Raw genomic sequence first — 57,671 nt, forward strand, 5'->3', positions numbered from 1 at the left:
CTGCACAGTTATTTTTATATTTAAGAAGTTTTGCATATTGTTTCACCAGGGATTGTGGAAGAGTCTGTGCCAGTTTATTTCTTTCGGCTCTAAAATTATCAATTTCGCCGTCCAGAGATTCTATTTTTTTTCTTAGTTCGTCTTCTCTTTCTCTTTGTATTTTTTTTGCTTTTTCCAATTCAGCTTTAGCTATTTCCATTTTCTTTTTAAATTCAGATTCTTCGTCCATAAGTTCAAGTTCCTGGCTTTCCAATTCAGATATCTTTTCTTTTAAATAGGCAATTTCACTATTTAAAGCTTTATATTCTTTATTTGTTTTTATTTCAGCCAGTTGTTGAGAGTATTTTTTTATATTTTCTTGATGCTGTTTAATGTCCAGTTCCAGATTTCTAAGTTTTTTATTGATTTCTTCTAATTCACTTTTGGTTTTATTCAAATTTGTTTCTGCTTGCGCTACATTATCCAGGATATCATTTAGTTCTTTAGGTAATTCATTTTGTAGCTGTCGTAAGGCACCTATTTTATCATCTAATTTCTGCATTTGTGCCAAAGTGCGTAATTGTTCTTCCATCTATTTACTCCTTAAATTGAAGACTTATATCCAGAGACTGATAGGAATGAGTGAGAGCACCGCTTGAGATATAGGGTACGCCAGTTTGAGCTATTTCTTTAATATTATCCAGTGTAACTCCTCCCGATACTTCAAGTTCTATCTTAGAACCGAAGCGTTTGACGCAATTTTTAATTTTAGGTATGGACATATTATCCAGAAGAATGCGATCGACACCAGCTCTAACTGCTTCTTCTAATTCCTTAATATTAGAGACTTCTACTTCAATTTTATAAGCAATATTTCTTTCTTTCACTCTATTAACCGCTTCAGTAATACTTCCGCAGGCTTTAATATGATTATCTTTAATTAAAATCATATCATAAAGACCAAACCGATGATTATATCCTCCGCCAATACGCACAGCATATTTTTCCATAGAACGTAATAATGGAGTGGTTTTGCGGGTATCTAAAACTTTAGCTGAAGTTCCTTCCAGTTTATTTACCATAGCTCTAGTCGTTGTGGCTATCCCACTTAAACGTTGAAGAAAATTAAGAGCAGTTCTTTCACCTTTTAAAATACTGGCAGGATTTCCCTCTAAACGGAGTATTTCATCTCCTCTTTTAACGGTATCCCCATCTCTTTTATACATTGTTATTTTTAAATTTTTATCCACAGTTAAAAATACTTCCTTAACTATTTCTAAACCTGCAATCACGCCAGGAGCTTTGCTAACTATAAAAGCTTTTTCAGGGATGGGTTCTAAATCTAGATAATCGGTTGTAATATCACCAGTACCTAAATCTTCTTGTAAAGCAAGACGGATAATTTCACTCCAATTCATTTACCCTCCATAAATAAAAAAAAGCATTTGCTATCTGGCAAATGCTTTAATTTTCGTTGTTTATACCTATTTATAGTTATTAACTGCTCTTTTCGTATACTCATTTCTCTCACTCTTTCTTTCATAAATATAACTTTAATTTTTAACTTAGCCATTTTGTCAAGCAGAACTTAACTTTTAAAAATTCTAACTTAGCCGATAATTACGAAAAATCTGTGAGTATATTTAATGGTAATAATATGTAAAAAATAAATCTTGACTTAATTTGTTAAATATTATACAAGAAAGATAGGTGACAAATTCATTATATTCCTTTAAAAAGGAGGTAATAATGAAGAGAATGCTATTCATCTCGCTTATGATGATGTTGGCAATAACTTTTCTTTTAGGGATACCGGTAAATTCTGATACTGCGACCCGTGTGGCAAAAAACTTTGTTCTGGAACGGATGGGATCTGAGTATGCAGTAACTACGGCAAAACTTTTAGATTCAGTGAAAGGTGAATCTTATATTTATATCGTTAACCTAACTCCGCAAGGATTTATCCTTGTTGCGGCTGATGATGCAGCAATTCCAGTATTAGGTTACAGTGCTATGAATAACTGGGGTGAAGTGGAAATTCCTGTCCAGCTACAAGATTTACTGGAGAACTGGAATGCTCAATTACAAGATATTAGAGAGCATAATTTAACTGCTCCCAAAGAAACTCAGGCTCTCTGGTCTAAATATAACTGTAATTCAGTGTTATTTGTGCCAGACAGAAGCTTTAGGACGGTAGGACCTTTGCTCACAACCGTATGGGGTCAAGGAACTTATTACAATGCTATGTGTCCCCCGGATGCAGCTGGTCCTGATGGTCATGTTTTAACAGGTTGTGTAGCCACAGCAATGGCTCAGATTATGCGTTATTGGTCTTTTCCTCCAGTAGGGAATGGTTCTCATAGTTATAATTGTCCTCCGTATGGAACTCTTTCCGCTGATTTTGGTTCTACTGCCTATAATTGGGCAGCAATGCCAGATAGAGTGACCAGCACTAATACAGATGTAGCAACTATCTGTTATCATGCTGGGGTTGCTGTCAATATGCAGTATGGTCCAAATGGCTCTGGGGCATATAGTACTGATGTTCCTAATGCTCTAATTACTTATTTCAAATATGCAAACACAACTCAATATAGGTCAAAATCTTCATATTCTTCTTCCACCTGGGAAAATATGATGAAGGAAGAACTAGACAATTCTCGTCCTATTTATTACAGTGGTTCAAGCTCCCAATCTGGAGGACATGCCTTTGTAATGGATGGATATCAGAACTCCAATTTCCATATCAATTGGGGATGGAATGGTAGCTATAATGGTTATTATGCCCTTACTGCGCTGAATCCAGGAAGTGAAAACTTTACCAGTGATCAAGCTGCTGTTATAGGTATCATTCCCACATTGCCTTTACCTACATTAAATGAAGGATTTGAAAGCACAACTTTTCCTCCCGCTGGTTGGTCAATAAATCCCACCACTGGTGGTTTTAGCTGTACCACTTCAAGCTCTTATATAATTTCTGGAACTGCTTCTGCTTTTTATCGTGCAACAGGAAATGTTAGTGGTAAGCAATTAATAACTCCCGCCTTAACTATTGATTCTACCTGTCCCAATCTCACCTTTAAAGCTAAGAGAAGTACTACGGACTATGGAGAAAAAATAAAGATTGGGTATTCTACTACTATAGGAAATTGGACTTATTTTCCTACTGTTGCTACCTTAACTTCATCTGCTCAGACCTTTAGCTATGTGGTGAATACTCTTCCTGCTGATACATATTATTTTGTATTTGAAACTTACGCTACAAATACAAGTGTTTCAAACTATAAAACTTTCGTTATTGATGATGTAGCAGGTCCTTATAATCTCATACCTACTCAAGCATCAGTTAATCTAACTTCCTGGAATGCAGGAATTCTTTCACCTGGTGATGAGGCAAGATCAGGTAATATTTTTACAATTTCCAATGTTGGTTCAGGAACCTTAATGGTAACCTCAGTGACAGATCTATCAGGAACTGATTTTTCTACCAATTTTAACTCCAATATAAGTCTGGTCTATGGTCAAACTTATGATTTTGGCTTTACTTATGCTCCTTTAGATTATGGTAGCGATAATGTAAACTTCCAAATTGTTACTAATGGTGGAACTATAAATATTGCTTTAAGTGGAAGTGCTCAATATGCGGTTCTATCAGATGGATTTGAGAATTATCCTGATTTTGCCCTTAATTTCCCTCCCTGGACGCAATATGATGGAGATGGAAGTTCAACATATGCTATCCAAAATTATACATTTCCTAATCAATATTATACCGGTTCCTTTATAATTTTTAACCCTTCCCTGTGTTCTCCTTCCATGGCAGGAACAGCCATTGATCCACATACTGGAGAAAAGGGTGCTTATTGCCTTGCTGCAATAAACTATCCTAATAATGATTGGTTAATCTCACCTCAATTAAACCTGAGTTCTGATGCAACGCTTAGTTTCTGGGCTCGTTCCTATACTGCTCAATATGGATTGGAGAGATTCAAGGTAGGAGCCTCTACTACGGGAACCGATCCTTCTAACTTCACTATCATCAGTGGAGCTAACGATATACAAACTCCTGCGAGTTGGACTCAGTATACCTACACTTTGCCACAAAATACAAAATATTTTGCAGTACAGTGCGTGTCTAATGATGCCTTTATCTTTATGGTGGATGATTTTTTAGTTACAGACCAATCCCTTCCACCAGTTCTTACTGCACCGGAAAATGTTGCCATAGAAGCCTTCCCTGGTGGGATATCTTTAGGTTGGGATCTTGTTAGCGGTGCTAATAGTTATAAGGTCAATGGTAGTAATGATCCCTATGGCAATTATATCCTTATTCAGACTGTGGATGATAACTACTTTGAAATCACTGACGAAGCACTTAATGCACTCGGTTTAAGCAACCGAGCTTTCTTCAAAATTACGGCAGATACTGCTATTCTTGCAGCAAAATCAATATCGCAAGAAAGTAAATATTCATCGCCATTACTTCAAAACTATTTACTTAATCAAAACAAAACACTAAATGTTATGAATAGCAAAATGAAGCCGTAATAGAGTCTCCCTCTATTTTCCGGAGTGCTTAACCGGGAAAGAAAGGGAATAAAAATATCCCAATTAGTTAAAAGCCTATCCTGATTCTATCGGGATAGGCTTTTTTAATGGTTAAATTATTTTCTTTAGAAGGGATTTTTTCTATTTTCTAATAAATTTAACTTAAAATTGATTTCTTCTTCTTGACAGAGTCTACCTTACTGGAATTTAATATAAAAAAACAAGTTGAGGTAGAAAAATTGAATAAAACTATCTTTAGATTATGCATTACTCTGCTCTTATTTATATTTTTATTCTCCTGTAGTGCCAATAAGGACAAAGAACAAGTACAGTATGGATATCTGCGTCTGGAAGGAAGTATGGCCAATAGAGAGGCTTATGTTGATGGACAGAGTGTGGGAATAGACCCAGAATATGATGCCAATACAATTCCTTTAAGAGTGGGAACTCATTATTTGGAAATCAGGTCTAAAAATAGGATATTACTGGCAGATGATATTGTTATTGAGCCCAATAAAGTTACGCAAGTGACCGTTCCATAAGCCAATAACTTTTCAAATTCCCTGCAAATTATAGCAGGGTTGAAGAAACTCTTGAAAATAAAACGAAAAACCGCTATCGGGAAAGACAGCGGTTTTTTAATAACCAGATTTAATTCTAACGAGCGTTGTGTTGATAACGGTTACGGTTATATCTGGCTTTTTTTGCTTTACGGCATTCGGGACAACGCTGAGGTTCATTAACTAAACCTTTTTCTTTATAGAATTCTTGCTCACCTTCTGTAAACACAAATTCTTTCTGGCAGTCCTTGCAGATTAAAGTCTTGTCAGGCATTTTTGTACTCCTTTGCATTCGGGACATCTTACATTCAGATTGAGGCTTTCCCGAACAAAGGAACAGGCTCAAGGAATGTTAAATCCCTATTTATTTTCTCATTCATATAAACAACTAATCTGTCAATAAAATTTTTTCTATCTCTTAAACCTGTATCAGTTTGCAAATTTTTTCTTATCCCCAATAAACCATTATAAAATCCTTTGACTCTTTTTGTAGAACAGATTATATTGATATTTAGATTTTTGTTAATTTATGAGTTTACATAAAGGGGGTAAAGAATAAATGAACTGTATTTTTTGTCTTATCAGTCCAGACAAATATTTAGCGGAAAACGAATATTTCTTTGCAATCCGGGACATACATCCAATAACAAAGGGTCATTCTCTCATCATTTCAAAAAGGCACACTCCTGATTTTTTTACACTTCAACCTGAAGAAATGACAGCTTTATTGGAAATTAGCCGGACTATGCGAAATCTTTTAGATGAAGAATTACATCCAGAAGCTTATAATTTACTGATGAATTGCGGTTCTGCTGCTCATCAAAGCATTTTTCATTTCCATCTACATTTTATTCCTCGTTATCATAAAGATGGTTTATCTTTACGAGCTATAAACGAAAAATTAAGGTCTATTACTTTTTAATTCAAAACAATATAGGTCGCACTTTTCTATCGTTAAAGAAGATAGGACCAAATATAAATTTATCTATCCTTTTCCTTTAGTTAAATTATATTTTATGTTAGGGCAATAAGTTAAAAGTTATAAGGAAGGCGGATTATTAGCTATCCGCAAGAGTCAAGTGTTAATCACTTCTATATCAAGCGTTAATTATTTAAGACTTGATTAACGCTTGATAAACACTTGATAGCAGGGGAAAGCTAAGAGCAACCTTATAAAAAGCTGATGGTTTTAATTGTTTTTGAAAGACGAGAGCATAAGGGGTAAGTTTCAGAAAAAAGTGAAGAAATAAAGATGTAATTAATCAAGATATATATAGATACAATAGGTATTGGATAGCAAATTAAGGGGTAAATAATATAAAAGAGAGGATGCTAAAAATAGATTAAATGACTCTATCCAGCACTGGTAGCATCTCTGCTAAGAATTCCTCATAACGGTCTTCCATTATTGCCTGGCGAGCCATTTCCATTAATTCATTGTAGAAATAGAGACTGTGGATGGTGGTTAAACGCATTCCCAGGATTTCATTCATTGTGATTAAATGGCGAATATAGGCACGACTGAAATGTTTACAAGTGTAACATCCGCATTGCTTATCAATAGGTTGAAAATCATCTTTATAGCGAGCAGCTTTGATAATCATTTTTCCCTGGCGAGTGAAAATACTTCCTTTCCTGGCATTTCGGGTAGGCATCACGCAGTCAAACATATCTACTCCGTTAGCAATATTTAATAATAAATCGGAAGGAGTGCCTACACCCATCAGATAACGAGGTTTATCTGCGGGAAGTATATCATTCAAGAAATTGGTTATACGGAACATATCAGCTTTATCTTCACCGACAGCTAAACCTCCGATAGCATAGCCAGGAAAATCCATCTCCATCAAAGTCTTAGCTGCTTTTTCTCGTAAATCCTCATAGATTCCTCCTTGTACGATACCAAAGAGAGCCTGATTTTTATAATTATGAAAAGCTGCCTTTCCTCGTTCAGCCCATTTTAAAGTGCGTTGCAAGGACTTTTCAACATATTCACGAGTTGAAGGAAATGGAGGACATTCATCAAAACTCATAATTATATCTGCACCAAGTGCCTCTTGAATAGCGATAACGCTTTCAGGGGTAAAAAAATGCGTGCTACCATCTAAGTGCGATTGAAATTTCACTCCTTCATTAGTGATTTTTCTAAGTCCTGCCAGACTCATCACTTGAAAGCCACCACTATCGGTCAGAATAGGATGTTTCCAGGCAATAAATTTATGTAGACCACCTGCTTGCTGGATAAGTTCATAACCTGGTCTCATATAAAGATGGTAAGTGTTTCCAAGGATAATTTGAGTGTGGCACTTTTCCAGTTCCTCTGGACTCATTGCTTTCACGGTTCCAACTGTCCCAACAGGCATAAAAACTGGGGTTTTAATCTTACCGTGACTGGTGGTAATTGTGGCTGCTCTGGCTTTGTTAGAAACTTTTTCTAATTGAAATTTGAACAACTTGCCCTACCTATTAATAAATCGTAAAACTTCACTCGCAATATCCGAATAGAAGGCTAAAACCATCAGAAAGATGAGAATAAAGAATCCTATAGTTTGGAGTATAGATTGAACTTGTTGAGGAACAGGTTTTCGGATGATACCTTCAATGATAGCAAAAAGAATCAGTCCACCATCCAGAACGGGAATAGGAAGCAGATTCATAATAGCAAGCATAAGACTGATACTGCCAAAGAAAAAGAGAAGACTGCCAAATCCTTTTTTCCCAAAAGATTGGCTCATACTGGCAATCATAACCGGTCCACCCACTGATTTGGTTAAATCTTGAGGTTTCTGAACCAATTTTCCCAGTGCCTGATAATTCAGAACGATGAAATTAACTGTATTGACTGTCCCTAATTGAATTGCTTCCAGAGGCTTATAACGACGCTCATACTTTACAGGTTGGTATTGTATAATGCCAATAGCTTTGTTTCCACCAGTATTAATACTGCTTTCCAAAGGTAGCACTTTGTTGAACCTCTGTCCATTGCGTTCAATAGTCAAAAGCACCTCGTCTTTTTCAGAATTGACGATAATTTCACGCATTTCGTACCAATTTGAAACAGGCAGAGAATCAATTGCTACAATACGGTCTCCAGATTCCAATTTAGAATGATAAGCAGGAGTTTTGGGCACTACTTCTCCAATGCGAGTATCAGCATAAGGATAGAGACTTTTAGCCAGAGAATCCACTTCAGAAGAGGAGATTAGCACAGTTTGTTTGTTGCCATTACGGCTAAGTAAGACGGTGTTTTCAGGATTTGAAAGTAATTCTTGAAGAAATTCACTATAGCCTCGGATATTTTTTCCATTTACGCTTATAATGCTATCTCCAGGAGCAAAAACTTGAGCCCATTTACCTTCTGCTTTATATACTACTGGCAGCTGGTCTTCAATATAGACAGGCATCATAAAAGACCAGATAAAAAGTATAAGGGTTAAAACGATATTGGCAAAAGGTCCACTAAATCCAATGATAGCTTTTTGCCACCAGGGTTTGCGAGATAAAGCATTTTCATCGTCTATATTCTGCTCATCTGGATTCTCTCCCTTCATTTTAACATAGCCACCCAGAGGAATCCACCCTATACGCCATTGCACATTATGACTGGTAAATTGAGCAATAGGTTTGCCAAAACCAATAGAGAACTGCTCAATGCCTACTCCCCATGCTTTAGCCATAAGAAAATGACCTAGTTCATGTACAAAAATCATTAAGCCAAAAGCCAGGATAGTTAAAAGTAAGGTCATAGGGTTATCCTAAAATCTGAGGCTGTAGCAGATAAAACATACTGAAAGATTGATAGTTATAAGAATCAGCAGAGGATATACCTAAGATTTCTGAGCTAATTTTTTAGCTAAGGTAACAGCAATGTAGCTGGCAACTTCATTAGCATAAGTCCCAGGCCCAAAACCTGCATCATAACCGAGTTCTATTGCCAGTTCATGAGAGATTTTTGGTCCACCACAAATAAAGAGCATCTTATCCCGTAATTTCTCTGTTTCTGCTAATTCAATAAGACGGGTGAGATTATGAATATGGATATTATTTTGTGTTACGACCTGAGAAACCAGCACTGCATCAGCATTTTCTTCTCGCGCACGACGCAATAATTCTTCACATGGCACTTGAGCACCAAGATTAATAGCATTAAACCATTGATAGCGTTCCAGACCATAACGATGATTATAGCCCTTCATATTCATAATGGCATCAATGCCAACGGTGTGAGCATCACTTTCTATGCAAGCACCCACGACAGTTATTTTGCGTCTAATATTCTCTTTAATAAATTCATCCACTTCTTCCATTTCCATCACTGGGGTATCCACTTTTTTAACTTTAATTTTAGAACTATCAACGGAACAAGGAGTTACAGCATAGGCAATAAAATGGGTGAAACCTTCATGAAGGTCTCGTATGCCACAGATTATGATATCTTCAAAGCCCATCTGCTTTAATAATTGTTTGGCTGCTTCTTTTCCCCAATCATCTGGTGGAACTGGTAGAGTGAAGGAAAGCTGAACCTTTCCATCGCCTGATTTATCACCATAAGGACGGATGATGTTGTGTTTCATAATCCCAGCTCCTTTTTCATCTTTTCCAGAAAAGGATTAAAATATTCCACATCTTTACGGAAAACGCCATTTAAGCCTTTCCCACCATTTTCAGTACGTTTTATATCGGCAAATTCACCTCTTTCCATAGCTTTGAAAAGACCTTCTTTTTCCACTCTTTCCAGGAATTCAGTGGCTTCTTTCAATACTTGATTGGCTCTTCTATTGATGAAACTATCGGGGACCAGAGTAATGTTCTCATCCAGACTTTTTATGGCATTAAAAATATAAAGTGCATTTTCAATAGCTAAAGAACGGTCTGCTAAATGAGGAGTATGAATTGCTTCGGTCATCATTCCCAGTAATTGAACCCCTTGATGGGTTAATTTTCCGGCAAAATTAAACATAGCATCCATAAGATAGGTTTTAAAAATATTGCCAGTAGCAAACTTCGTTGGAGGCATATATTTCACGGGATAACCGGGAAAGAGTTCACGTGTTAACAGAGCATGTGCCAGTTCATAAGTGAAGCTATCTTCCAAATCAGGATCAATCTCAAAAGCATGTCCTAATCCCATTTTCTCAGGTTTCACACCACTCAAGAGGGCAAACTGTTCATTTAGCAATTGAGAAGCGGTAACAGTATAAGCTTTTTCAATGGCATCGGAAGTGGTTAAATAATTATCCTCTCCGGTTTGAATTTCTATTCCTGCGTAAGCATTAATCATTCTGCTGAAATATTGGTCTAATAAAGTTCTTTTGGGATTGATGTCTCGGAACAGAATTCCATACATCGCATCGTTTAACATATGGTCCAGACGTTCCATTGCCCCCATAGCGGCAATTTCTGGCATACAAAGTCCTGATGCATAGTTAGTTAAACCGATATATCTTTTTTCTGAGGCGGAAACTTCATCCAGTGCAGCTCGCATAATCCGGAAATTTTCCTGAGTGGCATAAGTGCCTCCGAAACCTTCCGTAGTTGCACCATAAGGTACATAATCCAGAAGCGATTGAGCAGTAGAACGAATGACCGCAATGATATCTGCACCTTCATAAGCAGCAGCTTTAGCTTGAATCACATCTTCATAAATATTTCCTGTGGCAACAATAACATAGATAGCTGGAATTCTTCTGGGTCCGTAGGTCTGAAGAAGTTGTTCTCTGGTCTCTCGCTGTTTAGCTATATGTTTCAGCATTTTATCTGAAAGTTCATCCAGCACCTGAAAGATTTTATCAGGAGAAGCAACTGGTGTCTTCGTTAAATCAAGATTGCCTTGAGCTATCTCTTCTGCAATTTGTTGAGCTGACATTCCAGTGTAAATGATAGCATTAGCCAGAGGAATAGCAGCACCTCTAAGCAAAGCATTCCTCTGCTGTAAGTGATCAACTACTACATTAGGATAGGGAGTTCCATCTTCAGTAGCACCATCAATACCGAGCAATCTAAGAACAGTTCGTTCAATAGTGACTGAAGAGTAGTCATCAAAGAGCCATTGAAAAGAGCCAGCAATAGAGGCAGCTGCTTTTCTGGCACGTTTTTGCATATCAGGGTCAAGTTCCAGTTTGAGCATTAAAAAATCTCCAATTGTCTAATTACATATTAGTTGCACCATTTTTTGATCATTTATTTCCGTCAAGGGAAATGGGAAAGGATAAGGAATTCATTTTGCTTTTACTTGACGAAAAACTTAGCTATTTTAAAATGTAAAATAAGCATATATATAAATGAAGAATTCGGTATATGCCTTGAATTACGAACCTAATAAAAGGGGACAATAAGATGCCTTCAACTAAAGACGCCATCCAGAAATTACTGGAAAAAGAGCAAAAGGTGCTTCAATTAGGAGGACCTCAAGCTGTAGAAAAGCAAAAACAAAAAGGGAAACTGACTGCTCGCGAAAGAATAGACCTTCTATTTGATCCGGGCACTTTTCGGGAACTGGATATGTTTGTGCAACATCGCTGTGATAATTTTGGGATGGATAAAGTGGAAATTGCTTCGGATGGTGTAATTACAGGACACGGTTTGGTTAATGGAAGACCAGTATTTGCTTTTTCACAAGATTTCACTTCTCGTGGTGGTTCTCTGGGAGAAATGCATGCTGCTAAAATCTGTAAGATAATGGATATGGCTTTAAAAAATGGATTACCGCTCATTGGATTTCAAGATAGTGGTGGAGCACGAATTCAGGAAGGAGTAGATGCTCTTAAAGGTTATGGTGATATCTTCTTCCGTAATTCACGTGCCAGTGGTGTTATTCCTCAAATCACTGCTATTATGGGTCCCTGTGCAGGTGGAGCAGTCTATTCTCCTGCAATGACGGATTATGTATTTATGGTTAAAAACACCAGTTATATGTTTATCACCGGACCTGAAGTAATAAGAGCAGTTACGGGAGAAGAAACAACTCAGGAAGAACTTGGTGGTGCGATGGCTCATAATACTAAGAGTGGGAATGCTCATTTTGCCTGTGAAAATGATGCTGATGCCATAGAACAAATTAAGGTTCTGTTAAGCTATCTGCCTTCCAATAATATGGAAGAACCTCCCAGGATTGAGTGTAATGATGATCCCTGGCGTCTTTGTCCCAATCTGGATACTATCATCCCAGATAATCCTAAAGAAAGCTATGATATGCATGATGTGATTAAAACAATTGTGGATGACGGTATTTTCTTTGAACCACATAAATACTATGCTCAGAATATAATAGTAGGCTTTGGTAGATTAAATGGAAGAGTTATAGGAGTGGTAGCAAGTCAACCTACTGTCTTGGCAGGTTGTCTGGATATCGATGCTTCGGATAAAGCCACTCGTTTTATCCGTTTCTGCGATGCTTTCAATATTCCTCTGGTGACCTTTGTGGATGTGCCAGGTTATCTTCCTGGAACTTATCAGGAACATAATGGAATAATAAGGCATGGAGCAAAGCTGCTCTGGTGTTATTCAGAAGCCACTGTTCCTAAACTGACCGTAATCACACGCAAAGACTATGGCGGCAGCTATATTGCAATGAGTAGTAGACATTTAGGAGCAGATATGGTTTTTGCCTGGCCTACAGCAGAAATTGCGGTTATGGGTGCTGAAGGTGCTGCCAATATTATCTTTAGAAAAGAGATTGATGCAGCAGAAGATAAGGCAGCTAAAAGAGCGGAAATGATTAAAATCTATGAAGAACAATTCAATAATCCTTATGTGGCAGCTTCTCGTGGCTATATAGATGCAATTATCCTTCCTTCCGAAACCAGAAAGAGATTAATTGATGCGCTGGAGATTTGCTCTACTAAAAGTGAGAGCTTGCCTCCTAAAAAGCACGGAAATATACCAGTTTAATACATTTCAGGATATGATAAATGACAGATAAGAAAAAAGAAATTGCTGCCATAGCAGGAGTTCTGGCATTAATTACAGCAGAAGAAGCAGAAGCACCAAAGCTTCCTCAAGCAAGAGCTTCCTTGCTCTGGCAAGCTTATGGTCGTCAACAGACAATGCTTTATCGTGATTTAACCCAAAGAAGATTAATAAAAAGACATAAATAAGGAGAATAAATGCAGAAACATGGCATCTTGGAATATAGCGAGATGCGCTATGAACCGGACCGCCCTAAAGCGGCAAATCCCATCAAGATTCAGGATCTGACCTTCCGTGATGGACATCAATCTCTCTTTGCTACACGCGTTAGGACAGAAGATTTATTACATGTAGCAGAACTAATGGACCAAGTAGGCTTCTATTCTATGGAAGTCTGGGGTGGAGCAACCTTTGATGTTATGCATCGTTATTTAGGAGAAGACCCCTGGGAACGCATCCGGGTCCTGAAAAAACATATCACTAAAACACCATTTTCTATGCTCTTAAGAGGTCAAAATCTGGTGGGATATCGTAATTATCCAGATGATATTGTAGAAACCTTTGTGCAAAGATGTTGTGATAACGGAATTGATATCTTTCGGGTGTTTGATGCACTTAATGATTTCCGTAATTTTCAGACTGCCGTCAAGATTATAAAAAAGAATAATAAACACTTTCAGGGGGCTATCTGTTTCAGCCTGACTGAACAGAGAATGGGTGGAGAAATATATAATATAGAATATTATGTTTCCAAAGCTAAACAATTGGAAGATATGGGAGCTGATACTATCTGTATCAAGGATATGGCAGGATTAATTGCTCCTTATGATGCTTATGACTTGATTAGAGCTTTGAAAGAAAATGTTAAAGTCCCAGTACATCTACACACTCATTTCACCAGCGGAATGGGAGATTTATCCTTGTTTAAAGCTATTGAAGCAGGAGTGGATATCATTGATACCTGTGTGGGACCCTATGCCTATAGAACTTCCCATCCAGCGATTGAACCTCTGGTAATTTCTCTTTTAGGGACAAATCGTGACACTGGTTTTGATATTAAACTGCTTAATAAAATAGGAAAGGAAATGGAGAAAGACATTCCAAAATATATGCAATTTGCAGATACAACCAAATTTAGCATTATTGATACTGATGTCATTATCCATCAAACTCCAGGTGGAATGATTTCCAACCTTATCAATCAGCTTCGTCAGATGGATGCTTTAGACCGTTTGGATGATGTTTTCAAAGAGATTCCAAGAGTAAGAAAAGATCTGGGACAGATTCCTTTAGTTACTCCTACCAGTCAAATTGTAGGTATTCAGGCAGTTAATAACACTCTCTTTGATAGCTATGAAGGAGAATATTCCCATATCACAGAAGAAGTGAAAGACCTCTGCTATGGACTTTATGGCAAGACTCCAATGCCCATCAATCCAGAGGTGCAGAAAAAAGCATTAAAGGGTTATCCCCGAGGAGAAAAACCCATCACAGTTCGTCCTGGGGACATTCTTGAACCTGGACTGGAAAAAGCAAAACAGGAAGCAGAAGGTTTAGCTAAGGATATTGATGATGTCCTAATTGTAGCTCTATATAATGTCACAGGGAAGAAATTCCTGAGGATAAAATATGGTTTAGAACCCATGCCAGATGAGATGAAACCTATTACTCTGGAAGAGGTTAAAAGACAGCAGGAGCTATGTGAAAAGGCTAAAGCAGGTCTTCTGGTAGAGCCACCAGTTAAAAAGCAAGTTCCCAAGCCAGAAGGTTTGAGACAGTTTGATGTATTTGTGGATGATGAATACTTTTTAGTAGAAGTGTCAGAAAAGGGTGTCCCCCATATTGTTCATAGTGCTAAAGTAGCTTCCAATCCTCAGGTGCAACCCAGTCAAACCTCAAATCCACAGTCATCTCCTCAACCCGTAAAAAACAATCCTCAACCTGTTCCTAATCAGTCTTCAGTTCAAACTGCGTCAACTGCGGTGGAAGGAACTCCAGTCACTGCTCCAATGCCTGGGATGTTAGTGCGTTATGAGAAAAAAGTGGGAGACAAAGTGAAAGTAGGGGAAACTTTACTGGTGTTGGAAGCGATGAAAATGTATAATAATATACCCAGTCCCGTAGAAGGAACAGTTGTTTCCACTCCGTTAAATGCTGGAGATAGTGTTGGGAAGGGTGATGTTATGATAGTAGTTAAGCCAGATTAATAAGTTGCCAAAAAGGCTTCATTTTAGAGAACCATTCTCAGGAGCGAGAGATGCAAGTTAAAAGTATCATAATGGACAAGGACCAGATGGAACGCACCATTCATAGAATGGCGCATGAGATAATTGAACAGAATAGAGGTATTGAAAATATATGTTTTGTAGGTATCCGAACCAGAGGAGTGCCCTTAGCCCGAAGATTGGCAGATTATCTTCGCCTAATTGAAGGAAAGGATATTCCTGTCGGAGTTCTGGATATAACTCTGTATCGTGATGACCTCTCTATGATATCTCATCAACCTGTGATTAAAGGTTCTGAACTTGGTTTTGAGATTGAGGGTGCTTCCATTATTCTGGTGGATGATGTGCTTTATACAGGTAGGACTGTTCGTGCTGCTATTGATGCCTTGTTGGATTTTGGCAGACCTCAACAGATTCAATTGGCAGTCCTGATAGACCGTGGTCATCGTGAACTTCCTATCAAAGCTGATTATGTGGGGAAAAATGTTCCCACTTCTAAGGAAGAGATAATCAAAGTTTCTTTTGCAGAGATTGATGGAGAGGACTCTGTCAAAATCGTTGTGGCATAAATATAGAGCTCGCTGGCAAAGCTCTCATTCCTTACTTTGTATTGGATTAGATTCGGATATAACTCAACTGCCAGAATGTGTTCTAAATGAAAGGAACCCTATCTGGGAATTCAACCGAAGGATAATTGATTCTACAGCTCAATATGCTTGTGCCTATAAACCTAATCTGGCTTTCTATTTAAGAGACGGTATCCGTGGATTAGAAGCTTTACAACTGACTATCAATTATATTCCTGAAGATATTCCTGTTATTCTGGATTGCAAAGTGGGGGATATTGGTTCTACTATGGAACAATATGTTTCCACTTTTCTGGAAGTGATGGGTTTTGATGCCATAACAATTAATCCACTTTTAGGTGCTGATGTGCTTAAGCCTATCTTGGAAAGAGAGAATGCTTTTGCTTTTGTGCTCACTCTCACTTCCAATCCTTCAGCTAAGGATTTCTTTATTCAAGAAGATATGGCTATAAAGATAGCCAGATGGCTAACCATTTTTCCGCCAGATAAAATTGGAGCAGTAGTTGGTGCAACTCAGGTGAATCAATTACAAGAAATGCGAGAGCTTATGCCTGGACATATCTTTTTGATTCCTGGAATCGGTGCTCAAGGAGGAGACCTGGATGCAGTTATGCATTATACCAAAGATTCAGATGATTATCCCAATATCTTGATCAATTCTTCCAGAGGCATCATCTTTCAGGATAGGTCTCCTAAATTTGCTCAAGCTGCCGCTTTAGCTGCTGAGGATTTAAATAGTAAGATTGGAGTATACACCTAATCAGTTCAGAGCTACCTAACTAAACTACTTTTAAGGTCAGAGATAAATTCCTCAATATGTTTTTCTGTGGTATTAAAGCTGCACATCAAGCGCACCACATTTTTTGCTTCATCCCAGATATAGAAATGATATTTCTCCCTCAGTTCTTCAATAGATTTTTTCGGGATTTTAACAAATAATGAATTTACCTGCACAGGTTGTACTATTTCAACTTCGGGAATGTTCCTTAAACTTTCACTAAAAAGAGTTGCCATAGCATTGGCTTGGCTGGCATTCTTTTTCCATAATGCATCTTTCAGATAAGCATCAAATTGCGCAGAGATATATCGCATCTTACTGAATAGTTGTGTACATTGTTTACGATAAAACCTGATATCGGAGGTAAGTTCTGGTCTAAAACTAATTAATGCTTCTCCAAAAAGGAGTCCATTTTTTGTTCCTCCAAAGCTAACAATGTCTGCACCGACTTCTTTAGTAATATCTTTTAATGAACAGTCCAAAGCTGCAGCTGCATTGGCAAGTCTTGCACCATCTATCTGTAAGAGCATATCTTGCTGATGAGTGTAATCTGCGAGGACTTTAAGCTCTTCAATGGTATATAAAGTCCCATATTCTGTACTTTGAGCAATGGAAACAACCTTCCCTTGAGAATGATGCTGGTCTCTATTATTTAGAAGGTAGGGACCGATTAATTCTGGAGTCAATTTACCATCAGTGGTCGGAATAACCTGCAATCTTGCTTGTGTAAATTTTTGTACTGCACCACATTCATCCACATTGATATGCGCAGTTTGAGCACAAAAGATAGCATTAAAAGATTTAACCAGGTTCTGTATAGCTACCACATTAGCACCAGTTCCAGTCATAACAAAGCAGGCTTGGCAGTCTCCTCCAAAGAGTGATTCAATCTTATTTAAAACTTCAAGGGTTAAAGGGTCTTCTCCATAAGCTGGAGCAAAACCTTCATCTGCTTTGAGAAGAGCTTTCCAGACCTCAGGATGCACTCCTGAATGATTATCACTTCCAAAACTTACAGGAAACATAGTATCTCCTTAAAACTTAATAATAATTCTCATCCTCATCTTCTGTGGTTTCCTCAGGAAAATCTATATCGGGTAGCGATTTCATCTTTTTTCTTTGCTTAATATGAGCATAGATGAGGATAAAGGGCATTAAAATCAAAATAAAAGTCCCCAAACCAGTAAAAATATAAACATAAGCCTGCCTTTTACTAAAAGCAGCAAAATCCTGATTGAATTGCCAGAGGTCTATATGATAGGCATTATGAAATGCCTCCGAGAAAATTGTTTTCTTCCCCATCCGATAATTTTTAGACACGATTTCCCAGAAATCTTTCCAGGCTTGAGGGTCTTTATCTTTCATATATTGCACTGCATAATATGAAGTTATATAATATAAATCCCAATCTGCAGGGTGTTGAGGATAGTTTTCTGCTAACTTTATCAGGTCCATTTTATTGCCCCAGAACCGCTCTCTTATATAATAATAGTATCTATCCAGTCCAAGTTGATTACCCTGTTGAGTAGCCATTCCTTCATGAAACCAAAGTGGAGCTTTTCTTAAAATCTCATCTAATAACCAGTGCGTATATTCATGCATTATTATTCCACTATAGTTAGATAATATCTGATCTGCACTACGGATATAGATACGATGATTCAAAGAAGAGTAAAAAGCACTGGAAAATTCTACAATTCTTCCCTTACCCTGAGTTAATAGTTCATAAGACTGTTCATCAGGCACCACATAGATATCAGCGCGAGAATCCAGATAAACTCCCGTGCCCATCTGTAACTGATCTATTCTCTGATTTAATTCATTTATAAAGCTTTGCGTTACAGGAAATTTACCGTCTATGGTATGAATGACAAAGTTATCGGTTACAACAGCTATCTGATAGTTTGCATTAAGAAAGCTAAATATAAATAGAAATAGAACTAAGCATTTCCAGATTGCCGATTTCAGTTTGAAATCTCCTTGCGACTCAAAAGAGTATAATAATTCGTGGCATCTTTTTTAGCCACATTCCCCTGAGGAATCTTATCAATCCGGATTTGGTGTTCATATCCATAGAGATGAAATTGAATTATATCTCCTTCTTTAACCTCAGCTGAGGCTTTAGCGGTTTTGCCATTGAGACTAACTAAACCTTTATCACAGGCTATTTTAGCGATGCTACGACTTTTAGTAAGGCAAAGCTTATTCAGTAGCATATCTATGCGCATAAATCCCCCAGATTTGATGAGTTATTGAGTTAGTAGTCTTTGTGTCTCCAGAGCTATCATCAATTCTTCATTGGTGGGAACTTTTAATACAGTTACCGGGGAATCGGGAACACTTATCACTTCTATTTCACTGCTAAATTTTGCATTAGCCGTTAAATCAAGTTTTATGCCTAAAGCTTCCATATCTTTACAGACCATTTCTCTGGCTAAAGGCATATTTTCTCCTACTCCACCTGTAAATACTAAAACATCCAGACCATTCATAACCGCATAATAAGAGCCGATATATTTCTTAATCCGATAGCAATAAACTTCCAGAGCTTGCATAGCCTTAGGATTATTTTTTTGAAGGACTTCATCTTCTATAAATCGCATATCATTAGAAATCTGAGAGAGTCCCAGCATTCCACTGTTTTTGTTTAAAATGCTATTCACTTCATCTACATTTAAGCCCAGATGTTGTTGCATATATATGGGAATAGAAGGATCAATATCTCCACAACGAGTTCCCATCATTAACCCTTCCAGAGGAGTAAAACCCATTGAAGTATCAATAGATTTTCCCCTTTCTATAGCTGTCATTGAAGCACCATTTCCCAGATGACAGGTGATAATCTTTAATTGAGAAATGTCCTTTTGCAAAAATCTGGCAGCTTTTAAACTTACATATTTATGCGAAGTTCCATGAAAACCATATCTTCTAATCTTATATTTTTCATAGTATTCCAAAGGAAGGGGATATAGATAAGCTCTTGGAGGCATAGTCTGATGATATGCCGTATCAAAAAGTCCACATTGAGGAACCTCAGGCACATTCTTTTTAACTGCCTCTATTCCTTTTATATTGGCGGGATTATGTAAGGGTGCCAGGGGAATACATTCTTTCATCACTCTCACTACATCATCGGTAATAACTACAGCATCAGAATAATATTCACCAGCGTGCACTAATCTATGACCTACAGCATCAATCTCACTTTTATCCTTAATCACTCCATTAACTGGGTCTAATAAATAATCTATTATCAGTTGTAAACCCTGTTCATGATTTTCAATTACCATCTCTTTCTTTTTTAAGGTATACTTCTCGCTTTTATAAGTGAAAAGTGATAGGTCTTCACCAATTCGTTCAGCAATTCCTTCTGCCAGAACTAATAGATTGTTCATATCAATAAATTGATATTTTATGGAGGAACTGCCACAATTGAGAACTAATATTCTCATATTGTCCTTCTTTATAATATTTTTTTATTTCAAAAAAAGATAATATTGCCTTATTGTCAACTGATTTACTTTGAAAATAGGGAAATAGTCTTTCTTCATGGGGGAAATTATCTCTCTCGTCAGGAAAGAATAATCTTTTTTAATTTCTATTCCCATCTTCATTTGCAAGAATGTAACATTCCTATTTGCAACCAACTATATCATTTTAAGGGTACTTTTGATCCAGCTTAAGATTAGGAATAGATTCCTTAAAAATTCAACATTCTATTTTCTCTGATACTTTTTTAATTATACAATATCAAAGATAATGGGCTCTTCTGTTATGGGTTCTGAACTTAAAGTATAAGCTTTCTGGATAAGTTTTACTACTTCCTCACCTTTAATTTGGTCATTACAATGCACTTCACCGATAGGTTCATCTTTTTCCAGGAAATCTCCAATCTTTGGGATTAAGAGAGCACCTGAGCTATGGTCTATGGAATCGGTCACTTTCATTCTTCCTGCATTGATATGAATCAGTGCATAACCTATTGCGCGACAATCTATATGGGAAACATAACCGGAAGCAGGAGATAGGATGGGAAGTTTATATTTAGTCGTGCTCAAAAGACCGTAGTCATCAATTACTTTAGGATTTCCACCCTGAGCAACAATGATTTCTTCCAGTTTTTTTAATGCCTTCCCATTTTTAACAGCTTCTTCAATCATAGCTATAGCTTGTTCTGCAGTTTCAGCAAGATTGGTGCTTACAAGCAGTTGAGCGGTGAGTTCGGAAGTTAATATCTTTGTATCTTTTAAAGGATTTCCTTTTAAATATTCTATCGCTTCAATCATTTCCAGACCATTTCCTACAGCTAAACCGAGAGGAGAGTTCATATTGGTGAAAGCAACTTTCACTTTTAAACCAAATCGTTCTCCAGTAGAGATGAGCAATTCAGCTAATTCTTTTGCTTTTTCTCTATCTGGCATAAAAGCACCGCTTCCTATCTTGAGGTCAATAATCAGATGTTTTGTTCCTTCTGCTATTTTTTTACTCAATATACTGGCAGTTATCAAACCTGGACTTTCAACCGTAGCAGTTACATCTCGCAAGGCATAAATCTTCTGGTCAGCAGGGACCAGGTCTTTAGATTGACCGGCAAGTGCACAGTTATGCTCTAAAACCAGCTTGCGAAATTCTTCTATGGAAAATTGAGTGCGAAAACCAGGGATAGATTCAAGTTTATCTAAAGTGCCACCAGTGTGACCTAATCCTCTTCCTGAGATCATAGGTATGGTTAATCCGAGGGAAGCTGCAATGGGGGCAAGCATTAGACTGATTTTATCTCCTACCCCACCAGTAGAATGTTTATCGGCTACTTTGAGTTCTGCTGGAAAAGTTATAGTTTTTCCACTTTCAATATATGTTTTAGTTAGAGCAAAAATCTCTTCTTTATTTAAACCTTGAAAATAGATAGCCATAAGAAGTGCACTCATCTGATAATCAGGAACTTCTCCACTTAAAAAACCCTCTACCAGATTTCTTATCTGGTCTTCATTTAATGCAGTTCCATTTCTTTTAGCCAGAATAAGTTCTACTGGATTATAATTTATCATCTTTTTCTCCTTAAGTCATTACCAATTTTTCTCTTAGATAGCCACTAAATATATCCATAACCCAAACTACCAGAGCAATTAACCAGATGATGAGTCCTACATTTCTCCAGGCAAGCATTTGCTGTTGTTGATTTAATGCCAATCCAATTCCTCCACCACCTACAAATCCTACGACCGTTGCCATTCGCACATTCATATCCCATCTATAGATAGTAAAAGCCAGATAGGGTGATAGGATTTGAGGGGTCACAGCATAACGCCAAACCTGAAGAGTGGATGCTCCAGTGGCAACAATAGCTTCCACTGGTCCTGGATCTATGCTTTCTATCTGTTCTGAATAAAGTTTCACTAAAGCAGCTATGGAATGTATCCACAAAGCAAGCATTCCAGCAAAAGGACCTATACCTACCCAAACACAGAAAATAATCGCCCAGACCAAGGCTTCTATGGAACGAACAATCGTAGTGATAGTGCGTATAAAATAGTAAACGATTCTTCCTAAAATAGTGGAATACATTAGATTTTTTGCGGCAAAAAAACTGAGAATAAAAGCAAAAGGTACCGCAAAAATAGTGGCTAAAAGAGCAAGATATACCGTTTCCATCAAAGCTGCCAGCATTGGAACTAACTGTTTAAAATTGGGATTGAATAGACCCTGCACTATATTTTTCGCATTTCCTGCCTGAGTGAAAAAAGCAATCGGCTTTACTTCCACAATAATCCAGCCTACTATAAGACTGATAATTACAATTGCCCAGATTTCTGCTTTCCAGAACCAGCCCTTAATTTCTTTATCAGGATTGGCAACTTTAGCGCCTAAACTATTTTGCTGAAATCCAAATATGAAGCCAAGAACAAGAGGTATCCCGAAGATTGAAAGTTCAGGAAAAGAGAAAGAATAAAGACGATAAGCCATCCAGGCAACACAACCCCACAAATATTGCCAGAGCAAATATTCAACTAAAAAGGATTTCAATTTATTCATATAATTTATCATATTTGAAATGCTTAGTTCGTCAAGACTTTTTTATCAGACTTAATCTTGAAGGTTCTTGCAAGAAATGTTATGGGAATTATTTTTTCTATTTTAATTGTAAATCCGGTCTAAATTATGGGTTCTACCTGACTCTTCTCTGCTATCAAGTGTTAATCACTCGTTAATCAAGCGTTAATAAATTAAGACTTGATTAACGCTTGATTAAGATGTGATATAAATACTTTCGTAAAGGGCGTATTGTAAATGTGCGGTAATTTTTTGAGTTATAGATGCGTGATAAATAAGCAGACATCTCGCACCCTATAGCGGGGTCATAAACGTTCTCTTACACGGGGTCATAAACGTCCCCGTTTATGAAGTTCCGAAGGAGCTTGTTGTTAATAATGTATTAAAAGCTAAGATTTATATTCTTTGTTTATATAACCACTAAAGAAGAAAAGCCTTACGGCTTTGCGAGATGAGGACATCTCGCACCCCAAAAGGGAACAGCTTACACCTAATAAGGGGATATTTTGCACCCAATAAGTGGACATCTCGCACCCCAAAAGGTGATATCTTACCCTTTTGAATGAATTATATTATTCTGGTAAACGCTCCCACATCCCCTCAAAATATTGCCATATACCATCTTGTTTAAATAGGGTAATAGTTCTGAAGCGATTTTGTGCTTCCAGATTAACCAGCATTTGCCATTTTCTACTAAATGTATAATTTTCAATAGATTGAGGAGATGGTTCATAACCCAGCCAGAGGAAATTTTTACCTGAAGAACGAATTTTTTCTGCCAGACGAATACTATTCTCCTGGTCATAATTTCCTATAAGAATAACCTGATATCTTGAGCTATCTATTTCTTCTAAAATAGATAGGAGTTCAGGAGGTAGATTTTCACTCCACTGGCGAGGATAATCGCGACAAATAATATTTATGAAAAGACTATCGGTCTCAGACAAGTCCAGATATTTCATTTGAAAAGCAGTCTGACTATCGGAAACCCTGTATCCTGCTTGTAGATAATACCTATCTTTGGGAACGCTTATAGATATTAAACCAGGCTCATCTTCCGAAAAAACTTGATCCAGCCAGTAAAAAACCCCATCCTGATAACGGGTTAGATTAACTGCATCAGAGAGTCCAGTCACAGGGACTCCATTTTCATCTGCAAGAGAGACAATCAATTTTGTATAGGCTGAGGAATCTCTACTATCTACTTGAGGAGCATTTTTTTTCAAATCATAATAACCCCAGTCCCCATTGTCAAACTGGATAAATATGAGATCGGGTTGACGAGAAAAATAAGCAGGAACTTTGTTAGCTCTTGCAATGTTTACAGCCATCATTCTGTATTGCAGAGGAGTCAGGTATTTTTGTTTGATAGCAATATCCAGTGGAAGCAATCCACTTAAAGCTTTAGAAGAGTTAATGTTATAATGTTTAGCCAGCCACCCAGAAGCAGAATTCATTCTTTCCAGAGTTGTATTCCCTTTCTGGTAGAAAGAATCAGGATAGAGTTGAGGGATTCCTTTTTTATAAGTAACAGGTTGCGGGAGCTCTTCATAAAATACTGTTGGTGCAAGAATAGGAGCTAATTCTGAAGAGGTCATATTTTGACCATCAATCTTTAAGAAAAAGTTGTAGAGAGCAATAATTTGCTCGGAACTGGCTTGCCAGAGGAATTTAGGATCAAAGTCTTCAGAAATAAGGAAATTAAGGAATTCCTTTTGAGGTTCAGGATAGCGATACCCGAACCCTTTGAAGGAATTATAATTACCTCTTGAAGAGGATGCGACTATTCCTAAAAGTGTATCACTATAGGTGAAAATCCGATCTTGAAAACGCTGTTCACGACGATTCCATTTTGCTTTGGCTTGTTCCACCCCATTATTCCACTCATCAGAAGGATTTTTCCAGGTAAAATCAGATGCAGGATAGAAGAGCATTTCATCTTGATCTGGTAGGGGTCCTTCTTGCAAAGTAAGTTCATAATAAAGTTCTTTATCCTCACTTGAAGGAACTGACTCCATAGCACGCTTATTTTCATTGTCTGCCACCAGATAAAAAGCACCCCTGCCTACACTTAGCTCAAATTCCCCTTCATCATCCGTCTGAATATAAATCAAAGACCTTAAAGTTCCAGAATTAAAAACCAGCAGACCGACAGTTGTTTCAGGAAGAGGATTATCCTGTTCATCCAAGGTCTTGATTTTGAGAATACGAGTGTGTTCTTTAGCATAAATTGAAGTGGAATTTATCACACATTCGTAGCGTCCTTGAATTAAAACTTCGTCAGTTGCATCAGGAAGAGTTCCCTTAGATAGGATAATTACAGTTTTATCAATCAATCCACTGAACCAGGTTTGATCGGGATAATAAGCAGCATCCATATCTCCAGTATAATGCCAGGCTCCATCAATCCAGACTTCTGCCCAAGCATGATTATTATCTGTATGAGACCACCAGGGCACATAAGAAGGACGAGCTGGCAATCCTACAGTTCTTGCTGCAGAGATAAACAAGATTTGCATCTCTTCGCATCTTCCCAGATAGCTCTTTTGAGTTATATCCAAAGGTGCCTGGTCTCTTCCTGAAGTGGGCTGGAATTTTAAACGTGAGACGCACCATAATGAAACGGCACGATAAAGTTCCAGGTCATTTTTAGAGTTCTGTAGCACCTCTCGTAAGCCATCCCTAAGAAATTCTGCTCTATAAGGTGTGATTCTCTCGTCTGCAACAGTTTGATGAGCAACATAGGAAAGGAAAAATTCAGGAGAAAGGTCAGTCCCATAATTATTGAGATAGGATTGGATTTGTAAATAATTACTAAGAACATCTTCTGGATTTGCTATTTGTAAGTTAGCATCGCTCTCGTAGGCAATAAGATAGGACATCAATATATCATCCTGTTCTTTCAATAATTTCTTATAGGCTTGCTGATGATAATGGTCTAATTTCTTGAGATTGGAATAAGCAAGTTTATTCATTTTTTTATAAAGGACAGGATTTCCTTGATTGGTGAAATTAGCAGGTAAATATGAGGCAAGAAGGTTTGAAAAACCCCACAACATACTGCAAATAATTATTAGTATCTTAATTTTTTTCATATGTGACCTATCAATTTATGCTCTTTAAAGCAGATTTCATCAGTGAAGCTTGAGTAATTTTCCCTGTTGAATGCTTTGAGAATTATCCATCTTCCAGAGATAAATACCTGCAGGAACAGGTTTTCCCCCGGCATCACAGCCATCCCAGATAATATTTTGTTTTCCTGCCCCCAAAGCTTCAGACTGTATGGTTTTAATCTTTTGACCGCGCAGATTAAATATCTGTATTTGAGTTTTAGAGGGTTCTTTCGTTTCAAAACAAAAGCTCATTTGCGAAGAAAAAGGATTGGGCATCGTAATCACCTTAGAAATGGAAGGAGTAAGAACAGAATCAGAAATGGGAGTAGGTGGTAAATTCAGAACATTTAGAGTATCCAGAATAATTGCTATCATATCATTAATGCCGTATTCTCCTTCTTCAATAGCGGAAAGTGCAAAAGAAGAAGCAATGGTGCGAAAATATCCATTGCTATTATAGATTCCGATAGGGAAATTGGGATGAGAGCTATTAGAAGTATAAAATAGTTCAGAGGCAGTTTCAGGATAAGGAAATAAAGGAGTAGTCAAGGGGTCATTTTGATTGTATTGCCAGGTCATAGAAAGGTCGTCTTTATCATATCTGATGGCTTCAATATAGGCAAGAGTATTAAGCGGACAAATAGTTCCAAACTTTGACCAGAAGATAGAATCATAATCCCAAGGCACATCTCCTTCCAGATAGATTCTTCCTCCATTTTCCAGATAATCATTGAGCAGGTCATATTCCAGGCTTCCTTGCTCAGGCATAAAATTGTTAGGTTCCCAGCCAAAAAGGCAAAAGATAGCTTCAAAATTGTTTATATAGTTATAATCTGGGATGAGTTTATCGGAATAGATTACATTGAAGTTTCCCAGATTATTCAAAGCATTAACTACTGGTAAACCTTCTTGAGAAAGCGGTTCATAAACCAGTATCTCTCCTAATGGAGGATTTTGATTATTTTGATGGTAAACCGCAGGGTCTCCAAAAAGCATATAGGTATAAACATTTTGTAGTTCTGGATAGATTATGCCATCACTATCCACCGGGTCACCAAAGAGATAATATTGCGTATGTAATAGATTGGCAAAGGCAAGAGCAGCACCAACGGACATATTGTTTTTGGTTAGATTTTCCAGAAAATGATAATTATAGGAGCTCAAACCTCCCCAACCAGGATTTTTCCAGCCTATCTTATACCAACCAGTACGCGTGGCAGCACAGACATTAACGGCTTTTTGCTGTAAAGCATATTCTGCTAAACAAGAGAAATTATTATCCAGCATACCATTATTGCAGGAAGCGGCAAAAAGAATTAATCCATCCTGATTGACCAAATTATCAAAAGTTTCACGATCAACCAGACTATACCAGTTCATTTCCCAACTATCTGGGATATTATTACCATTATCATCATTCATCCAAACCTTTCGGGCAGAACTGACAGAAGAACCATGCGCACTCCAATTCAAGATGCCATAACTATTGCTATTCAATTGATTTTTCAGGAGGTCATAATCCAAATCAAGGTCAGATGGAAGAGAAGGTAAATATCCCATATGTTCGTACATTGTAGTACATTGATAATCATTTAAAGCAGTGTTTCTGGCATATTCCATAAAAACTGCACCATCTGTTTCCAGAAAAATTGTTTCAGGTTCCCCGGCATAATTAAGATAAGCAGCAGGCAATAAAGCTTTTTTCTTCCAGACTGCATCACTACTGTCAAAGCTAATAGTGCGATTTACAATCTGTGAAATATAGTTAACATTATTGTTTGAAATGCGTCCCACAAAGAGCTCAGGAGTGAAATCACAGAGATAATCCTGGTCTCCTTCTCCAGCAGAATATTCTCCCAGACGGCCATCACTATCCACATCTATGATACTGCTTAAATCGCTGTAAAAGAAATCAGAGGGGACGGTTTCATTACCATCTGGTTCTGGAGTGAGATACATCACGGGAACTTTATCATAATCTCCAACTAATAAAAGATAGGTGAAAGGATGAGCATTGTATTGGGAGATTAGATAATTTCGGAGTTTTTCACCATCTGTAAGTCCTGGACTTGAAGCTAAAATAGTATTGATATTGATATAAGAAGTGACCAGACCCTGTGACTGATGATAAGCTTCCAGAGCAGTTAAGGAAGGATATAAAGCTGGTGTGGTAACTATTAAATAATCATAATCTTTAGAATAATTATAAGTGTAATAACTTTGTAAATCTTGAGGATTAACAAAAAACCAGTCTATAACTTGATTGCTTTTCTGTAAAGAACTAAGAATGGGAGGTATTCTATTTGGTTTTGAGATAGCATTTAAGCTCCAGGAAAGATTTATCTGTAAAGAAGGACTAATTTGCCAGGATACTCCATTATAGATAGCAGGTAAAACAGAAAAAGAAACAAATTTTATATCACCCCAATGTTTAATTCCCAAGTATTTTAGCATAGGCGTTGAGGGATAATGTTCACAAGCAGAAAGGAAATGTTCTCCGTCACTAAAAGGAGTATTGATAACAGGAGCAGGTGCAGACAAATTCTGCAAAGGAGCAAATTCAAAGTTATAGGATACATTAATTGCATCTGGGGGAAGGATGATATTTAAGTTTTTAGTTGGCAATTGAGGTGTTCCTGGAACAGATAAAGTTCCCCAACCATAATTTTCTTGTGGAGAAAAGAGCTCCAGGTCAGAAAAATTTATGTTTAATGTTAGCTCTGTTGCTGTAAGCAGAAAAGGAATAAACAAGATAGTTAAAAACAAAAATCTTCTATTCATCGTCGGTTTCCTTATATCTTTTTTTCTTGTGGTAATTGGGATGGGATTGATACCCTTTCTTAACATATGGTTTATGAAAGTTATTTTTCTTTTCTTTATAGTTCTTTCCTGTAGCATACTGGATTAGCATAGGAGCAGCAGAATCTTTGTATTGAGTGAGAAACTCTTCTATTTCTTGAGGATACAACTCGCTAAGTTCACGCAATAACCAACCAATTCCCTGTTGAACACAACGAGCTTGATCCTGCATAAGGGGACTGATAAAATCCAATAATTCTTGGACTGGTAAGCGTTCCTTTTGATAGAGCATAGTGACAACCGCTACCCGCCTGGTCCATTTGCTTTCTGAATCCAGCCAGGTGGCAAAATCTTCCATTGAGGCTATTTCCAGTTCTAAAAGCACGGGAGTAATTTTGGTGGCAATTAAATCAGAATGAGTCCAATTTTCTACCACTTCATCCAGACAAAGTTTAATCTCTTCATAGACTCTACGGTTAAAGCGAGGTCTATGCTTCTTTAACAAAAAAATAGCTAAGGTTCCGAATTCATATTTTCCAGTTGCAAAGAAGGGATATGCCAGCTCGGCTAATTCCGTAATAGATGGTTGGAAAATGGTTAATATGTGATTGCGTAACTCTTTAATTTGATATTCTGCTAAACCAAAGGCATCATAACCTTCAAGATTATAGCGAGAATTTTTATAGGCTAATCCAGGGTTTTCATGGGCAAAGAAATATGATTCACAGTAACTGAAAATCTCTGCCTGTCTTGGAGTGAGTTTTGTTCGAGCTAAAAGTAGTGTCATTTCAATCTCTGTTTTTTAAAATCCAGAATTATTTAAAATTAGTTTTGTATTTCCTTATATTTATTAGACTCATTATGAGCTGGGTTTAATTCATTTTTTTCATATCCCAGACCCTTACCGGTGATAAGTACATTCCATCTATTAAACATTTGTCTTAAGCGATATACCATTACTTTAGTAGGGTTTAACTGTGCCAGCATTTTACTTAAGAAATTATCCCAATTTATAGTTTCTTTGCGCTGGAAAAATCCTGTGTTGTGCATTACTCTTAGCATATAAGTCTTGATTTTGTCAAGGTCATTTCCGCTAACTGCATTAATTTTTTGGGTTTGTTCTTTAGTGAGAGGCAAACGATATATTTCCCAGAGAGCGATAGTGACAGCTTGAGCAAGATTGATAGAAGGGAATTCTGGATTAGCAGGAATATGACAACGCAAAGGGCATAGTTCTACCTCTTCATCCGTGAGTCCAAAAGTTTCTCTACCGAAGACTAAACCTATTTCCAGTTGAGGGATTTTAGCACAATATTGAGCAGCAGTAATAGGTGTAAAATCTACTGGTTTGAGTTTTCCCATACGACGAGAATAGGCTATTACCCGGTCTAAATCTGAGATAGCATCCTTTAGAGTGGGATATATCTGAGCCTGTTGGAGCAGGTTTTCTGAATGCATAGCCAGATAGAAATCATTTTTTTTCGGCATAGCACCTACTAACCTTAGACTGGAGAAGCCAAGATTGTGCATTATTCGTGCTATAGCACCTACATTCCCTTCATAGATAGGCTCAACTAAGATTATGTGAATCATTGGTTTTTAATCATTTTAGCTAATTTATTTCCCATCTGAACCACTGCAGGATTGGAATCAGTTTTCCATTCTTGTGCGGTTCTAAGCGCTATGGAAAAGAAATCTTGAGACTTATCTCGCATATTTTTTTGAGAGAAGATACTGGATAATCTTCTTAGAATCTGCCAGAGGAAATTAGCACGCTTTTCATCACCATCCAAAAGCCAGCGTCGGATACTGGCAAAGGTTTGTAGGGGACGCTGTCTTCCAACTTGAATGAGGATATGACTAACTTTTTTTTGAACTTCCTCGTCCTCATCATCCAGCAATCTACCTACGAAAGTTAATACATATTGAGGATTTTTAGCGGCTATATATTCCATACCATGCATAGACATAGCGCGTTTTTTAGGGTTATCCGAATCAGCCCAGCGAGGCATATATTCTTTCATGACATCAGGATATTTTTTCCACATCTCTGAACAGATAGTCTCGCTTTCCCAGGGAACGGTTTCAAAGGTTTTTTCTAAGGTCTGGACAATGAGTTCTGGTTTGTCCTGATTTTTGTAATAAAAATAGAATAATGCAGTTGCCCGGATAGGATAAAATCGATCTTCCAGCATCTCATAGCAAATTGCATCCAAGTTTCCTGTGCCTGTATATTCCGCTAAACGTTTTCCCAATTCTTCCCGGACAAAATAGTTAGGAGTATTAGCAACTTCATAAATCAGCTTTTGCGCCTGATTAATGTTTCCCTTGTCCAGATTTTTGGAAATCTTTTCTACATAAGAGTCCAATAATTGGTAATCATCGCGGTCCAGGCGTCCCACTTTTTTTATCATATTTTTCAGCTCCATAATCCCTATGAGGGATCTATCCGCGGTATTCTTAAAATTAGTAAGCCTGTTGTCCTACGAGAAAATAGATTATTAAATATATATCCTAATATATAAAATTATCGTTTCTGTCAAGTTATTTGTGGGTTGAATCGGTAGAATTATCAAAAATTGTGCGTTGTCGCACAGACCGACTGGTTATAAAATGGAGTTTGGCTACTTCTGATAACCGATTCCAACCATATTTATCAGCAAAGTTTTTAGCAGTTTCAATAACATTTTTCCCGGAACCAAGAGGAAACTTCATACCATAGTAATTATTCATTGCTTCTCTTTGTTGTAAAAACTGGTACCGAGCTATTATTGAAGCTGCAGCAACGGCTGGGTCTGTTTCTGCTTTAGGTCGTTCTTCCACAGGAATACTAACATCTCTTTTTTTAAGATAATGAGCAACTTTTTTACTGCGGCTGAACTGGTCAACTAAAATACCCTGAATATTGGGAATTCTTTCTAATAGAGCAAGAATAGCAGTGCTATGTTGCCAAGCCAGAAGGTCATTAAGGTTCTTCCCTTGCAGCTGCATATCTGCTATGATTTCATTATATTTTAAAGGTTTGAGCACAATGCAAGAAATGCGAGAAGGATAATTAGAATAAAGTTTTTGAGCTATGTTTGTAATTTGAGTTTTAGTCAGACTTTTACTATCCATCACTCCCCAATCTTTTAGGTCTTCAAGCATATCACTATCCAGAGCAAAAGCAGCAACCACCAGGGATCCAAAATAATCACCCTTTCCACATTCATCAGAACCAATCCAATGCTCCCAGGAATGAAATCTTCCCTCGGATTCTACTTTATCTTTTATCATTTCCTGAAGCTCTGTTTTCAATTTATTATCTTTACCACCAAGCACCTTACTCAAACCTCTTTTTTCAGAATAATAAATATTTAGTACGGAATGCTGCTCTTCTTTACTTAAATTAAGTTGAATTCCATAATTTATTCCTCTTTGACCAGTAATTCTGATTCCCCTTTGAGCTAATTCAGGTAAAAAATTAGCCAGATATTCCTCTATAATTTTTTCCATAAATCACCCAAGATATTAATTATAATATCCTTTTCTACAAAACAGACCGAGATGTCAATCTCAAAATGAGAAAAAAATAATTTGTGCTTGACAGATTTTGGTTTATCTTAATTTTAGCACTCAATCATTGAGACTGCTAAACCTTACTTTAATAAAATATGATAATATGGAGGTATAAAGAAAAATGGCAAAACAAATGATGTATGGACATGAAGCCCGGACTGCATTAAAGAAGGGCGTAGATCAGCTTGCTGATGCGGTTAAGATAACTCTCGGTCCAAAGGGTAGAAATGTTGTTTTAGACAAGCAATTTGGTTCCCCGATAATCACTAATGATGGAGTAACAATAGCGAAAGAGATTGAACTGAAAGATGAATTTGAAAATATGGGTGCTCAGCTTTGCAAAGAAGTGGCAGAAAAGACCCATGATATTGCTGGAGACGGGACTACGACAGCAACCCTTTTAGCTCAGGCTATTATTGAAGAAGGATTAAAGCATGTAACTGCTGGGGTTAATGCAATGTATCTTAGACGAGGCTTGGAAAAAGCTACTAAGGTAGTCGTGGATAAGATACACGAATATTCCAAATCAATCAATAAAAGTGAAGAGATAGCTCAAATAGCTTCTATTTCAGCCAACAACGATTATGAAATTGGTAAATTGATTGCAGAAGCTATGGAAGCGGTTGGAAAAGAAGGTATTATCAATATAGAAGAAGCCAAGTCTATAGATACTGGTCTGGAAAAAGTTGAAGGAATGCAGTTTGATCGTGGCTATATTTCTCCTTACTTTGTCACCAATCCGGATAAAATGATAACTGAATATGAGGATTGTTTAATTCTTGTCCACGATAAGAAGATAAGTGTTCTGAAAGATATTTTGCCCATATTGCAGGAAGTTTCCCAGATGGGACGTCCCTTATTGATTATTGCTGAAGACATTGAAGGTGAAGCTCTTGCTACTCTTGTAGTGAATAAACTTCGTGGAGTTCTGAATGTGGTAGCAGTTAAAGCTCCTGGCTTCGGAGATAGACGCAAAGAAATGCTTGGGGATATAGCTATACTCACGGGCGCAAATGTAATATCAGAAGAGATGGGTCGTCGTTTGGATAGTGCTACGATGGCTGATCTTGGGAGAGCCAAAAAAGTGATAGTGGACAAAGAAAATACCACTATTCGTGAGGGAGCAGGAGATCCTGAAGCAATTCAAGCCAGAATAAAACAGATTAAAGCTCAAATTGAAGAGACCACTTCAGATTATGACAAAGAAAAACTACAAGAGCGCTTGGCAAAACTTTCCAGTGGTGTTGCAGTTATTCGTATTGGAGCTGCCACCGAAACTGAAATGAAGGAAAAGAAAGCTCGTGTGGATGATGCTCTTCATGCTACCAGAGCAGCTGTGGAAGAAGGAATTGTTCCTGGTGGTGGTGTCACTCTGATTCATGCAGCTAAGGCTCTTCAGGAATTAAAAGATTTAACCTATGAAGAGAAGGTGGCAGTGGAGATTCTAACTAAAGCTCTGGAAAAACCTGCTTATCAAATTGCTGCTAATGCAGGAGCAGAAGGAGCAGTGATAGTAGAAAAACTAAAAGGTTACACGGATATTAATATGGGATTCAATGCTGCTAATGGCAAATTTGAAGACCTGCTTAAAGCTGGTATTATTGACCCAGCTAAAGTGGTTCGTTCCGCAGTTCAAAATGCCTCTTCAATAGCTGGTTTATTACTGACTACAGAATGCATTGTAACCGATATTAAAGAACCGGAAAAACCTGCTCCAATGCCTACTGGTATGGAAGGAATGTATTAATAAACTTAGAGAATAGAGCATATCTCAAAAGCCTCTCCCACAAAGAGAGGCTTTTTAGTTTGCCCCCAAATTAGATAGAAAGATAGCAGTATAAACAAAGCAAATATTAAATCATTATCTACCACTTTACTGGTGAATAACTACAAAATCATTCCTGAGCTTCTGGATTAATTCAGCTAAAAGTGAGTTCGTGTCTCAAATAGTGGTGTAAAATTCAACTCATTGTTTTGTAATTTATTTAGGAACATCTTATGTTTTTACCTTTACTTCCTATTTTGAGATAATTAGTAAAATCCAAATGTGTCGGTATTGGTACATTGAGTATTTATATATTATCAGATATGGTTAGTATTTCACTCCATATCCGAATGACTGTAAGCGAGGCTTCTTTCAGAGATGATTTTTTTGGATTCCATATAAGTGTACTTTGCGATGTGTATAATTATGGACTGATACTACCACTTTTAACTATCAGCGAGACCAAAGATTTTTATTTAAAGCTATTAATATAGGTAATCAGATTTTTCTTGACCAAATTATTAGTTTTTATTTAGATAATTTTTATAATTTAAAATGATGGAATATAAAATGCTGTTATAATGAATAACAGAATTATCATATAACATTATAAAGGAGATATGATGAAATTAAGATATTTCAAACTTACACTTTTACTGATACTTGCATTTTCAGTAATTGGTTTAGGAGCTCAGGTTAGCGAATATGCTTTTTCTTCAGTTTTAGGAACTTACACAGAGATTACTGGAGGAACTGTTCTGGGCACTACTGCAAACGATCAAGAAAGCTTTAATGCCATTCCCTTAGGTTTTACTTTTACTTATAATGGCGTTGAATACAACCAAATCAGTGTTCAAACTAATGCCTTTATTGCCTTTGGACCAGAAGTTGCTTTAAGTAATCTTCCCATAAGTGCTGCCACAGGCACTAATAATGTAGTCGCTGCATTAGCACGGGATATTAAAAGTAGAGATAATGGTGAATTAAGTTATTTACTAACTGGAACAGAACCTAATCGTATTTTTATTATCCAGTGGAAACACTATCGTAGAGTTCCTACTACTGCTGCTAATGATGATTTAAATTTTCAAATTCAACTTTGGGAAAACGGTAATAAGGTAGTTTTTGCTTATGGTTCATTTAATGTCGTTTATGTGTCTACAGCTAAAACTGTACAAGTAGGCTTAAGAGGTGATTCTGCCCAGGATTTTAATAATCGTACCACTACTACTGATTGGACAGCCACTACAGCAGGAACAATAAATACTGCAACTTGCGATATAACGAATACTGTGTATCCACCTAATGGTTTAATTTTCACTTTTTCTCCTCCTCAGCAAGGTACTCCTCCAGAACCAGCTCAAAATCCACACCCCTCTAATAATGCAATAAATGTCCCTATTAATACTAATTTAAGCTGGAGTTCCGGAGGTGGCATTGTGGATGGTTATAAAATCTATTTTGGAACAGATAATCCTCCTACCAATCTGGTTAATGGTTTGATTCAAACTACCACCGTCTATGACCATCCTACGGATTTACAATATAGCACGGTCTATTACTGGAAAATAGTTCCTTTTAATAATGTTGCAGGTGATGCTTTAAACTGTCCCGTATGGCAATTTACTACTCTGGCAGATCCAACAGTTTATAATTTCCCTTATAATCAACATTTTGATGATGTAACTCCTCCAGCTTTACCAGTGGGATGGTCAACTATCAATGCTAATAATGATGCCTATACCTGGGAAACTAATGCAGGTAATGCTCATACTGCTCCAAATTCTGTTAGAATTCGTTACAATTCATCTATTGCAATGGATGATTGGTTGATTAGCCCTCCCTTACATTTAACCGGTGGTCAAATCTACATAATTAAGTTCTATTATCGTGCTAATAGTAGTTCTTACACTGAAGCTTTATCAGTTTATTCTGGCACAGCACCGGATGTAGCAGCTTTCACCAATCTCCTATTTGAAAACAATAATATTTCCAATATAGTTTATGAGCAAGGACAGATAGTTTTCACACCAGCCACAACGGGTAATTATTATATAGGATTTCACGGTCATAGTCCAGCTAATACGTTCTATCTGTATCTTGATACTTTTTCTATAGTGTTAAATGTTGATTCAATGAATCCTCCGACTAATTTGACAGCCGAAGTGATTAATAATACTTATGTTTTTCTTAGCTGGAACGCACCAAGTAATGCATTAAATCGTGATTTATTAGGGTATAAAGTATATCGTGATGGTGTTTTATTACAGACTATAAATGATCCTGCTACAACTTTCTACAATGACCTTAGTGTTACCGTTGGAACTTATAGCTATACCGTTACTGCTCTTTATACAGCAGGTGAATCCATACCAGCTGGTCCTGTCTCTGCAACAATTACACCTCCAGCTTATCCTCCAACTAATTTAACTGCGCAAGTGCAAGGATTTAATGTTATTCTAAACTGGCAAAGTCCTGCTTTAACTCTGGTGGGAGATAATAAGTTGGATAGTAGTTATAGAGATCGGAATTTAACGGGATATAAAGTTTATCGTAATGGCACTGTTGTTACTACGATAACTAATCCTTCCACTACTACTTATACTGATCAGAATCTAACTTCTGGAACTTATTCCTACACGGTAACAGCAGTATACACTTATGGTGAATCTGCACCAGCTGGTCCTGTCAGTGTAACTATTATTCCTCCACCTCCAACAGATTTAACCGCAACAGTGCAGCAGAATAATGTGACTTTGAACTGGGTTAGCCCTCAACTTCCCACTGAATTATTCATTAAAGCTGGTTCATCAACTCAAGACAGAGCACTTACTGGATTTAAAGTATATCGTGATAATGTTATAATTGCCACCATAACTAACCCTTTAACTACCACCTACACTGATCAGAATGTTCCGAATGGCACCTATATTTATGGTGTTACAGCCGTTTATCCCAATGATGAATCTGCTCCTGTAACCGTGACTGTTACCGTGGATTATCAAGAACCGCAAATTGTTTTTGAAGATGGTTTTGAAACCTATGAGAATTTTGCCTTAGTCTTTCCACCCTGGTCCCTTTATGATGTAGACCAATCTGAAACTTATGGTATTAACAATGTAATTTTTCCGGGATCAGAAAGTCCAATGGCTTTCATTATTTTCAATCCCAGTGCCACAACACCTCCTATGACCAGTGTAGCTCCACATAATGGCTCAAAAATGGCTGCTTCTTTTGCTGCAGTTAATCCTCCTAACAATGATTGGATGATTGCACCTAAGGTTCATCTGGGAACAGCAAGTTCGGTAAAATTCTTTGCTAAATCCCAAACTGACACTTATGGTCTGGAACGTTTCCAGGTGGGAATTTCTACATCACCGAATATAGATTTATCCACCTTCCAGATTATTACTACTGGTAACTATGTGGAAGCTCCCATTCAATGGACTGAATATAATTTTGACCTTTCTTCCTATAATAATCAGGAAATCTGGATAGGTATACATTGTGTTTCTAACGATGCATTTATATTCTATGTGGATGACTTCTGTATCCGTAGTATTGGTGGGTATATAGTCAGTAATGATGATCCAACCGTCCCAGTTTTAAATACTGGTTTATATGGTAACTTCCCCAATCCTTTCAATCCTGAGACTACCATTCGCTTTAGTGTTAAAGAAACCGCTCCAGTTTCTATAACCATTTATAACGCTAAAGGACAATTGATTAGAACTCTGGTTAATAATGAAATCAAGACTCCTGGCAATTATTCTATCGTCTGGGATGGAAAGGATAAAAATGGGAATACAATGAGCAGTGGAGTCTATTTCTATAAGATGAATTCTGGTAAATATAGCGACACTAAGAAGATGATTCTGATGAAATAATATGAAAGAGCAACATCATACCTGATTGGATTATTTATAAAGAACTGTTCAGGTATTGATAAATGAAATGAAGGGCACGAATTTTCTGGATTCGTGCCCTTTAGTTTTCTTTGATAAATTTCATAGATGGTTATATCTTAGATTAGTTAATAACCTGCGTAAATATATGCTTGACAAAAGAGTCAAATTGAAATTATATGGATAATATAATGTACTATAGATGAGTAAGTATATTAAAGCAATTGACCCGTTTGAGGGGGTTGAAACAAACTTATTCTCTGGGATACAGATGAGTTTCTGATTATTAATAGGTGAGGGGGATTACGATACTCATCCCCCAGGAGTTAGCTGAATCTAACTTATTGACTCCCCCTCATATTTTAGCAGAGACATATATTCTTCTAAGGTGTAGGGAAAATCAAGTTGAGTAGGTTAAGTGGGTAATTTCTCAATGTTCCAATAAGTAAAAAATTGGGATTTTATGAGCTTGTTTGGTGTTTTATCTTATCTGTTTCCTATCTCTTTCTTATTGAAAAAGACAAGTAAGAGCTAAGGAAGAGCTAAGAGAGAGTTAAAATATCTTTGTAAATAATGCACTTAGCGATTTTGCTTGACATAAAAGTAGAGATTTAAATGAAAGTTAAATTGAAAGGTGGGGGCCTATAGCTCAGCTGGTAGAGCTTCCGGCTCATAACCGGATGGTTGGGGGTTCAACTCCCTCTGGGCCCACCATTTTTTATTTATCAATTAATTTAAACTTTTAAGTTCATATTGTAGCAGGGCATAACGAATTCCACGAGAAGAGATAATAAATCCTGGAAGATTAAAGTGGGTTGCTATCTGCTGATAAATGACAGCACTGGCAAGGATAATGTCTTCTCGTCCGGGCTGCATTCCTTTAATTTTTCGGCGTTGCTCACTATTCAAAGTTTTATATAGTTTCACTTGTCTTTTAATCTCTTCTGAAGTAAGAAAATAGTTATGAATAGCCTCGTCTTCAAAATGTGCTAATTGTAAACTCACAGAAGCTAAAGTGGTCGCTCCACCGCCACTGGCAACTGAGAAAAGATTTTTTGGTTCGGGGAAAGTTTGTTCTAACTTTTGCTTTAGAAAGTCCTTAAGAGCATTAAACTCTTCTGGTGAAATAGGGTCGTTATGAATAAATTTATTCGTTAAAGTTAGTGCTCCAAAGGAAAAGTAGTTGTAGGAAAGGAACTTTTCACGGTATCCAAAAATAAATTCTGTGCTACCTCCACCGCTTTCAACCAGCATTGCTTTTTGTCCTGCTGGTATGATATTAGAAGAAGCAAGAAAGATAAGCTTAGCTTCCATTTCAGGTGAAAGAACATAAACTTGCCAGCCAAATTGTTGTTTAATCTTTTTCAGAAAGGAAGCAGAATCTTGAGCTCTTCGTAATGCCTCAGTTCCAGCACATACAACTTGCTCAACTTTAAGTGTATTACATAGTTGCTGGATAGATTTTAAGGCTTCAATGGCATCCTCTTGAACCTCTAAACCTAACTCATCGTTTTTTTGCAGTTTCCTGCCTAATTTAGTGATGAAGGTTACCTGTTTTAAGATACGGATACTATTGTTATCTATCTCTGCGATAATACATTTAATAGAGTTGGTTCCTAAATCTATTACTGCTTTAATCAAATTCCTTTTCTCTTTGTAAAGCAAGAAGAATTGCTTCAGGAGTGGCAGGAAACTTTAATAATGCTTGAGGGACAACACTCTTTATGGCATTCTGGATAGCAAACCAGACGGTTAGACCATAAATGAAAGGAGGTTCCCCAATAGCTTTGCTACCAAAAATGCTGGCATATTGACTTCCTGAAGAAATCATTTCTATCTGTATATTAAGAGGTAAGTCTCTGACTGTAGGAATCTTATAGGTAGAAGGATTGATAGCACGATAATGTCCTTTACCATTTCGGGGAATTTCTTCACAGGTACACCAACCCGCAGACTGAATAAAAGCACCTTCAATCTGACCTCGGTCAATATCTTCATTTAAACTATTTCCAGTTTCATGGACAATATAGACTTTCAATATTTGGTGTTCTCCGGTTAATAAATCAATCTGAACCTGGGCTAAAGCAGCTCCAAAAACGAAGTAATGAAAAGGTGAACCCTTTCCTTTCTCACGGTCAAAAGAAAGAGAAGGTGTACTATAGTATCCATAAGCTCCTAAGGGAATACGAGAAAGATAAGCCTGACGGATTAGGTCTTTAAATTCAATCTTTTTCTCTGGATAATCGGAAGAGTACACAGTTCCATCTTTAAAGCAAATTTCCTCCAGTTCACAAGCAATTCCTTGATTCTTAAGCATTTCCTGAGCTATAGGAAGCAGGTGGGATTTAATTTTTTCAGCTGCAATCCGAGAAGCATTTCCATTCAAGTCCGTACCAGTTGATGCAGCAGTAGGAGATGAATTTCCCACTCTTTGGGAATTACTGCATTCTACTCGGATATGTTCAAATGGTATGCCAAGTATTTCTGAAATTACCGTGGCACATTTAGTGCTTACTTCCTGTCCCATTTCCACTGCACTGGTGGTTAAGGATGCAGTTCCATCAATATAAATCCAAAGTAAAGCTGAAGCTTGATTCATATGCGTGGTGGTAAAAGATATACCAAATTTAACTGGAACGATACCCAGTCCTTGTTTACGGTCTTTATGTAGGGCATTATATTGTTCTACTTCTTCTTTTAGTTGCAGATAATTGCTGTTTTTAGCTAATCTTTCAAAAATAGCAGGGAAATTGCTCTCCATAACTTTTTGTCCATAAGGAGTGATATCACCAGAGCGATAAGCATTTAATTCACGTAATTTAAGAGGATCAAGCTGCAATTTTTGAGCTATCTGTTCCATAATGTATTCTATAATGTAAATAGCTTGGGGAGCACCAAACCCACGAAAAGCAGTATTAGGTGGGAGATTTGTACGACAGGCACGTCCTCTGATACGGACATTAGGTATAAAATAAGCATTTTCTGCATGAAACATAGCTCTTTCCAGAATGGCTATAGAAAGGTCAGCGTAAGCTCCTCCATTGCTTAGTAGTTCTATATCCAGAGCTTCAATTTTTCCCCGAGCATCAAATCCTACTTTCCAGCGTCCCTGAAAAGGATGTCGCTTTCCTGTGGAACGCATATCTTCTTCTCTTTCTAAGAGCACTTGAACAGGCTTATGAGTTAAAAAACAGCCTAAAGCTGCCATTGTGGCCCAGATAGTTCCGCCTCGTTCTTTCCCACCAAAAGCACCACCTAAACGAGGGACTTCAACAATTATGTGATTGGCAGGAAGGTTTAACAATCGGGAGACGACTTCCTGAACTTCCATAGTGCTTTGAGTTGCAGTATGAAGAAAAATCTGACCATCTTCTCCCGGAATAGCGCGACAACGCTGAGTTTCCAGGTAGAAATGTTCTTGAGTTGGTGTTTCGGTGATTCCTTGAAGAATAAATTCTGATTCAGTTAAAGCTTTTTGCACATCACCAGATTCTATCTTTCGTTCCGGGACATACCATTCACCTTTTTCATCAGCTTCCTCAATTTCAAAGATAGGTGGTAATTCTTCATATTTTAGATGGATAAGTTTAACGGCAGCTTCTGCTATTTTTTCGTCTTGAGCCAAAACCATTGCCAGAGGCTGACCAATATACATAATCTCTTTTTCAGGGAATAAAGGTTCATCCTGAATTACCAGTCCTATCTGATTTATTCCAGGAATATCTGCTGCCGTAATAACTTTTTCTACCCCAGGGAAGGCATTTGCTTCGCTAATATCCAGTTCAATAATATTTGCATGAGCTACAGGTGAAAAGAGGAATTTAGCATAGAGCATTTCTGGTAAAGGAATTTCATCAGCGATAAAATGGGATGAGCCAGTTAAATGCAATTTGCCACTGATATGAGGATAGGATTTATTCATTGAAACCTCCCTCAAGGAATTCTTGAAGATAGTTCAGAACCTGATTTCTGATTACCAGCTGACGATATTCTTTTGAACCCCGAACATCTGATATAGGTCTGAATTCTGCAGCTATAATTTCTGCAAACTCCAGAGGTTTTATTTCCTCTTTGCTTTTTCCAATGAGTAGTTCTGGAAATTTAGATGAAAGTTTTGGAATAGGTGCCACACCTCCAAAAGCAAGTTGGGCTTCTTTAATTATTCCTTTCTCGGATACTATCTTTATGGCACTAACTACAGATGAAATATCTACTGCCTTACGTTTTGCTGCTTTAGTGGTTCTAATAAATGCATCTTTTGCCGGGACTGGAATGATTATCTCTTTGATGATTTCTTTTGGTTGTAGTTTTGTTTTTCTATAATCCAGAAAGAAATCTTGTAGAGAAATTTCTCTGATACCAGAGGAAGATAATAGGGTTAAAGATGCATCCATAACTAATAAAAGAGGAAGGGTATCTCCAATAGGAGAAGCATTTGCAATATTTCCAGCAAGAGTGGCAAAGTTACGGATTTGCCTGGAAGCTATCTTATTAACCAGTTCGTATAGTGAAGGTAAATCAGATTTAATAATTCCTGAATGCTGTATATCGGAATAGGTAACTCCAGCACCAATTATTATTCCTTGGTTAGTATAATTTATCTGTTTCAGCTCTGGTAGTTCGCTTAAATCAATCAAGACAGGAATCTCTTCTTTCTGGATATTCATTCTCACCATCACATCAGTACCACCAGTTATAAAGACAGCTTCGGGTTCATCTTGTAAAATATCTTTTAGCTCAGGTAAGCTTCTGGGGATAAGATAAGAAGTGCAAGGGAAGAATAACTTTCCAGTCCTTTGCACGGTTTCTGATTTGTCTTTAAAGCAGAATAATCTTGGTTCAATTGCTCTACACCAATCTGGAATTATATCAGAAGGGGTAAAATTTTCTGAAAGCTCTCTTGTTGCTCTAAGAATGCTTTGATAGCTTCCGCAACGACAGAGATTTCCTTCTAAAGCGGCAAGGATTTCCTCTTCGTCTGGATGGGAAGAATTGGCTAAAAGGGCAAAGAGGCTCATAACAAAACCAGGTGAACAGTATCCACATTGCAAGGAATGTTGTTTATACATAACTTCTTGTATAGGATGAAGGTGTTCAGGAGTGCCTAATCCTTCTATAGTTATTAAATGTTTGCCGTGTAGTTTTGCAGCATTATAGAGGCAGGAATTGATGGCTTCATAGACTATATTTCCCTCTTTTACATAGGCAATAACAACTGTGCAGGCTCCACAATCTCCTTCATTACAGCTACATTTTGTTCCATATAAGTGTTGATTATTATGTAAAAACTCAAGAGTGGTTTGAGCAGGAGGAATTTCTGCAGTGATGTATTCTCCATTGAGCCAGAATTGTATTTTATTAAAGTTATAAGTCCTTTGTAATAACTTTATAAGATTTTCAGAGTTATGAACTTCCATATATTTCCCTTCCTTTTTAACCTTTAAATCTTATTGCTGGATAAACTGAAATTTGTCCAGATTTTTTATTGGAAATACCTTATAATAAGGAGATTGTAATCTTTATAAAATGAAAGAAAGTTTTAGAAAAGCATGGTTATTATTCCATCTTCTGGGAAAGCCATTCAGATATTGTGCTATAAATAGATTCCTGAAATTCCTTTATATTTTCCTTACATTCAAGTAGTATGGTATCACAACCAATAGTTTCTTTTTGAGTATCTTCAGGCGACTCATAATGACCCTTTTTACTGTTTTTAGGATTTCCAGGATAGATCAGAGCATTTTTGTGAGTATTAAATATATTAGCATAAGCAAATATCTGCATTAAATCTGAATCGGAAGGTATAGCATTAATGTTTTCTGGAACTTTCCATTTAGTGTCCAGAATATAACAATCAGTCTGTTTATTTGCCTCATTAGTTTGTTCCTGGATGATAATATCAGGTTTAATCTCTCTTTTATTATATTCCGAACTCCAAAATAGTTTTTTGCGTTGAGCGTAAACATTGTATTTTGATTGATTCCGTATAAATTGCTTCCGAAGTGTTATATAGATAAATTTCTCCCATAGTTTATTCATATCAAACATAAGGGCAAGAATATGATTTGTGCCAGAACTTAAATCGGGATGAAAGTTTAGAAGAAGTAGTTTTGCTATTTCCGTTGCCGGTCTATAACTTTCCGTTTTTCTATTATATTTTAAATTTGCAAAAGTTTGAGCCGTAATAGTTCTTTTTTGCACTTCAGGGAAATAAAGTTCCAGTACTTTTATACGATTGTGCAGATGTGCATTATCCGTTAAGGTTTTGATAAGCTGAATAGTTTCCCTAAATATAGAATGCCAGATATGGTCATAGTTATAAGTAATATTACGAGTGTAGAAAAGCTCTTTATGCACCAGATTATGAGTTATATGTTTAGGGAAATAAAGAGAGCCTCTTAAAACAGCCTGATTAGAAGTTACTGGCTGATATTGTTTAATTAAACCTGTATGAATGAGGTATTCCAGTTCCGAGATAAATATTTCAAAATAGAGTTCTAATATTGAATTGGGAATTAATTTCAGCCAGCTTGAAGAGGGAGCTTTTATCAGCTGTAACTCAATTTCTCTAAGCATATTAATAAGCAATTTGCGCCATTTATTCTCATCTGTGCTGTCTTTATCCGCTTTAGGGAGCACTTCAATCTGCAGATTACCTATCTGAATAACACCTACATACTCTTTAAATTTTATACCGTTAGCAATTAGAGTATATAGACTATCCTTTTCTTTTTGCTCATTATAGAACTTGATTAACTGATTGTAATATGTCTCCTTAAATATAACACCATTATATTCTTTATCTACAATCAGTTTATTATGCTCAAAGATTGTTATCTTATTGATTTTCATTAGATTTTTATGATGTCATAATTTCCTTGAGTGCTTCTTTAAATTCTTCATCGGGAACTTCATTTTCACTTTTGATTAAATATACCGTATGTTCAAGGTCTTCTTCATAGGGAAAATCGAGTTTAGAATATTTTGATTCTTTATATTCTATAGGATTAAGAAATTTAGAACTAAGGATTAAGCCTATTTTTTCATAACGACCATAGAAATATTCTTGGAGAAGTGGAATTATCTTATTAAAAAATACCTGTTTTAAATCCTGTAAATTTTCTACATTCATAAAATAACTATGACCAATGCAATGGTCTTTATCCAGGAGACCGATGATTCTATCATTAATAACTCTAAGAAGATCTTTAAGATTGATATCTTCTATATTCTCATTTTTAAATTTATCATATTCAGGTTCCATTTCTATAAAACTGAATCTTCTTCTTAAAGCTGTATCTAAAGCTTCCACATTACGGTCTGTGGTATTCATAGTACCGATAATATAAAGATTGGAAGGAACGCTAAAACTGGTTTTACTATAAGGTAGAATCACTTCCAGTTCTTCTATTTCACCTTTTCTTTTGTTTGCTTCTATAAGGGTTATCAGTTCACCAAAGATTTGAGCTATGTTGCCTCTATTTATTTCATCTATAATAAGAACATAGCTATCTTTTTTACCACTCTTGTCGTTCCAGCCATAACTCTTCAATTGTTTTTTTATAATTTTGCAAAAGTTTGTAAGGTTTTCAGGGATATTTCGGTTTAAAATATAAGATATCAGCGTATTCTTTGGAATAGTATAGCCCTTATCCTGATTTTCTTTTGGGTAAATATATAATTCATTATCCAGATTTAAAACTATTCTATAGATCTTATTATCTGAAGATATATTTATTGGACCTTTTTTTAATTCATTCAACAATGTCTTGTAAGCTTTTTCAAAATCAACTCCATCAGGCAAAGTTGCCCTATCACAAAGAGTTTTAAATATTCCAGGAAGCACTTCATAACTTATAGCATTATTCTGCTCTTTATGGGTAACTGGCTTAATCCCTTCTATGAAATATTCATAACTCACACTCTGATGGAAAGTTGTAAATACAACTCTTCCTTCTTCTAACAATTCATTAAAAATCTTTCTTCTTTCTATCTCATTTTGTGGCTTTATTTGTCTGGTAATTTGGATTGCATAATTAATAGCGTTATAGGTTTTACCAGTTCCAGGAGGACCATATAGAATTTGATTTAGTGGAAAACTGGTATTAATAATATTAGTTTCCGATTCTGGTTCTCTTTTTTCTACTGTTTCATCTTTTTTCTTTTTATCTTTATGATAGTTCCAGGCTTCATCAGATATTACATAAAAAGGTAGGTCAGTATATTTTCTTACTTCTTCTAATATTCGTAAGTAATCTTGATAGGTTGTATTTTTATCAACTTTAATTGTCAGGCTATATTTATCTTTTAAATAATCAGTTACAGGGTCATCAAGACAAAGATAGCTTTCAGGATTTATTAAATATAATCCATCAGTTAATTTACAAATTCCAATACCCTTCATATGTAGGATTTCTGAAAAAGCTTCATCTGTTATCTTATTCTCAACTGCCAGATAGAAAAAGTTCCATAATTTTTCAATTTCATTATTTGTGCGTTCCGATTTTACAGGAAACCACCATACATTTTGAGGATTTGTAGAAGGGACGCCATCTATATCTACTGGTACAGTCAAATTAAGCTTTTTAGCTAAGTTCTGTATAATTTGAAGTCTTTTTGCTTGACCAAATTTATTTAAATATGAAATGAAAGTAAAGGGGTCTATTTCTTCTAATTCAAATTCTAAACCTTTATCTTTTTCTTTTTCTTTTGGTTTTTCTCCAAGAATTTCTTCTAATAAGCGAATTAATTCTTTCTGTCTATCTTTCATATTTTTTAGGTATTCAACTAATTCTTTATAAGTCTGAATCCAGGTAAATTTATTTGATTTTTCCATTATTATCTCCAAGGTTAAATAATTAAAAAACTGATAAAAAATAATATTCTTTATGTCAAGATGAAATAGATCTCTTTCTGTTTTTGATTATGATGCTGGAAGAGGTCATGGGAAGGTAAACCTACTTGCAAAAATATAAATTTAAGGACAAGTTAAGAAATGCTACAACTTAAATGAGGAAGCCTTAAAAAGAGAAGGTTTTTAGAGGAATCATAGTATCTATTATAGTATCAATTAGAAAAGATATAATTTAGTCTTACCATTTTCATCTTGACAGATAAGATAATGTTAAATTATAAGTTAATTTTACAATAAAATAAGGAGGTGATTTGATTGCCAACAGTCGTAGCCAAAGAAAATGAGTCCTTTGATTACCTATTGAAAAGGTTTAAGAAGAAATGCGAGAAAGCCGCAATTCTTTCTGAGATAAAGAAGCGTCAGGCATACGAGAAGCCAAGCGAGAGGAAAAAACGTGAAGCTAATGTGGCTCGTCGTAAAATGATTAAGCTACAGCGCAGAATGCAGCGTTATATGAGGTAATATTTGAATTATCCTTTATCCAAAAAATAACCCATTGGCAACAGGGAATGTCCCTGTTTGCTTTTTTATTGAGGAGAAGAAATGGGTTTTATAGACTGGCTAATTCTTGCCATTCTTATATTTTTCACCATTCAGGGATTTGTGAAGGGTTTTATAGCCACGCTGGTACGAATTGATGGAGCTTTTGTTGCTTTTCTGTTAATAGGTCAGATTTTTCCCCTGGTTCGGAATAGTTTGATTATAAATTTGCATCTGGGACGGGTTCCTTCTTCCATTTTAGCCGTAATTTTACTTGTTATTATCATTCTGGTTTTACTTCGTCTTATAGCCTGGATTTTAACTAAAGTGATTAAAGCTATGCATCTTTCTTTCCCAAACAAGTTGTTAGGTATGATTTTTGGGTTTGCCAATGGTCTCTTAATAGTTATAGTATTTATGGTGGCTTTAGATTACTTTCCCAGCGTGACTATTCCTCTGAAAGATGGGTCTAAACACAGGGTCTATGCAGCGGTTGATACTTTTAAAGAAGATATCTTTACTCAATTGAAATTTTCCGAAAGAGACCGTTTCCACCAGATAAGTGAAACATTAAAAGAAAAGGAGAAAAAAGCTTCCAGTAAATGAACGATAAAGAGCTTTATGCAGACCTGGAATATTCCAGATTAGTAGAAGAAGTATATACACGATGTGAGAGTATTTTAGGCAAGGAACGGGCAAAACAGCTTAGACCTCTATCAGAAAAGACAGAGATAGAGGCATCGCTGGAACTTGTTTCCGAGCTTCAAGAGGCTCTAAATCGTGGAATCTCCATCAATTTTACTGATTTATCCAATCTGCAACCTCTTTTTACAGAAGCTACATATTCTCTTTTTGGTTTTGAAGAATTTCAGCAGGTATATTTACAAGTTTCCCTGGCTGAAGCGGTAAGTGAGAAAGCGGAAAGTGTAGAAGATTTTCCTGTGCTGAAAAAGCTGTGGCAAAAAGTGAAACCTCTGAATGAGATAAAGACCCGCTTTGAAAAGATATTTGCTCCTGAGGGTGAGGTTCTGGATACTGCGTCAGTAGAGCTAAATAGAATCCGTAAAAGATTTGCTTCATTACAGCGTAGCATCCAGAAAACAATGCAGAATATGCTCAATGATGCTCGTTATGAGAATTTTCTTCAGGACAAGTTTATTACCCGACGGGAAGGTAGATATGTGCTTCCGGTAAAAGGTAATGCTGGTGCATTTGTTCCTGGAATAGTTCAGGGACAATCCGGAAGCGGTTCGACTCTTTTTATTGAACCAGAAAGTGTAGTTCCCTTGAATAATGAACTTCAGCTTCTACTTCAGGAAGAAAAGAGAGAAATATTCAATATTTTCAATGAATTCACTGCTCAGATTAAAGAGCAAAAGGATATCCTGATTGCCAATCAGGAAGCTTTAACGGAGCTGGATTTCCGTTTTGGTTGCGCTCGACTTTGCTACACTTTAAAAGCAAAAAAGCCTCAGATTGTAGATGAACCAGCATTAAAACTTTATTCTGCTCGCCATCCTTTGCTTATTTTAAGTTTGAATGATGTGAAGAAAGTAGTACCTTTTGACCTGAATTTAGGTGAAACAGCAAGAATCATACTTCTTAGTGGACCCAATACGGGTGGTAAGACAGTTTTGTTAAAAGCTACTGGTTTATTGACTTTAATGGCACTTTCAGGTTTACCTATTCCGGCGGAAGAAAATAGTGTGATTGGTAGATTTAATCAGGTCTTTGCTGATATAGGAGATGAGCAATCTATAGAAAATGCTCTTTCTACCTTCTCTTCTCACATTGGAAAGATAGGAAGAATGCTTAAATCTGCGGATGACAAGAGTCTGGTGCTAATTGATGAAATTGGAGCAGCAACTGACCCTCAACAGGGTTCCGCTTTAGCTCAAGCTATACTGGAACGCTTAACGGAGCTTGGATCAAAGGCTGTGGTCACTACTCATTATACTGCTCTAAAGATTTTTGCGGAAACTCATCCAGATTGTCTGAATGCTTCAATGCAGTTTGACTTGAAAAGTCTGACTCCCACTTATCGTTTTACTACTGGTATCCCTGGCGATAGTTTTGCCATTGAAGTGGCTTCTTCTCTCGGATTGGAACCTGATTTAATTGAGAGAGCGAAGGAACTGAGTGGCTCTCAAAATATAGAATTTACTGAGCTACTCAAGAAGATGCAGGAAGAGAAGAAAGCCCTGGCACGAGCTACTTATGAGTATGAACTCAAAACACGAAATCTGGAATCAAAACTGAAGGAACTGGAAAGCCGGGAAGCTGCTTTAAATGCAGAGTTAAAAGAGCGAAGAAAGAAATATTTACAGGAGCTTCAATCAGAACTAATAGCTCAACAAAAGCTGTATCAGAGAGAGCAAGAATCCCTGAAAAAGATGGAACGAGAAGAAAGAAAGTCAGTTTCGGAAAGGAAATTGCAAGATATTAATAATAGATTGCAAGATATTAATAAAGAGTTAAGCGATTCTGAGATTGAGCAAAGGCAAAAAATAAGAGTTCCCCGAGAAGGTGATAGAGTCTGGTTAGCCACCCTGGAAACCGAGGTTACTATCCTGGAGATTAAAGACCAGCAAGCAATAGTTGATTTGAATGGCATTACTTTTAAGACTGCTCTGGATAACCTTTATGAGATAGGGAAGCCTGCCAAGAAGGAAGAAATGGTGGTCATAACTCATTCCAATCCACCTCCTAAAGCTCAGTTTGAATTGAAACTGCTTGGATTGACCTTTGAAGAGGCAAAACCCTTAATAGATGAATTTCTGGATGATGCTATGCTGGCAGGATTGCATACCCTGCGTATTGTTCATGGTAAAGGCACAGGTGCTCTGAGAACTAAGGTGCGAGATTATTTAAAGAAGAAAAAACAGGTTATATCGCTGGAAACTCCCTTACCCAGTGAGGGAGGGACAGGAGTTACGCTGGTTAAGATTTAATTATGGATAAAAATCTGATAGAAGAAATTAGGAGAAGTAACGATATAGTGGATGTAGTTCAGGAATATGTGCCACTGAAAAAGGTGGGCACAAACTGGCGTGGTATCTGTCCTTTTCATAATGACACTCATCCTTCCCTATATGTTAGTCAACCCAAGCAGATTTTTAAGTGCTTTGCCTGTGGAAAAGCAGGAAATGTCTTCACCTTTGTTCAGGAATACGAAAAAATGAGCTTCTATGAAGCAGTAAAGAAGCTCGCTCAAAGAGCAGGAATTGTTATCCCAGAAAAGGAAAGAATTTCTCCTGCATCAACAAAAAGAGCGCAATTATTGCGGATTTATACTGAAACCAGGGATTTCTTTACTAATCAGTTGATGAAACAAAAGGAGGTGCTATCCTATCTTCAAAATCGTGCCATCAGTCCAGAAACAGCTAAAACTCTGGAGCTGGGTTATGCACCGGAAGGCGAAAAGGTTTTGCTAAATTATCTGCTGGATAAAGGGTATTCAGTAAATTTGCTCAAAGATTCAGGACTATTTGGAAATTATTCCGGCAATCTTGTTGATTTTTTCCGGAATAGATTGATGTTTCCAATCCATAACAGTATTGGCGAAGTGGTGGCATTTGGTGGCAGAATTCTGGAAGAAAATGAAAATGTTGGTAAATATGTTAATACTCCGGGCACAGAATTATACACCAAAGGAAAAGAACTTTATGGCTTCTTCAAGACCAAATATGAAATCAGTAAGATAGGTTATGCTCTAATCTGTGAGGGATACTTTGACTTTTTAAGGCTCTATGAAAACGGATTTCAGAATGCCGTAGCATCTTTAGGAACTTCTTTAACGGAAGATCAAATTTATCTTCTGGCAAGATATACCAATAAGGTTTATATGCTGTATGATGGAGATGCGGCAGGAATTAAAAGTGCTCAAAGAGCTGCTTTACTATGTTTATCCAAAGGTCTGGATGCCAGCATTATAGAACTGCCAGAAAAAGATGACCCGGATAGTTTTCTCTTAGAAAAAGGACCTGAAGCACTCCAGGAAAGAATAGCTGCAGCAAAGGATGTAATACATTTTATGGCTGAAGCTAAATCTAAAACTCCGCTTATGGAAAGAATAGACCAGCTTCTGGATGCGGTTCGTTCCATTAAAGACCCTATCAAACGAGAACTGATAGTGAAAGATATATCTGAAGCTTTCAATGTTTCCACTCGTTCTTTATTTTCAAAGTTGCATAGGACTTCTGTGGTAGAAACAGAGGGATTATATTCCACTCCTGCTTTAGAGGAATATCCTGAAGAGAGACAATTACTTATCCTGGCTCTTAAGGACCCCGATAATTTTAATTTACTTGCTCAAGACCTATCTCCCGATTATTTTAACAATAAAAGGTATAAAGAGTTGTTTAAGTATCTGGTTAATAATGCTTCGGCTAATATGATTTCGGAACCGGCTCAACTACTGGATTTAATGGAAAACCAGGAGTTGAGAGGATTAGTGGGAGATTTTCTCTTTGAAGAAATGCAGGATTTGGACTTTATGTCTGTATTAGAACAGGTGAAAATTAGAAAAATACAAAGAGATTTGAGGGATATTGATAGGCGTATTATGGCAGAACCCGAAAATAAAACTTTGCTGAAGGAGAAGAGCAAGCTTGTTGCTCTTTACCGGCAAATGACCAGTAAGGTTGTCCATAAAGACCTTACATAGATTTTTAAACCCGATAAGGAGAATCAATGATAACTTACAATGAATGTCTGAAAAAACTGGTTGAGTTAGGTAAGGATACAGGGTATATCACATTTAAACAGATTAACGATATCCTACCTAATAGCCCCTTTTTCCTGGATAAGGTAGATGACATCATCTTTGACCTGGGTCAGGAAGGCATAGAAATAATTGATGAAACAGAAAAAAGGCTCACCAAAGGTGGTGTGGCAATTAAAAAACCTAATGTGCCCAAGAAGTTTAAGAATAAACGCTATTATGAAGACCCCGTGCGTATGTATCTAAAAGAAATGGGAAGAGTGCCTCTACTGGATAGAGAGGGTGAAGTGCGTGTGGCTCAAAAAATTGAGACCTACCAGAAAATGATTAATCAAAATGTATATAAATCTGGTTCTACTTTACGGGAAATGTATAATTTCTTACATCGTTTTCGCGAACATAGAGTTCGTCTGGATCAGATTTTCCATATAGACCTGGGAACCTGGATAGATAAAAAACAAGACACGGTTATCATAGAACAATTCAAAGAAATATTGAAGAAAAACGAAGCTACCTTTAATAAAATTGGTGAGATTTTAGATAGTTGTGATTATGATGAAAGTGGAAATGCTACTCGTCAGGAGGAAATTGAAGCTTTACGCAATGATATTGTTAATACTTTTAATCAGCTTTCTTATAATGAGAAACTTATTAAGCGAATGGTCTATCGGATTCGCAGTTTAGTGGAGAGAATAGAAGAAAGTTATACCATTATTAACGAGTTAACCCGCATAGAACGCTATACTATAGATGAGATATGCACTTATGGTCGTCGAGCAAAAAAATCTCCTGAGGACTTTGAAGAAGTCAAAAAGGAAACCGGTATAGATCCGGAAATCTTTATAGAGACTCTGCGCAAAATTAAGAATGCTCGTCGTAAGATTCGTCGGGTGGAGCTGGAAACCAAGATGACTGGTTCCGACCTTATTTTCTTACTCCGGGAGATAGAAAGAGCTGAAAGAAATAAGGAAAGAGCACAACATGAAATGATTGAAGCTAATGTTCGTCTGGTCATCTCTATTGCCAAACATTACAATAATAGAGGCCTGGAATTCTTAGACCTTATTCAAGAAGGAAATACTGGATTAATGCGTGCCGTGGAAAAATATGATTATCGTAAAGGTTATAAATTTAGCACTTATGCCACCTGGTGGATTCGTCAAGCTATAACTCGTGCGATTGCCGACCAAGCTCGCACTATTCGTATTCCCGTTCATATGATTGAATCTATCAATAAGATTAATAGGACCACTCGTCGTCTTCAACAAAAGCTGGGCAGAGACCCTTATCCTGAAGAAATCGCAGAAGTGCTGGATATGCCAGTAGATAAAGTGAAGAGTGTGCTATCCATAGCCAAGGAGCCTGTGTCTCTGGATAAACCTATCAGTCATGATAATGAAGAAAGTGTGCTCAGCGATTTTATTCCAGACCGTTCTACTATCAGTCCAGAAAGACTGGCAGAACGCACTATGTTGAAAAAACAGGTAGATGAAGTGCTGAAAACTCTCACCACTCGTGAAGAGCGAGTTATTCGCCTTCGTTTTGGTATTGACGATGGTTATCATCGTACATTGGAAGAAGTAGGGAAAATCTTTCAGGTTACGCGTGAACGAGTGCGTCAAATAGAAGAAAAAGCACTTAAAAAATTGCGTCATCCTTCTCGGGCAGCCATTTTACAACAGTTTCTGGATAACTTTAATGTCAAGTGACATACACTCATCTGTTCTTTACCTTCAAGAACAGAGTGCAGTGCCTAAACACTGCACCCTGTTGTAAAAGGACAAATCCCGCGCTCCTAAATAAACAGGGAAGGTAAAGTGGTAGAAAAAATACCGAATCTTCCCTTTGCACCATCCATTTTGAACCTTTCACTTTCCTTAATCCATTGTTTTTCTTTCCTTTTTCCCCTAATATCTGCTGCTGAGGATTGAATAATGCTCTATAGTTGTGACCAGAATAAATATCAATCCTGGTATAATAGTTTATCTTTAGAAGAGCGAAGCTGGCAAAAGATTATAGCTAAACTCTGGCAAATATTCCAGCTTTATCCTGAGAAAGAGCTATCTGATACCGATATATTTTATCTAATCTCATTAATTCCTTCTCTACAGAAAAAGCAAGAAAAGCTCATTTACGATTTATGCTCTAAAAGAAACATAAGCTATTGGGTAACAAGAGTAAGTAGAGCAGGGGATTTTTTATATTTAATTTGTCCGCAGTTGGATTCTCTGAAGAAAAACCTGGAAGGAAAGAATGGTGAACAGTTGTATCGTTATCTAACCCGAGTTTTTCAAAATATCATAATTCAATGCAATAATAAGATAATAAAAGATTTGGAATCTGCTGAATCTAATTATGATGATAATCTTATGAATTCTTCCTGCAAAGAAATATATCAACCTGCTAAGATTAAAACTATGGGCGAGATTATTCTGGAAGAAGAGAACCGCAGGGGTGCAGAAAAGTTGTATATTCAGATAAAGCAAGAATGGTCCCTCAATAAAATAAACCTGCTCTGTGAATATTATGATAAGGTCAACGGGATTAAAACTGAAAGACTTAAGGCAGAAAGTGAAAACAATATATATAAATTGCATCAGCGATTGCGTGCAGACTTTAATGAACTACTCACCCAATATAACAAGGATGAAATTAGAGCTTTTTTCAAGCTGTATATGCCAGAATTATGTCAGAAAACCCCTCCTTCTCCAACATATCTATATAATAAGAAAACAAAGGCGGGAAAACTCTAATGAAAAACGAAGATTTAGAAAAAGAACTCTTTGAAATCTATCTGGACTCCTTAGAAGATAGATTTGATTTTAATGAAGATAAAGAAAAAATAGAAAGCTTGATCACAGAGGCAGGTGAAGCCAGTATCATAGTTGAAAAGAAGAATATTATAGAACCGATAGAGACTCAAGTGCTGGGGACTATTCGTCAGCTTAGTCACTCTGGTAAACTTATCAATTATACACCGTTAGAGCTTAAAGAAAATGGACTTTTTCTGGCGATGAAAGCCAGCTCTTTTGTTCGTTATGCACTGAATACAGATATTATCGCACCTGGCTATAGCGGTGAATACTTAATTGATCCATATAACAATTTTTTGCTTTATCCAGAAGAAATTGAATATAGTGTAGTGCTGGATTATCTGGATACCGTGAGTGTTCTGGCATTGCAGGAAGCTTTTGATAATATTAAGAAGGAAGAGCAGATACGGAAAAGGATAGATTTTTCTGCCATTCAGGATAAGTGGAAACTGGGATTCAGGTTCAAAGAGTATCAATTGACCAGCCATTTCCGCTTTAGAAATGTAGATGAAAATGCTATAGATTTGTCACCGATGGTAGATTTGCTGATGAAGAAAGAAGAACTATCAATCAGTAAATACGCTGCTGCCCGACCAACTTTAACGGAAGCTTTTGATTTAATGAGGCAACCAAAATCCTCTAATATCTTTTATGCGCTCACTCATACTCTGGTAAAAGAATCTGATGGCAGAGTTTTTCTCTATCCAGATGAGGATTATATAGATAAAGCTGGAAGGATTTATATCTGTACCGAGTGCGTTTTTGAGGGCTATATCCCCAGAAGATTGCGGTTAGGTGTGATAGGGTTTAGAGACCTCAAATCTATACAAGAATTGTTAAATATCCGCATTGAAATGGAAGAAGAGGAGAAAAAATGACTTTTCCTGAGCTTGTAACTGCCTATTTAAAGGAAGGAACTGAACTCCTGAAAAATAAAATTCTGGACTATCTGAATGCCAATAATTTTTCTGAAGAAGATTGGTTGCCCATCATTGATTTGCTTTTTAATCCCTATTCAAATAAGGTTAGTGCCTTTGCCTGGCTTGCTTTAATTGCTAAATCTCATCAGGATGAAGAGCTGGCTAAAAGTCTTAATTTGAATCCAGGTCAATTTTCCGAACTTTTTCAATCCCGCTTAAGAAAAGCTTCTTTCCCTGTAGTGGACCAACAAAGTAATGGAATCCTCGCTGAAGTTCTTATTTTCCCCTTCAGTTCAACCGAATCCAGAGCCATCTGTTTTAATAAAATCTATGCTGAACAAGCCAATATGCTTGCTCAATTGACCGGGAAAAGTTTTCTGATGGTATTCACAGAGGATTTTGTAGGCGATTCCTGGATGGCAGCAACTTCTGCCGCATTAATCGCAGATAATCCCGATGATTTGAAGGATTTTTGCTTTTCGGGAGTTGTGAATGAATCAGGTAAAATCTTGTCACCAGCTCAATTGACTGAGAAAAAACAGTGTTGTGAAGTCTATGGGAAAAGATTAATTACTGCAGTTAAATCTCTTGAAGAGTTGGAGTTCTGGCTTAATAGCTGCGAACTTCCCGTTCCCCTGGTGCAAAGTAGTGGAACACCAGATAAAAAGTCTTCCTGGTTATTAAAAATGGAAGCAGCTATTCAAAAGGAATATCCTCTTTTCAATCTCCAGGCTTTATTTGAATTTACCGGTTTGAATGTGGAGTGCCTCTCCATCTTTAAAGAAGGAGATTTTCCTTTTATTCCAGAAGTCTGGCAGGCTTTTCTGGGGGGAATAGACCACTTTGATAGAGTGGAACAAAAGCTTGGCACTCGTAAAGCAATCTTCTGGTATGCCGGAATGTTGAGCTCTCTTCAGTTTGGCATCGGAGTTATTTTCGGGTTCAATCGCCCAATCTATATCTGTCACTGGGAAGTTTCTAATCAGGAATATCTTCCTGTCTTCAGACTTTATCGTCCAAATAATGCCCGAGTATTGAAAAATGTGTCCTTTGATCCCCATTCTTTCACTCATATTAAGTATGAAATAGATGCTATATCCAATCAAATGACCGACCTTGCTCTAATCTTATATTTTGGTAGTCATAATCCCTATCAGGAAGTGATTAATTATTTTAAACCTTTATTCCCGGATTCTGGAACTCTTTTCATCTCCTTGAAGGAAAGTCAGGGACAAATCAATCTGGACTCGGATTGGCTGAGAATCGTGCAAGAGACCAATTCTTTACTTAACTATCTGAAAAAGAGTTATCACTGGCAAAGATTGCATATCTTCCAGAGCTCGCCCAATGCTATCTGTATGGCTCTCGGGATTGCTCTGGGAAATTTCACTTCTGCTACTATCTATCATTACCAACCTCAAGCAGAAGGGGAACATTATAAGGGGATGTATAACCTGGAAATGGTGAAAAATTATCGCCCTCAATATGTACCACAAACTTAAACTTGTTTCTTCCTATAGCCCGGATATGTTCTTTACCTTATTTTGTCTTGATAATTTTTCTTTCTTATCTCTCACTTATCTCCTGCTTATCAAAAGAGCTAAGAGAGAGTCAAGAGAGAGTCAAGGGAGAGGAGGTAAGTCCCTTAAAATGAATAAGTTAGGAATTATTATGACAAATATGTTAGCTAATGCATTGAATATTCATTAGATAGGTGAAATAAAAACTGAAGATTTCCTCAGATTTATTTGCTAAATGAGAAACCCTTAAAATTTGATTATAATTTAACAGGATAGAAGATAATTATGGAAAATAAAAGCAAAAGAATTCTCGCAATACATGATTTTTCCGGATTCGGACACACTTCTCTGATGGTTTGCATCCCTATTATGTATAGGATGGGTATTAGAGTTTGTGCTCTTCCTTCTGCCTATCTTTCCGCTAACACGGATTATCCTGAACCAATATGGATTGATATGAGTTCCTATTTGGATAAAATTAATGCACATTGGCAGGAGATAGGACTTTCTTTTGATGCTATCAGC

Annotated in this window: 43 protein-coding genes and 1 tRNA gene (1 of these 44 running past the window's edge); 20 read left to right on the forward strand and 24 right to left on the reverse strand. The window is 36.9% G+C overall.

The features are described 5' to 3' along the window. Both E0946_RS01035 and nadC read right to left on the reverse strand, forming a co-directional pair. On the reverse strand, positions 1 to 571 hold a 571-nt coding region (locus E0946_RS01035), incomplete at its 3' end, for a zinc ribbon domain-containing protein (RefSeq protein WP_165942044.1). 4 nt (positions 572 to 575) lie between these two features. Continuing rightward, positions 576 to 1,397, reverse strand: a complete 822-nt coding sequence (gene nadC, locus E0946_RS01040) for a carboxylating nicotinate-nucleotide diphosphorylase (protein ID WP_133200610.1) — start codon at positions 1,395 to 1,397, stop codon at positions 576 to 578. 331 nt (positions 1,398 to 1,728) lie between these two features. Here nadC and E0946_RS01045 point away from each other — a divergent pair, with 331 nt between their 5' ends. Next, on the forward strand, positions 1,729 to 4,527 hold the full coding sequence (locus E0946_RS01045) for a C10 family peptidase (protein WP_133200611.1): 2,799 nt from the start codon (positions 1,729 to 1,731) through the stop codon (positions 4,525 to 4,527). A 359-nt stretch (positions 4,528 to 4,886) separates the two neighbouring features. Next, complete coding sequence (locus tag E0946_RS07310) at positions 4,887 to 5,069, forward strand: hypothetical protein (protein WP_207930806.1); 183 nt, start codon at positions 4,887 to 4,889, stop codon at positions 5,067 to 5,069. Between the two features lie 115 nt (positions 5,070 to 5,184). On the opposite strand, the gene E0946_RS01055 is transcribed toward E0946_RS07310, so the two are convergent. Then, positions 5,185 to 5,361: a zinc-ribbon domain-containing protein gene (locus E0946_RS01055; RefSeq protein ID WP_133200613.1), complete on the reverse strand. Its 177-nt coding sequence runs from the start codon at positions 5,359 to 5,361 to the stop codon at positions 5,185 to 5,187. 285 nt (positions 5,362 to 5,646) lie between these two features. Here E0946_RS01055 and E0946_RS01060 point away from each other — a divergent pair, with 285 nt between their 5' ends. Continuing rightward, positions 5,647 to 6,009, forward strand: a complete 363-nt coding sequence (locus E0946_RS01060; protein WP_133200614.1) for an HIT family protein — start codon at positions 5,647 to 5,649, stop codon at positions 6,007 to 6,009. 421 nt (positions 6,010 to 6,430) lie between these two features. On the opposite strand, the gene tgt is transcribed toward E0946_RS01060, so the two are convergent. The 4 genes from tgt to kamD all read right to left on the reverse strand — a co-directional run bounded on the left by tgt (position 6,431) and on the right by kamD (position 11,214). Next, a complete protein-coding gene (gene tgt, locus E0946_RS01065; RefSeq protein ID WP_133200615.1) occupies positions 6,431 to 7,540 on the reverse strand; it encodes a tRNA guanosine(34) transglycosylase Tgt in 1,110 nt (369 codons plus the stop codon). A 6-nt stretch (positions 7,541 to 7,546) separates the two neighbouring features. After that, on the reverse strand, positions 7,547 to 8,833 hold the full coding sequence (rseP, locus tag E0946_RS01070) for an RIP metalloprotease RseP (protein WP_133200616.1): 1,287 nt from the start codon (positions 8,831 to 8,833) through the stop codon (positions 7,547 to 7,549). An 81-nt stretch (positions 8,834 to 8,914) separates the two neighbouring features. Beyond that, positions 8,915 to 9,661 carry a lysine 5,6-aminomutase subunit beta gene (gene kamE / locus E0946_RS01075; protein ID WP_133200617.1) on the reverse strand — a complete coding sequence of 249 codons (747 nt, stop codon included), beginning with the start codon at positions 9,659 to 9,661 and terminating at the stop codon, positions 8,915 to 8,917. Next, the gene (kamD, locus tag E0946_RS01080; protein WP_133200618.1) at positions 9,658 to 11,214 is read right to left on the reverse strand and encodes a lysine 5,6-aminomutase subunit alpha; all 1,557 of its coding nucleotides are present in this window, start codon (positions 11,212 to 11,214) and stop codon (positions 9,658 to 9,660) included. Before kamD ends, kamE begins: the two co-directional genes overlap by 4 nt. Positions 11,215 to 11,423: 209 nt before the next feature. Between kamD and E0946_RS01085 the strand changes: the two genes are divergently transcribed. Genes E0946_RS01085 through pyrF form a run of 5 tightly spaced genes read left to right on the forward strand, consistent with a single transcriptional unit; the run spans position 11,424 to position 16,567 of the window. Then, a complete protein-coding gene (locus E0946_RS01085) occupies positions 11,424 to 12,977 on the forward strand; it encodes an acyl-CoA carboxylase subunit beta (protein WP_133200619.1) in 1,554 nt (517 codons plus the stop codon). Between the two features lie 20 nt (positions 12,978 to 12,997). Next, the gene (locus E0946_RS01090) at positions 12,998 to 13,183 is read left to right on the forward strand and encodes a hypothetical protein (RefSeq protein ID WP_133200620.1); all 186 of its coding nucleotides are present in this window, start codon (positions 12,998 to 13,000) and stop codon (positions 13,181 to 13,183) included. Positions 13,184 to 13,192: 9 nt separating this feature from the next. After that, a complete protein-coding gene (locus E0946_RS01095) occupies positions 13,193 to 15,202 on the forward strand; it encodes a pyruvate carboxylase subunit B (protein WP_133200621.1) in 2,010 nt (669 codons plus the stop codon). A 50-nt stretch (positions 15,203 to 15,252) separates the two neighbouring features. Next, positions 15,253 to 15,789 (forward strand): bifunctional pyr operon transcriptional regulator/uracil phosphoribosyltransferase PyrR, encoded by a 537-nt coding sequence (gene pyrR / locus E0946_RS01100; RefSeq protein ID WP_133200622.1) that lies wholly within the window; start codon positions 15,253 to 15,255, stop codon positions 15,787 to 15,789. Continuing rightward, complete coding sequence (gene pyrF / locus E0946_RS01105; protein WP_133200623.1) at positions 15,755 to 16,567, forward strand: orotidine-5'-phosphate decarboxylase; 813 nt, start codon at positions 15,755 to 15,757, stop codon at positions 16,565 to 16,567. Before pyrR ends, pyrF begins: the two co-directional genes overlap by 35 nt. Positions 16,568 to 16,578: 11 nt before the next feature. On the opposite strand, the gene E0946_RS01110 is transcribed toward pyrF, so the two are convergent. The 12 genes from E0946_RS01110 to rnhC all read right to left on the reverse strand — a co-directional run bounded on the left by E0946_RS01110 (position 16,579) and on the right by rnhC (position 32,043). Then, positions 16,579 to 17,610: a threonine aldolase family protein gene (locus tag E0946_RS01110; RefSeq protein ID WP_133200624.1), complete on the reverse strand. Its 1,032-nt coding sequence runs from the start codon at positions 17,608 to 17,610 to the stop codon at positions 16,579 to 16,581. 16 nt (positions 17,611 to 17,626) lie between these two features. Continuing rightward, a complete protein-coding gene (locus E0946_RS01115; RefSeq protein WP_133200625.1) occupies positions 17,627 to 18,376 on the reverse strand; it encodes a hypothetical protein in 750 nt (249 codons plus the stop codon). A gap of 173 nt (positions 18,377 to 18,549) precedes the next feature. Further along, entirely contained in the window at positions 18,550 to 18,813 is a 264-nt protein-coding gene (locus tag E0946_RS01120; protein WP_133200626.1) for an RNA-binding S4 domain-containing protein, read from the reverse strand. 21 nt (positions 18,814 to 18,834) lie between these two features. Beyond that, positions 18,835 to 20,037, reverse strand: a complete 1,203-nt coding sequence (locus E0946_RS01125) for an acetate/propionate family kinase (RefSeq protein WP_133200627.1) — start codon at positions 20,035 to 20,037, stop codon at positions 18,835 to 18,837. A gap of 288 nt (positions 20,038 to 20,325) precedes the next feature. Continuing rightward, complete coding sequence (locus E0946_RS01130; RefSeq protein WP_133200628.1) at positions 20,326 to 21,633, reverse strand: thymidine phosphorylase; 1,308 nt, start codon at positions 21,631 to 21,633, stop codon at positions 20,326 to 20,328. A gap of 10 nt (positions 21,634 to 21,643) precedes the next feature. Beyond that, positions 21,644 to 22,618 (reverse strand): phosphonate ABC transporter, permease protein PhnE, encoded by a 975-nt coding sequence (phnE, locus tag E0946_RS01135; protein ID WP_133200629.1) that lies wholly within the window; start codon positions 22,616 to 22,618, stop codon positions 21,644 to 21,646. A 590-nt stretch (positions 22,619 to 23,208) separates the two neighbouring features. Beyond that, on the reverse strand, positions 23,209 to 25,731 hold the full coding sequence (locus E0946_RS01140) for a transglutaminase-like domain-containing protein (protein WP_133200630.1): 2,523 nt from the start codon (positions 25,729 to 25,731) through the stop codon (positions 23,209 to 23,211). A 39-nt stretch (positions 25,732 to 25,770) separates the two neighbouring features. Then, a complete protein-coding gene (locus E0946_RS01145) occupies positions 25,771 to 28,530 on the reverse strand; it encodes a C25 family cysteine peptidase (protein ID WP_165942045.1) in 2,760 nt (919 codons plus the stop codon). Next, complete coding sequence (locus E0946_RS01150) at positions 28,523 to 29,335, reverse strand: DNA alkylation repair protein (protein WP_133200632.1); 813 nt, start codon at positions 29,333 to 29,335, stop codon at positions 28,523 to 28,525. The genes E0946_RS01145 and E0946_RS01150 overlap by 8 nt, the downstream gene beginning before the upstream one ends. Before the next feature lie 38 nt (positions 29,336 to 29,373). Beyond that, positions 29,374 to 30,141, reverse strand: coding sequence for an RNA methyltransferase (locus tag E0946_RS01155; RefSeq protein ID WP_133200633.1), 768 nt, complete (start codon positions 30,139 to 30,141; stop codon positions 29,374 to 29,376). Beyond that, complete coding sequence (locus E0946_RS01160) at positions 30,138 to 30,962, reverse strand: DNA alkylation repair protein (protein ID WP_133200634.1); 825 nt, start codon at positions 30,960 to 30,962, stop codon at positions 30,138 to 30,140. Before E0946_RS01160 ends, E0946_RS01155 begins: the two co-directional genes overlap by 4 nt. 130 nt (positions 30,963 to 31,092) lie before the next feature. After that, a complete protein-coding gene (rnhC, locus tag E0946_RS01165) occupies positions 31,093 to 32,043 on the reverse strand; it encodes a ribonuclease HIII (protein WP_133200635.1) in 951 nt (316 codons plus the stop codon). 184 nt (positions 32,044 to 32,227) lie between these two features. Here rnhC and groL point away from each other — a divergent pair, with 184 nt between their 5' ends. From groL to E0946_RS01180, 3 genes are all read left to right on the forward strand, one after another. Then, positions 32,228 to 33,853, forward strand: coding sequence for a chaperonin GroEL (gene groL, locus E0946_RS01170; protein ID WP_133200636.1), 1,626 nt, complete (start codon positions 32,228 to 32,230; stop codon positions 33,851 to 33,853). 641 nt (positions 33,854 to 34,494) lie between these two features. Further along, on the forward strand, positions 34,495 to 37,758 hold the full coding sequence (locus tag E0946_RS01175) for a T9SS-dependent choice-of-anchor J family protein (RefSeq protein ID WP_133200679.1): 3,264 nt from the start codon (positions 34,495 to 34,497) through the stop codon (positions 37,756 to 37,758). Between the two features lie 656 nt (positions 37,759 to 38,414). Further along, positions 38,415 to 38,490: transfer RNA gene (locus E0946_RS01180), tRNA-Ile, on the forward strand. A gap of 15 nt (positions 38,491 to 38,505) precedes the next feature. On the opposite strand, the gene E0946_RS01185 is transcribed toward E0946_RS01180, so the two are convergent. The 5 genes from E0946_RS01185 to E0946_RS07315 all read right to left on the reverse strand — a co-directional run bounded on the left by E0946_RS01185 (position 38,506) and on the right by E0946_RS07315 (position 46,612). Continuing rightward, a complete protein-coding gene (locus E0946_RS01185; RefSeq protein ID WP_165942046.1) occupies positions 38,506 to 39,417 on the reverse strand; it encodes a Ppx/GppA phosphatase family protein in 912 nt (303 codons plus the stop codon). Further along, a complete protein-coding gene (locus E0946_RS01190; protein ID WP_133200638.1) occupies positions 39,410 to 41,698 on the reverse strand; it encodes a xanthine dehydrogenase molybdopterin binding subunit in 2,289 nt (762 codons plus the stop codon). Before E0946_RS01190 ends, E0946_RS01185 begins: the two co-directional genes overlap by 8 nt. Then, positions 41,691 to 43,193, reverse strand: coding sequence for a xanthine dehydrogenase small subunit (locus E0946_RS01195; protein ID WP_133200639.1), 1,503 nt, complete (start codon positions 43,191 to 43,193; stop codon positions 41,691 to 41,693). Before E0946_RS01195 ends, E0946_RS01190 begins: the two co-directional genes overlap by 8 nt. Positions 43,194 to 43,332: 139 nt before the next feature. Then, positions 43,333 to 44,628 (reverse strand): McrC family protein, encoded by a 1,296-nt coding sequence (locus E0946_RS01200; protein WP_133200640.1) that lies wholly within the window; start codon positions 44,626 to 44,628, stop codon positions 43,333 to 43,335. Between the two features lie 7 nt (positions 44,629 to 44,635). Beyond that, entirely contained in the window at positions 44,636 to 46,612 is a 1,977-nt protein-coding gene (locus tag E0946_RS07315; RefSeq protein WP_243713682.1) for an McrB family protein, read from the reverse strand. A gap of 333 nt (positions 46,613 to 46,945) precedes the next feature. On the opposite strand from E0946_RS07315, the gene rpsU reads away from it, so the two are divergent. The 9 genes from rpsU to E0946_RS01250 form a co-directional block, all read left to right on the forward strand. Beyond that, the gene (gene rpsU / locus E0946_RS01210) at positions 46,946 to 47,152 is read left to right on the forward strand and encodes a 30S ribosomal protein S21 (protein WP_133200641.1); all 207 of its coding nucleotides are present in this window, start codon (positions 46,946 to 46,948) and stop codon (positions 47,150 to 47,152) included. Positions 47,153 to 47,233: 81 nt separating this feature from the next. Further along, positions 47,234 to 47,776, forward strand: a complete 543-nt coding sequence (locus tag E0946_RS01215; RefSeq protein WP_133200642.1) for a CvpA family protein — start codon at positions 47,234 to 47,236, stop codon at positions 47,774 to 47,776. Beyond that, positions 47,773 to 50,121: an endonuclease MutS2 gene (locus tag E0946_RS01220; RefSeq protein WP_133200643.1), complete on the forward strand. Its 2,349-nt coding sequence runs from the start codon at positions 47,773 to 47,775 to the stop codon at positions 50,119 to 50,121. Before E0946_RS01215 ends, E0946_RS01220 begins: the two co-directional genes overlap by 4 nt. Before the next feature lie 2 nt (positions 50,122 to 50,123). Beyond that, complete coding sequence (dnaG, locus tag E0946_RS01225) at positions 50,124 to 51,836, forward strand: DNA primase (RefSeq protein ID WP_133200644.1); 1,713 nt, start codon at positions 50,124 to 50,126, stop codon at positions 51,834 to 51,836. A gap of 26 nt (positions 51,837 to 51,862) precedes the next feature. Beyond that, on the forward strand, positions 51,863 to 53,602 hold the full coding sequence (rpoD, locus tag E0946_RS01230; protein WP_133200645.1) for an RNA polymerase sigma factor RpoD: 1,740 nt from the start codon (positions 51,863 to 51,865) through the stop codon (positions 53,600 to 53,602). Between the two features lie 225 nt (positions 53,603 to 53,827). Next, entirely contained in the window at positions 53,828 to 54,646 is an 819-nt protein-coding gene (locus E0946_RS01235) for a hypothetical protein (protein ID WP_133200646.1), read from the forward strand. Beyond that, positions 54,646 to 55,584, forward strand: coding sequence for a hypothetical protein (locus E0946_RS01240; protein ID WP_133200647.1), 939 nt, complete (start codon positions 54,646 to 54,648; stop codon positions 55,582 to 55,584). Before E0946_RS01235 ends, E0946_RS01240 begins: the two co-directional genes overlap by 1 nt. Beyond that, on the forward strand, positions 55,581 to 57,128 hold the full coding sequence (locus E0946_RS01245) for an SAVED domain-containing protein (protein WP_133200648.1): 1,548 nt from the start codon (positions 55,581 to 55,583) through the stop codon (positions 57,126 to 57,128). The genes E0946_RS01240 and E0946_RS01245 overlap by 4 nt, the downstream gene beginning before the upstream one ends. Positions 57,129 to 57,431: 303 nt before the next feature. Continuing rightward, positions 57,432 to 57,671 carry the beginning of a pyridoxamine kinase gene (locus tag E0946_RS01250; protein ID WP_133200649.1) on the forward strand. The gene runs 621 nt beyond the window's last position, so the window shows 240 of its 861 coding nt (coding positions 1-240); it begins with the start codon at positions 57,432 to 57,434; its stop codon lies beyond the right edge, outside the window.

The sequence above is a fragment of the Candidatus Syntrophosphaera thermopropionivorans genome (genome assembly GCF_004353895.1).
Taxonomy (GTDB): domain Bacteria; phylum Cloacimonadota; class Cloacimonadia; order Cloacimonadales; family Cloacimonadaceae; genus Syntrophosphaera; species Syntrophosphaera thermopropionivorans.

Bases quoted from the DNA above. Each gene is read 5' to 3' on its own strand.
- E0946_RS01110 (WP_133200624.1), bottom strand. From the start codon at position 17,610: ATGTTTCCTGTAAGTTTTGGAAGTGATAATCATTCAGGAGTGCATCCT.
- E0946_RS01095 (WP_133200621.1), top strand. From the start codon at position 13,193: ATGCAGAAACATGGCATCTTGGAATATAGCGAGATGCGCTATGAACCG.
- rseP (WP_133200616.1), bottom strand. From the start codon at position 8,833: ATGACCTTACTTTTAACTATCCTGGCTTTTGGCTTAATGATTTTTGTA.
- E0946_RS01150 (WP_133200632.1), bottom strand. From the start codon at position 29,335: ATGACACTACTTTTAGCTCGAACAAAACTCACTCCAAGACAGGCAGAG.
- E0946_RS01235 (WP_133200646.1), top strand. From the start codon at position 53,828: ATGCTCTATAGTTGTGACCAGAATAAATATCAATCCTGGTATAATAGT.
- E0946_RS01090 (WP_133200620.1), top strand. From the start codon at position 12,998: ATGACAGATAAGAAAAAAGAAATTGCTGCCATAGCAGGAGTTCTGGCA.
- pyrF (WP_133200623.1), top strand. From the start codon at position 15,755: ATGGAGAGGACTCTGTCAAAATCGTTGTGGCATAAATATAGAGCTCGC.
- dnaG (WP_133200644.1), top strand. From the start codon at position 50,124: ATGGATAAAAATCTGATAGAAGAAATTAGGAGAAGTAACGATATAGTG.
- groL (WP_133200636.1), top strand. From the start codon at position 32,228: ATGGCAAAACAAATGATGTATGGACATGAAGCCCGGACTGCATTAAAG.
- E0946_RS01145 (WP_165942045.1), bottom strand. From the start codon at position 28,530: ATGAATAGAAGATTTTTGTTTTTAACTATCTTGTTTATTCCTTTTCTG.
- kamD (WP_133200618.1), bottom strand. From the start codon at position 11,214: ATGCTCAAACTGGAACTTGACCCTGATATGCAAAAACGTGCCAGAAAA.
- rnhC (WP_133200635.1), bottom strand. From the start codon at position 32,043: ATGGAAAAAATTATAGAGGAATATCTGGCTAATTTTTTACCTGAATTA.
- E0946_RS01130 (WP_133200628.1), bottom strand. From the start codon at position 21,633: ATGATAAATTATAATCCAGTAGAACTTATTCTGGCTAAAAGAAATGGA.
- pyrR (WP_133200622.1), top strand. From the start codon at position 15,253: ATGCAAGTTAAAAGTATCATAATGGACAAGGACCAGATGGAACGCACC.
- E0946_RS01175 (WP_133200679.1), top strand. From the start codon at position 34,495: ATGAAATTAAGATATTTCAAACTTACACTTTTACTGATACTTGCATTT.
- rpoD (WP_133200645.1), top strand. From the start codon at position 51,863: ATGATAACTTACAATGAATGTCTGAAAAAACTGGTTGAGTTAGGTAAG.
- E0946_RS01140 (WP_133200630.1), bottom strand. From the start codon at position 25,731: ATGAAAAAAATTAAGATACTAATAATTATTTGCAGTATGTTGTGGGGT.
- E0946_RS01190 (WP_133200638.1), bottom strand. From the start codon at position 41,698: ATGAATAAATCCTATCCTCATATCAGTGGCAAATTGCATTTAACTGGC.
- E0946_RS01245 (WP_133200648.1), top strand. From the start codon at position 55,581: ATGACTTTTCCTGAGCTTGTAACTGCCTATTTAAAGGAAGGAACTGAA.
- E0946_RS01045 (WP_133200611.1), top strand. From the start codon at position 1,729: ATGAAGAGAATGCTATTCATCTCGCTTATGATGATGTTGGCAATAACT.
- E0946_RS01220 (WP_133200643.1), top strand. From the start codon at position 47,773: ATGAACGATAAAGAGCTTTATGCAGACCTGGAATATTCCAGATTAGTA.
- E0946_RS01125 (WP_133200627.1), bottom strand. From the start codon at position 20,037: ATGAGAATATTAGTTCTCAATTGTGGCAGTTCCTCCATAAAATATCAA.
- E0946_RS07310 (WP_207930806.1), top strand. From the start codon at position 4,887: ATGGCCAATAGAGAGGCTTATGTTGATGGACAGAGTGTGGGAATAGAC.
- phnE (WP_133200629.1), bottom strand. From the start codon at position 22,618: ATGAATAAATTGAAATCCTTTTTAGTTGAATATTTGCTCTGGCAATAT.
- E0946_RS01215 (WP_133200642.1), top strand. From the start codon at position 47,234: ATGGGTTTTATAGACTGGCTAATTCTTGCCATTCTTATATTTTTCACC.
- E0946_RS01155 (WP_133200633.1), bottom strand. From the start codon at position 30,141: ATGATTCACATAATCTTAGTTGAGCCTATCTATGAAGGGAATGTAGGT.
- E0946_RS01195 (WP_133200639.1), bottom strand. From the start codon at position 43,193: ATGGAAGTTCATAACTCTGAAAATCTTATAAAGTTATTACAAAGGACT.
- E0946_RS01120 (WP_133200626.1), bottom strand. From the start codon at position 18,813: ATGCGCATAGATATGCTACTGAATAAGCTTTGCCTTACTAAAAGTCGT.
- E0946_RS01060 (WP_133200614.1), top strand. From the start codon at position 5,647: ATGAACTGTATTTTTTGTCTTATCAGTCCAGACAAATATTTAGCGGAA.
- E0946_RS01085 (WP_133200619.1), top strand. From the start codon at position 11,424: ATGCCTTCAACTAAAGACGCCATCCAGAAATTACTGGAAAAAGAGCAA.
- nadC (WP_133200610.1), bottom strand. From the start codon at position 1,397: ATGAATTGGAGTGAAATTATCCGTCTTGCTTTACAAGAAGATTTAGGT.
- E0946_RS07315 (WP_243713682.1), bottom strand. From the start codon at position 46,612: ATGGAAAAATCAAATAAATTTACCTGGATTCAGACTTATAAAGAATTA.
- E0946_RS01160 (WP_133200634.1), bottom strand. From the start codon at position 30,962: ATGATAAAAAAAGTGGGACGCCTGGACCGCGATGATTACCAATTATTG.
- E0946_RS01055 (WP_133200613.1), bottom strand. From the start codon at position 5,361: ATGCCTGACAAGACTTTAATCTGCAAGGACTGCCAGAAAGAATTTGTG.
- E0946_RS01115 (WP_133200625.1), bottom strand. From the start codon at position 18,376: ATGGGCACGGGAGTTTATCTGGATTCTCGCGCTGATATCTATGTGGTG.
- kamE (WP_133200617.1), bottom strand. From the start codon at position 9,661: ATGAAACACAACATCATCCGTCCTTATGGTGATAAATCAGGCGATGGA.
- E0946_RS01200 (WP_133200640.1), bottom strand. From the start codon at position 44,628: ATGAAAATCAATAAGATAACAATCTTTGAGCATAATAAACTGATTGTA.
- E0946_RS01240 (WP_133200647.1), top strand. From the start codon at position 54,646: ATGAAAAACGAAGATTTAGAAAAAGAACTCTTTGAAATCTATCTGGAC.